Here is a 57,671-nt window from a genome sequence, read left to right on the forward strand (position 1 = left end):
GTTGTTGAGGCGATTGTGTGCGGATTACCCATTTGGGCACAGGTATTCCTGATGCCGGATAGATGTAAGCAACAACCTAAAACCTGATTCAGTGCTTGCAAAACGGAGGTAGTCCATAGATGTAAAACGTGGCATCGGAAATGGCGTGCTTACGGCAGAGCTCACGGGCAGAAACTCCGGCTTCGGCCTCGCGGAGAATACTGATGATCTGTTCGTCGGAAAAACGCTTCTTCATGGGGATGTCCTCATGTAGCTTATGAAAACATTACTAACATCGCGGTGTGTTAATCAACGGGGAGCAGGTCAAACTCGGCGGTCGCTGCAGGATTCCACAAAGGCCAGAAAGTCACGCTGATCTGCAAGAATCCGCAGGAAATGATCGGGAGCCTGATGTTATCGAACGGCGAAATTTACGTCCCGGTAAAACCGATTAACGAACAGATCGTAGACGCGTATTTAAAGACCGCTGACCCGAAGCTTTTCAAGGCGGCCAAAAATGCCGAACTCGACTTGCGCCCAACGCGTTATATGAATTGTCGCGGCGCTTATGGGCTGGCGAAAAACGGTAAACCGGTTGATACAAACGAGGCTATCGATCGCACCGGCGTTTTTAAATCGCCACTGGTGTATGACGCCGTACGCGATGTTGTCCGCCAATCCAGGTACGCAGGCCGCCAAAACTCAACCTTAAATATTCTAAACAGGATTATCACATGAAAATTAAACTGATCGCGCTGGCACTTGTAGCCCTGTCATTCGGCGCACAGGCGCAGACTTGCCGAACTGATTCATTCGGTACAACCCGGTGTGATAACGGCACCACGTACCGTACTGATAGCTTCGGCACAACTCGCGACAACAACGGTAACAGCTGGCGGAAAGATTCTTTCGGGACTACTCGAGGATCTGATGGTTCGACGTACAGGACGGACTCTTTCGGCACGACCCGGGACAATCGTGGGAATACATGGCGCACCGATAGCTTCGGCACGACCCGGGGGTCGGATGGTTCAACTTGCCGACGTGATTCGTTCGGTACGCTGCGCTGCAATTAACCAAGAAAAAAACCACACAGCGCACCGGCGACCGAAAGCGCGCCACAGAGCCTCACAGGAACGGTGGATTTTCCCTACACATTTACGACATCAACCTTCGTTACTAGCTAAACGGAAAAGCGGAGATGCGGATGTTTTGTTGGACTGGTTATGTTGTGATCCCCAGACGAACCCTGTAAATAATTCTGTGTAACTGCCATCGTATTAAAGGTGAGCGATCAGGCGGTCACTGAACTCGATAATAAAACGACTCATCGCCAGCCGCCAGTTTTGGATCGGCAAACTCCATTTCTTTGACGCATCCTTGATCGCCAGATAAATAACTTTTCGCACCGAGTCGTCCGTCGGGAACACCTTTCGTTTTTTGATGGCTGCACGGATAACGCTGATTAACTCTCTCCCGAGAGTCCAAGTAATCGTCCGCACCCCATTAAATGTGTCAACGTTATTTGGGACGGGTCACTGAAAAAGAAAAGGCCGGACATGGGTAAAATGTCTGGCCTTTATTTGATCATAGGAAGAGTAAATTTTTAGGCCAGAGTCAGCGTAAAGGGCTGGCTGTCGAATGACTGGCGGATTTCCGGGCGCAACCCTTTATCAGTAATAATGTCTGTCATCTCCGCCAGCGGCGTGACACAAAACAGCGAGTACGCGCCGTATTTACTGCTGTCAGCCAGCAACACCCGGCGACGCGCATTCACCGCCAAATCCTGTTTCAGCCCGGCTTTTTCTTCCGTCGGCGTTGTGATGCCTTTTTCCAGACTCCACGAGTTACAGCTGATAAATGCAATATCGGGATAGACGCTACGCAGCAAACGACGGCCATGCTCACCGACACAAGACTGACTGCTGTCATCAATCCGCCCGCCAATAATCGTGACCTCTATTTGCTTAAACTCAGATAAAAATAGCGCAATCCGCAGATCGGCAGTGATCACCCGCAGCGGCAGATGCGTCAGGTTACGCGCCAGTTCCAGCATGGTGGTTCCGGCGTCCAGCACGACTGCATCCCCCGGTTTCACCATCGCCGCGGCCACTTCTGCAATCGCCTGCTTTTCCTGCAAACTGCGCTGAAGTTTTTCATTAGTGGTCGGCTGACTGGGAATGAACCGGTTGAGCGTAACGCCGCCATGACTGCGGCTGATCACGCCCTGCTCATCGAGTTTTATCAGGTCACGGCGAATGGTCGCCGGGGATGCGGCGATGGCGGCAACCAGTTGTTCTACGGTGACCAGATTATGGCTTTTCAGATAATCCATAATCTGATCGAGGCGGCTTTGTCCGGTCAACGTGATTCCTTTTTAACTTGCGCCGCTGACGTAGTATTACGCCAGTTGTACGGCCAGCTGAATAGAGATCGCCATGCTCTCAGACTTGGCTTTTCCTGTCCACGCAATATCAAACGCGGTGCCGTGGTCAGCCGACGTGCGGATAAAAGGCAGACCGGCGGTGATGTTAACGCCGTCATAGAATCCCATCAGTTTCAGTGGAATATGCCCCTGATCGTGATACATCGCAACCACCATATCGTACGTCCCTTCGTAGGTTTGCAGGAACACCGTATCCGGCGGGCACGGGCCGGTAACGTTGATGCCTTTGGCTTTCATTTTTTCCACTGACGGCCCGACAATCTTAATTTCTTCATCGCCGAACAACCCGTTTTCGCCGGCATGCGGATTAACACCGGCGACAGCGATACGCGGATTTTCATAGCCCACGCGACGCAGGAAGGTATCAGCCATCTGGATCACCGTTTCCACCCGCTCATGACTGAGCGTGTCGAGGAATTTACGCAGCGCGATGTGTGTGCTGACGTGGATCACCTTGAGTTTGTCGGTGTAAAGCACCATCGCGTAATCGCGGCTGTGGGTGAGTTTTGCCAGCAGTTCGGTATGCCCCGGATAAAGATGTCCGGCAGAATGCAGCGCTTCCTTGTTCAGCGGCGCGGTGGCAATGGCATGTACTTGTCCGGCCATAGCCAGTTCCGTCGCGCGTTTCACACAGCGATAGGCCAGATCGCCGGCTTCTTTTTGCACTTTCCCCGGCACCAGCGCATCAGGATTTGCCAGAGGTTCGTCGATCACATTGATCACGCCCGGGGCAAAATACGCCTGCGAGACCTCATCGATAATGCGCAGTTCCGCTGCAGGGGTGATGTCTGAGCCAAGGATCCGGCGGAATGTGGCGGCGCAGCCGATCACCACCGCTTTTGTGCCTGAAAGCTCACCTTCAGCCAGCGCTTTAATGATGATTTCAGGGCCGATACCGGCAGGGTCACCCATCGTTACTGCGATAATTTTAGTCACTCAACTTCTCCTCAATAAAGCGTAAAACTTCAAGTAGCGTGTTTTCAGTGCCGAATCCGCCCGCTTTGGTCATCACCGGCAGCCGTTGGATCTGGCTGGCGTGCAGATATCCCCAGGGAACGCAGCCCGCGATCTGTCCTTTAATATCAAAACCTGTTGCCCCCAGCGCGCGGGCGACCGCCAGCGCAATATCACCGCCCGAGAGATACAGCCCGCCTGGCGGAAAGCGGGAGTCCTGCAAGACATGGTGAATAAGTTGCCCGAGAAAAACGGCCACCTTTTCGCCCATCTGCGACCGGCTGATGTGGTGTTGCTGGCAGAATTGTGCGATCTGATGCCGCTGTTCTGCTCCCTGCGACGTGCGGATCACACAGTGTTTTCCCTGCGCCAGCGTCTCAATAATTTGTGCGGCCAGCGTGTGCTGCATGTCGTCATATTCAGGTGAAAACAGAGGCATAACATCGATATCCACCAGTGAAATCTCCCGGCGTTGCATCACAAAAGCAATCTGCTGTGCCGCGATTTCACTCATCGAACCGACCACTGCCAGCAGCGACGTTTGTTGTGCAGACACGCTGACCGACGCGGCGGCGTTCCCGTGCAGACAGGCATCAGTCAGCGCACGGATAAGCCCCGACGCCCCCACCATCAGCGGTCTGAATGGCAGGTTTTCCGCGGCCTGAACAATGAGAGCCAAATCTTCTGGCGTCTTACTGTCCGCCACCAGAATGCGCACGCCGGACGCCACCAGTGCAAAAATTTCAGTCTGTAAATCGCCGCGCCGCAAAGCTTCCAGCCCAACAAAATGTTGTTGCAACGTGGTCTGCTCAGCCAGCCGTTCCGACACGCTTGCCGTATTCACCGGCGTTTTCGGGTCGGTGGCAAATTCGGTTTGAGTGAGCAGATGGCCGTCGACGTAACATTGCCCACCTGTCACCACACGTCCGAGTTCGGGCACCGCCGGAGCGACAATCGCCAGCGGGCAACTGAGCGCAAGCAGCGCCGCCTCGGTTTCAGCCCCTATATTGCCGCGCAGCGTGGAATCGATTTTCTTAAAGACCTGATACGGACCGGAAAAGGCGGCCACACCGCTGCGGATCGCACGGGTGACTTTCTGCGCGGCTTCCGCTGCGCTCAGCGCACGGCTGTCGGTGCTGTAAATCACTGCGCGGTTTTCACTGCTGCCCGGCACACCGGCATGCTCGTCAAACTGCACACTGGCCGCCAGCCCTTGGCGAACCAGCTCAACACCTGTGTCATTCGCCCCGGTAAAATCGTCGGCGATCACCAGAAGTGCGGACGTCGGGTGCTGCGCCGGAGTTGTCACTGTTTCAGCCATCATGGCTCCGTGATGAGTTGGGTCGGGTTAATCTTACTGGATATGATTATATTCAATCATGATTGATTATATGTGAGCAACATCAAATTATTCAACTTCAATTTCGCCTATAAATTGCCCTGACGATGTGAGGAGTATCGACCTTTGATGATTGAACTCACTCTTTATTGAAGACTCAGACGGTAGGAATCAGCATGAATATAGACAGTACGATCATCAGCGGTTATCAGTCATTGCAGGACATTGGCTACCTTCTTAGCGGAAAACATCAGGTATTGCTGGTCAGCGATAAGAACATTATTGGCCTGCCGCCGGTGCAATCAGTGATAACGCAGCTGAAGACCGCGGGCTGTCAGGTGACGGTGATTGATAACGTGCCGCCGGAGCCGAGTCAGCATGATGTCTCCGCCATACTCAGTGCGCTGAAACAACCACGGGTCGATCTGGTGATTGGCGTGGGCGGCGGCAGCGTGCTGGATGTCGCCAAACTGCTGTCGCTGCTGTGTGCGGGCGATGAAAACGTCACGCTGAAAAGCCTGCTGGCAGGTGAAAAGCCGCAGCATCGCACCACGTCTTTGCTGATCCCAACCACGGCGGGCACCGGTTCTGAAGCGACGCCAAACGCAATTCTGGCCATCCCTGAAAAAGAAACCAAAGTCGGTATTATTACGCCAGTAATGCTGCCTGATTATGTCGCGCTGGTGCCGGAACTCACCACCAGTATGCCTGCGCGCATTGCGGCTTCCACCGGCATTGACGCCCTTTGCCATCTGTTCGAATGCTTTACCTCAGTGATCGCCAATCCGGTCAGTGACAACGTTGCGCTGGCTGGCATGAAGAAGCTGTTTGCCAACATCGACACCGCCGTCGCCGAGCCGGGCAATCTGGTCGCGCGCCTGAATATGCTGTGGGCATCTTATTACGGCGGCGCGTCGATTGCCCATGCCGGCACGCATTTGGTGCACGCCATGTCTTATCCGCTCGGTGGGAAATATCACATTCCTCACGGCGTCGCGAATGCCATTTTACTGGCACCGTGCATGGCATTTGTGCGCCCGTCGGCGGTCAGTAAATTCGCCTGTGCCTACGACTTAATTCCGGATGCCGATCTGAAATTAAGCGAAGAAGAAAAATCCTATGCGCTGGTGGAATATTTTGATGCGCTGGTGCATCGCCTGGATTTACCGGTCAAATTAAGTCAGCTGAATATCACACCTGACGACATTCCTTATTTGTCGCAGGGGGCAATAGAGGTACAACGTTTAATCAAAAATGTGCCCATGCCGGTAGACAAAAATCAAATAGAAGAAATTTACCGCAGTATCAGATAACCCCTTATTTCGTATCCGATGACAACGACGTGAAGAGAATAAGATGAATAACATTACCGGAGTTTATACCGCGATAGTGACGCCTTTTTCCCCAGACGGAAAACTCGATAGCGACGCATTGCGCCAGCAGGTAACACGCCAGAAAAAGGCGGGTAATAATATTTTCTGCAACGGCACCAACGGGGAATTTTTTATGCTCAGCGAGCAGGAAAAAATTCAGGTGACAGAAATCTGTCTTGAGGCCGCAGGCGATGACACGGGTGTGATGTCGCATGTCGGCGAGATTTCTACCCGGGACACTATCCGGCTGGGCAAACAGATTGAACAACTCGGCGTGCGCGCCGTGTCGGTAATTACGCCGTGGTTTGCGGCGTTGCGTCCGCAGGAATTGATCACTCATTTTCGTGCAGTCGCTGATGCCCTGAGCGTGCCGGTGTATCTCTACAACATTCCCGCCCGTACCGGGAACACGCTGACGCCGGACGTGGTACGCGTGCTCGCCGACCATCCGAACATCAAAGGCATCAAAGACAGCGCCGGTTCATGGGAAAGCCTACATGGCTTTCACCAGGTCAGCCGTCAGTTTACCGATTTCGATGTGCTGACCGGGCCTGATTCCCTGATTTACAAAGGTTTCTCCGAAGGCAGCGCCGGGTGTATCTCCGGTATCGCCAATATTATTCCCGCTCAGGTGAATGCGGTTTACCGACATTTGCAGGAAAACAACGCCACCGCGGCCGAAGCCGTACAGGCGGATATCAATCAGATCCGGACCGATCTTTACAGCATCGCATTCTCACCGGCTGTGGTTAAAAAAGCCGTGAATATGCTCGGTTTTAACGTGGGTGAAAGCCGGTATCCGGTGGAATTCACGCAGGACGATACACAAAAGATCCTGACCGTTATCAGGACATTTAATTTGCGCGATTAAACGCGCTTTACCTTCTGAAACCACCGACTCCTGTGCATGAAAGTGCGCAGGTAGGGTCCCCTACGCGCTGTGTGAGGAAAAAATGAAAGAATTTAGCTCATCAGATACGTTAATTATCATCGGTATTGTTCTGGCCTATATCCTGTTTACGACCTGGCTGACCTACCGGCTACGCAGTAAAACCAGCGGCGATTTCATGGAAGGCTCGCGTGCGATGCCAGCCTTTATCGTCGGCGTATTGCTGATGTCAGAATACATCGGCGCAAAGTCTACTATCGGTACCGCACAGGCAGCGTTTGAAGGCGGTTTTGCGGCTTCCTGGTCGATCCTGGGAGCGGCTATCGGTTTCCCGATCTTCGGTTTGCTGCTGGTAAAACGCATCTATAACACCGGAAAAATCACCATCTCCGGTGCGATTGCCGAAAAATACGGCAACACCACCAAGAACATCATTTCGATCATCATGATTTACGCCCTGCTGCTGGTGAACGTCGGTAACTACGTCAGCGGCGCAGCGGCAATTTCCACCGTGCTGAAAGTGAATCTGCCTGTCGCAGCGTTTATCACCGCCGTGGTCAGCACCTTCTATTTCGCCTTCGGCGGCATGAAAGGCATGGCGTGGGTGACCATGCTCCACAGCGCCATTAAGTACATCGGCGTGCTGGTCATTTTAGGTATCGCCCTGCACATGACCGGCGGCGTTATGCCAATGGTGAAAGAGATGCCTGATTTCTACTGGACATGGGACGGCAGCATCGGTGCCAGCACCATCTTCGCGTGGCTGATCGGTACCATCGGTTCTATTTTCTGCACGCAGTTTGTTATTCAGGCGATCTCCTCCACCAAAAGCGCCGAGTCCGCCAAGCGAGCAACCTGGGTCGCTTTCTTCTTCTGTATTCCGATTGCGCTGGCGATTGGCATGATCGGCGTCGCAGCGAAGTTTCTGCACCCTGAGATGAACAGTCTATATGCCCTGCCAATCTTTATTCAGGATATGAATCCGTGGCTGGCGGGTCTGGTGACCACCTCGCTGGTGGCATCGATTTTCGTCAGCGTCAGTACCGTTGCACTGGCGATTGCCTCGCTGATTGTGAAAGATTTTTACGTGCCTTACCGCAACCCGACGCCTGAACGCGAGTTTAAAATGACCCGCTGGCTGTCGCTGCTGATTGGTTTCCTGCCGCTGATTTTCGTGCTGCTGGTGCCGGAAGTGCTGAAACTGTCGTTCTTCACCCGCGCCATCCGCCTGTCGATTTCCGTGGTGGCGGTAATGGCATTCTACCTGCCGTTCTTTAAAAGTGCGCGCGGGGCCAACGCCGGCCTGATCGGTGCCTGCGTGGTGACTTCCGTCTGGTATCTGCTCGGCGATCCGTTTGGTATCAACAATATGTATATTGCGCTGGTCACACCGGCCATCATTATGGTGATTGACCGGCTGATCCCCCAGCGCGCAGTAAAAAGTAAAAATGCACACCTTATTCAAAAGTCTGGAGCCTTAAGATGACCACTGAAACGCTAACCGTCGAACGCAGCGGTAAAGTGCACACCGCCGAACATGACGCCGCGCGCCGTGACGCTATGCTGCCGTCAGATTGCCCGCAAAACCATGCCGCCAATCTGCTGCCTTTGCCCGATGGCAGCCTGTTATGCACCTGGTTTGCCGGTACACAGGAAGGTATCGCGGACATCTCCATCTATCTTTCACGACTGGAAAAAGGTGCGAAAATCTGGAGTCAGCCGGTGAAACTTTCTGAAGATGCCAGCCGTTCGGAGCAAAATCCGGTGCTATTCCTCGACCCGGATAATGTGCTGTGGCTGATGTACACCGCGCAGAAATCCGGCAATCAGGACACCGCGATTGTGCGTTTTCGCCAGTCTCAGGATCTGGGCAAAAGCTGGGGAGACATCGGCACACTGCTCAGGGAACCCGGCACCTTTATCCGTCAGCCGGTGACTGTACTGGCCAATGGCGACTGGCTGCTGCCGGTGTTTTACTGCCGCACACAGCCGGGTGAAAAATGGGTCGGCAACAATGATGACAGCGCCGTTAAAATTTCCAGCGATAAGGGAAAAAACTGGCGTGACGTTGCGGTACCGGAAAGCACTGGCTGCGTGCACATGAATATCACGCCGCTGCACGACGGCAGCCTGCTGGCGTTGTACCGCAGCCGCTGGGCGGATTTCATCTACCAGAGCCGTTCCGTGGATGGAGGTAACAGCTGGAGCGCGCCGCAGCCGACCGCGTTGCCTAACAACAACTCGTCGATTCAGGTGACAACGCTCGCCAACGGGCATCTGGCGCTGGTGTTCAATAACCTGAGTGCTGCGGATGCCAGCGAACGCCGGGAATCACTGTATGACGAAATTGAAGATGAGGAAGACGATGTGCGCGTTGAAACAACAGCCGTAACCGGTGCCCGCACGGCATTCTGGGGTGCACCGCGCGCACCGATGACGCTGGCGATTTCCGAAGACGGGGGCCGTTCATGGCCTTACCTGCGCAATCTGGAAACCGGCGACGGCTACTGCATGACCAATAACTCGCAGCAAAAACTCAACCGCGAGTTCTCTTATCCCAGCATCAAACAAGGGGTGAAAGGAGAATTACACATCGCCTTCACCTACTACCGGCAGGCAATCAAATACGTCTGCGTCGAAGAATCCTGGGTGAAAGGCTGACGCTTATCCGGCCCGCCCAGTGCGGGCTTTTTTATTAAGGAGACCCTCATGATCACAGGTAATTTAGGCGCGCTGGAACTGGCTACGCTGCCCGCTGCACTGCTCAGAATTTTGATGCGGCCGGAATGTTCACTGGAAGCACTTTGCGCGCGGGAAGATGGACGTTTTCAGCCACCGGGAGCGGAATGGTTTTGCAGTATCGGTAATGCGAATACATCGCCCGCCGCAGAGCGCCATACGGAATTTCATCGCGAATGGCTGGATATTCAGGTGGTGCTGGAAGGAGAAGAAATCATTGGATTTGATACCCAAAATGCTACCGGACAATCTGCGGTAGAGCGCAAGCCCGATCTGTATATTCTCGACAATCCCGAGCTGGCCAATGAGATATTGCTTCGCAGCGGTGACTTTGTGACGTTCGCGCCGGGCGAGCCGCATCGTGCATTGTGTTGCACCACACATCCTGCAGTGGTGCGTAAAGCGGTGTTCAAAGTGCCGGCATCAGCGTTAAAGGAGTAAGCCATGAGCAATACACCGCTTAAACACGCGCTGGTGACAGGTTGCAGCTCAGGTATTGGTGAAACGGTGTGCCTGACATTGCTGGCGCAGGGCTGGACGGTGACCGGTCTGGCGCGCCGCGAAGTGAGCTTTCAACACCCTCACTTTCACGCAGTGCCGCTTGATATCACCGACACGGCAAAACTGACAGCAGTGCTGGAAACACTGCCTCAGGTGGATGCCGTGATCCACGCCGCAGGCATGATGAAAGCGGCACCGCTCGGGCAGTTGGATCCGCAGGCCAGCGAGGCGTTATGGAGACTGCACATCGGCGTGGCAGAAGTGCTTGCCGACCGGCTGGTGGAAAATATGCCGGACGGCGGGCGCATCGTGTTGCTCGGCAGCAGGACGTCATCGGGTGTTGCCGGTCGCAGCCAGTATGTGGCGACCAAATCCGCCATGACCGGTATGGCGCGCAGCTGGGCAGCAGAGCTGGCACCGCGCGGCATTACCGTCAATATTGTGGCCCCCGGCGCGACGCAAACCCCGATGCTGGATAACCCGCAACGACAAAGTTCTCCTCCAAAATTACCGCCGATTGGACGGTTTATACAGCCACAAGAAGTCGCCGATTTAGTCTGTTATTTACTCTCTCCTTCTGCTGCTGCGATCACCGGTCAGCAATTAATAATTTGCGGCGGCGCATCGCTGTAACTCAATTAGCATTTCTTAGAACCTATCCCAATAGGATTTTATGGAGTGCCCTCGATTCCGTAGACAGTTCCTTGTATCTCAAAATATAGGTCAGACTTGTCTACAGGCTCGGGGGCACTCCAAAGATCAACTGGGTGCTCTGAGCATGGTGACCAGTGCGGTTTTGCTATGGAATACACTTTACATTCAGGAGGCGTTGTCACATCCTCGCAATTCGGGGGAAACTCCTATGGAGGAGCACCTGGCAAGATTATCGCCGCTGATATATGGCCATATAAATATGCTGGGACATTATGCGTTTTCGTTACCAGAAGCTATTTTCAAGGGCGAGTTAAGACCGTTAAATATAAATACAAACAATGAATTAACCTCTTAGCGTGGTTTTTTACTTCATTGGACCTCGACCCCCTAAACCAAGCTGTTCCTGTTCGATGTCGCTGGCCAACACCAGGTGAACTTTGGGTATGACGTTGAGCAGGCCAAGCTGGCGATGATGCAATGCGGGAAATCTACCCCGCCAGATATCTGGCTATTTCTGATGTTGTCGCGCAAAGGCTATGCCCTAAAGCGCTTTCGTAAACCGCCAAGCCCCTTGCTAACTCACAATAATAATAAGGGCAGTCATATTATTGACTGCCCTTTTTTACTGATTTTGTTTGAATCTGTTTCCTAAAATAACATAACGTTCAACGCGTTCACTCAGTTGCCTGAGCCGGTTCGGCAGGTCTTTGTGAACGAAATCCTCGGGGACATCAAAGTCATCAATGTGGGCAACCAGATACTCATGCACTTTCTCGAGTATGGCCAACAGAGAAATATTGTGTTTGGCATCGTGGGTCGCAGTCTGAAAAGGAAGATATTTTTCGTCCCATGCTAAAGCATAGAGATTCATAAAATGGTCTCTTGCCTCCCTGAAGGGACGCTGGTCGAACATTTCCAGGATAAAGAAAAAGCACGGGATTTTTAATGCATTGATCCTTGCGAGTTCAACGTCTCGCCGCCGCCGCAAAATTTTCAAATTGGCAAAACGTGATTTTATGCAGGCGATGGGGTTAAGCACCCTCACCTTGTCATGCATCACCGGTTCTTCAGTATCACCCAGGGCGATTAAAAACGGTTCTGTATTTAACAAGAGTTTTTTATCGCTGAAGTCACCCAATTCAAAACCGGCTGGCCAGTCAATTACATCCACGGTATTAGCGATTTCAGGATCTTCCGGGTCAGAAAAATATCTGCCATCAACCTGCTTAATTTCTTTCGTCTTGCTGTCTATCAGCAAGAACCGTGCGACCGAGGGGGGATTTCCGTTAGCGTTCAATGAAACATCAACGTGTAGGGCATGTGCAATGGCATTTACATCATGTTTGTTCGCTGAATAATCTACGTCGATGGAGGTGACCAGTCGCTCATCCGGCAGCTCGTCACCATACTGGTCATGGAAATAGGAAACCCAATATTGTACCGCCTGGCCGCCGACCGTGATCACGGCGTCACGCAGCTGGTCACCGCTAGCGATGAGCTGAGTATTCAGAAGATAGGCTTGTTCGAATGGGGGAATTGCTTCATTTTCAGACATAAAAAAACCATCATTGAATGATGGTTCATTTTGCCGCAGTATTCCTAATCAAGCAAAGCTAACTGGCTGCTTAGACGAGAATTTTGAAGAGACACTGTAGCGTGATTTCGGCGCAGGTTTGTACTCGCGATCACCGCGTAGAACTTCTTTTGCCACTCTGTCATAGCGGGCATGTTGTTCTGACTTAACGATTGATGGAGACATTTGACGTTACCTGAGTACAAACATTTTTGTTGGATTGCATCAAATATACGCTGCCAATCTATCGCTTGCAATTACTTCTAAAAGAACAGGCGCAACATTCAATCCGGCACACGCAGCCAGTCGCATAGTGACATATTGAAGTGGTTTACTGAATTTGGCCACCTGAACAGAGGTGATACGCTCACCTCAGAACACTACGTGGCCACAGTGAAAAGCGGCGACCCGAACACCCGGAGATTGTGTGGAGTTAGAGCTCGGTCACGTTGCTGCTTTCAGTCGTCAACAGAGGAGCCAATCTGGGTTAGAACTCTTGACGAGTCGGCCGTAGAACAATTTCATTAATATCAACATCTGCCGGTTGTTCAATGGCAAAAGCAATTGCGCGGGCAACAGATGCTGCAGGTATAGCCTGTTTATAAAACTCCAAAACATTTTCTGATGCCGTGCCGGATGTAGAGTATTTCAGATCGCTTTCTACTGCGCCGGGCTCAATTGACGTCACGCGGACTTTATCTCCAACCTCTTGCCTTAAACCTTCTGAAATTGCCCTCACGGCAAATTTCGTGCCCGAATAGACCGTACCGCCGGGTGCAAATACCTTAATACCTGCGACTGAACTCAGATTAATGATGTGCCCACTTTCTTGTGCCAGGAAGCGAGGCAACACTGCGGCGATACCATAAAGCGTGCCTTTCAAGTTGACATCAATCATCGCGTCCCATTCGTCAGTATTGACCTCTGACATCGGGCGGATGGGCATCAGACCGGCATTGTTAATGAGAACGTCAAGTCTACCAAAATCTCTGATAACGGCTGAAACGACGGACTCAACTTGATGCTTATCAGTAACATCGAGCAAATAACCTCTGACATCCCCACCGGCGCGGGTAATTTCCTCGATGACTTCCTCTGTTTTAGATTGTCTGCGTGCTGCGATTGCAACCTTAGCACCACGACTGGCAAGGAGCCGAGCAACCTCAGCCCCAATCCCTGTATTACCGCCGGTGATTAAAATCACTTTATTTTCAATGCCATTGTTCATGATATGCCCCTTAAATTTTTTAACGCTGCGCTTTGTAAACCGGATAATCAGTAAAACCTTCACCCGTCCCGCCATACAGCGTGGCGGCATTAAGATCGTTATATGCCCAACCGTTCGCTATGCGTTCAGGGAGATCAGGGTTGGCGATAAATGGACGACCAAATGCGATGAGATCAGCCAACTGCTCCTCGACCATCCGGGCTCCACGTTCTGGTGTGTATCGACCGGCATAGATGATGCGTCCACTGAATATCGCGCGGATCTCACGGCGGAACGCTTCGGGTAAGTCGGGGGCATTTTCCCAGTCGGCTTCGGCTATGGACACATAGGCAACACCCGCGTTTTCCAGGATTTTTACCGCTTCGACGTAGGTCTTATGCGGATCACTTTCAACCAGGCCGATATAGACGCGGTCTTCATCTGTGCTTGAAAATAAAGGCGTGAAGCGAACGCCCAGACGATCTGGCCCTATTGCATGAGTGATAGCCTGAACAATTTCATCAAGAAACCGCAGTCGATTTTCAACAGAACCGCCGTATTCATCCTTACGCTGGTTTGCATGCTCTGAAATGAACTGATTAACCAAATAACCATTCGCAGCATGGATCTCGACCCCATCAAAACCTGCACTGATGGCATTTTTCGCCGCCTGGGCATATAAATTAACGAGGTCTTTAATTTCTGACCGGGTCAGTTCGCGAGGAATTGAAGGGGTAACCAAGGTGCCCGTACCTGACCCCGTTTCAATAAAAGCCTTTGCTTGTTCAGCATGAATCGCTGAAGGAGCCACGGGGGCACTTTCTTCTGGTTGCAGTGCGGAATGAGAAACGCGTCCCACATGCCAAAGTTGGGCAAAAATAATCCCCCCTTCGGCATGTACCGCGCGGGTCACTTTTTTCCACCCCTCAATGTGTTGCTCAGTATAAATTCCCGGTGTCCAGGCATAACCTTGTCCACGAGGCTCAATCTGAGTACCTTCAGTGATCATGAAACCTGCACCCGCGCGTTGGCGGTAATATTCGGCCATGAGGTCGGTGGGCACATTACCGGGTTGTTCACTTCTTTGGCGCGTCAGTGGGGGGAATACAATGCGATTTTTAAGGGTATAAGGACCAAGCTGAGTTGGCTCGAATAAGGCTTTATGATTCATAAGGATTTTCCATGAGTGATCATCGTAAGAGGTGACAGGTGGGCATCCTGTCACCTTCACTTCGTCAACAGTTATGCACCCAGCTGCTTAATAAGCTGGGCCGCCGTTGCTGCCGAGGACGTTGGGTTTTGCCCGGTGATGAGTAAGCCATCGCTGACCACATAAGAACTCCAGTCCGCCCCTTTCGAGTAAATGCCGCCTTTGGCAATCAGCTCGTCTTCTACCAGGAAAGGCACAATCTGCGTCAGGCCCACGGCGTCCTCTTCGCTGTTGGTAAAACCGGTGACCTTACGGCCTTCTACCAGGGGTTTTCCCTCCGGGGTTTTGACATGGCGCAGCACGCCAGGCGCGTGGCAGACCAGTGCTACGTGTTTGTTTGCGGCCAGGAAGGCTTCGATAAGGGCGACGGAGTGTTTATCTTCGGCCAGGTCCCACAGAGGGCCGTGACCACCCGGATAAAAAACGGCGTCGTAATCAGCTTGTGAAACGCTGTCGAGGCGAACCGTTGACGCCAGGTGCGCTGTAGCTTCTGCGTCTGCCTCGAAGCGGTGGGTCTGTTCGGTCTGGAAGTCAGGCTCATTACTTTTTGGGTCTAACGGCGGGTTACCGCCTTTCGGTGAAGCCAGCGTAATTTCCGCGCCGGCGTCTTTGAAGGCGTAGTAAGGCGCAGCCAGCTCTTCCAGCCAGAAGCCGGTTTGGCGGCCGGTGTTACCCAGTTTGTCGTGTGAGGTTAAGACCATCAGAATTTTCATCACTACTCTCCTGCATTTCAAAGCGATAGTTGAATTAGACCAGTCGTCTAATTAGGTGGTAAATATTAGACCGGTCGTATATTAATTGAGTACAAAAAACGGCTCTATACTGAGTACCCCCTTGCTAGGGGGTAATATGAATAATTTTTCTTGTCGTGAGCAGCGCTGAATCAAACGGGCCAGTATTTCGAACAATCTTGACCATGACGCTTGCACCTACCCAAAGCTGGTAGAGACTTTCTGCCACGGTGCGAGGTGTATCGTCAATAGTGAGAGACCCCTCGGCTACACCCGTTTCTAACGCTTGTGCCAGACGCGAGATTATCCCTGAAGTGCCTGCCTCTAGCGTTAAGCGCATCGTGTCCGAAAGATCGGCAACTTCAGCGCCTAATTTCACGGCAAGACACTTCCCCTGACAGTCAGAGAACGACTGAGATTCACGCCACTGCTGCCAGTAGTTCATCAGTCGCTGAGCCATATTGAGACCTGGCTGGCCCAGTGTCCTGTCGATATCGGCGAGATAATCATCAAAATAGTGTGCCAGCATGTCTGCGCCAAAAGCTTCTTTCGAACTAAAGTAATGATAGAAAGAGCCTTTAGGCACACCAGCATCTTTGAGTATTTCGTTCAATCCGACCGCAGAAAATCCTTTACCCGCCATAATACGCTGGCCTGTCGCCAGAATGTGCTCGCGGATTTCATTGCTATGTAGTTGAGTTGTCGTATTCATATGTTTAATTTACCAAGAACTAGACCAGTCGTCTATAGGTAAGTTAAAACTATTCCAGTGTGCTAACGCTTATTTGTAGATTTCAGCAGTACCGTACAGATGGTTATCGCCACCGGCTGAAATAATACGGTAAGACGTTGCACCATGTTCAGTCGCTTTCGCCGCCAGTTTGTCCTGCAGGTCGCTCAAATTGCTTCCTACAGCTGAAGCGTTGATCACCCCAATACTTTGCCCCTTCACGGGTACAGCGTTGACTTCCGTCGCGGCAACAGTGGCAAAAGAAGCGGCAGTGAGTACGATTACGGTGAAGGCTTTAGTTACGTTTTTCATGATCATATCCTCATTACATTATTTTTAAGTACACTTTACACGTAGGTAAGTGGGTATATTTTTAGGCACTGAATTCATTTAAAAAATTCGTTCAATGCCCTGGGAGACAAGTATAAATGGGGACCTTGCATGTCCCTTATCCCATTACTCTTCAATGAATCGCAGCAGGTCTTCATTAATCGTCCCGGCTTGGGTGATTGTCATCCCGTGGCCAAATCCTGCATAGACTTTGAGCTGTGCATCTTTGACAAGTTGCGCGGACAGAATGGCAGAGTCGGCCAGCGGAACGATCTGATCGTCATCACCATGCATGATCAGGGTTGGCACATCGATTTTCTTAAGGTCATCGGTGAAATCAACCTCAGAGAACTGTTTGATACAGTCATATTGACCTTTGATCCCACCCCGCATGCCCTGAAGCCAGAAGCTTTCTCTCACACCCTCTGAAGGCGTCTCTGACGAACGGTTATAGTTGAAAAATGGCGTGGTCAAATCCTTGTAGAACTGAGAACGGTCTTTTTCGACCGCAGCACGGATGCCATCAAACACTTCCATAGGCAGACCGCTAGGATTTTTCTCACTTTGCAGCATAACCGGCGGTACTGCGCCGATAAGTACGGCTTTGCTGACGCGCGCCGAGCCATACGTACCGATATAGCGTGCGACTTCACCACCGCCGGTCGAGTGTCCAACCAGAACAACGTCGTGGAGATCTAACTGCTCGATGAGTGATGATAAATCTTCAGCGTAGGTATCCATATCATTGCTGTCCCACGTCTGACTCGAGTTGCCATGGCTGCGGCGGTCATGAGCGATGACACGGAACCCCTGCTGACCGAAGAACAACATTTGCGCGTCCCATGCATCACTCGATAATGGCCAGCCGTGGGAAAAAATAATGGTTTGTCCCTTGCCAAAGTCTTTATATGCAATCTTAGAACCGTCTTTCACCTGAATAGTTTTCATCTCTTTATTCTCTTTTCTGTTGGCGACGCCTCATAGGCGGAGCATTTAATTTAGAATTGTTTTTTTCGTATATTTGCTTTTATATCTGGCTTGCTTTTATATCCGGCAATCATTCAAAGAATGACTGGCCTAGAAAGCATTTACCTGATGTTTACTGAGATAAACTTTGTGCCGCTTTTTCGATCACCGCCGCAATTTTTTCTGGCTGCGATGCGTAAATGGCATGGTTGCCTTTCAATTCAGTGACGGTGCTGTGCGCGCGTTTCGCCATGAAGCGCTCCAGTTCTGGATTAATAGCACGATCCTGCGTCGCCACTACGGCCCAGCTAGGCTTCGTTTTCCATGCTGGAACGCCTGCCGGGGCAGTGAATGCCGCTACTGCAGGCATGAGTTGAGAGTGCGCCAACAGATTTGTCTCTTTGACTGGCAAGTCAGCTGCAAAGTCAGCGTGGAAATTTTCCGGTTTGATATAAAGGAAGTGATCTGGCGTTTCAGTAATTGACTGAGCGGCTGGCGGATATTTTTTGGCCAGACTCAGCAATGAGTCACCTTGCTCCGGCTGGAACGCTGCGATGTAAACCAGACCGGCAACAGAGGGGTCATTTCCCGCGTCACTGATGATCATGCCGGCGTAGCTATGACCAACCAGCAGTGATTTACCACTTTGTAGTGCCAGAACACGTCGAGTCGCAGCGACATCATCAGCCAGCGAGGTTTGCGGCTCCTGAACAATCGACACGTTGTAGCCCGCTTTATTCAGAATGCGAGCCACCGGATCCCAGCCTGAGCCATCAACAAAAGCGCCATGTACAAGAACGATGTTTTTTACCGGCGCAGCCATTGAAGACTGAGCATAAACAGACAGAACCAGGCTTAAAGCCAGAGTGGTAAACGATTTTTTAAACATGATGTATTTCCTTCAATTTTCATTTTTTAAGTTAATACCCTGACATCATGGCTCCCTGTCTTACAGGAAAGCGGACGAACATTCAGGTGTGTAATGTTGTCTAGATTTGCTGTGTGGGAAGTGCTTAAAGAGCTACTTACCCACGTGATTAACTGTTATGCATTAAGCTGCTTAATCAGCTGGGCTGCTGCCGCCGCCGAGGACGTTGGGTTTTGCCCGGTGATGAGCAAGCCATCGCTGACCACATAAGAACTCCAGTCCGTCCCTTTCGAGTAAATCCCGCCTTTGGCAATCAGCTCGTCTTCTACCAGGAAAGGCACAATCTGCGTCAGGCCCACGGCGTCCTCTTCACTGTTGGTAAAACCGGTGACCTTACGGCCTTCTACCAGCGGTTTTCCCTCCGGGGTTTTGACATGGCGCAGCACGCCAGGCGCATGGCAGACCAGTGCTACGTGTTTGTTTGCGGCCAGGAAGGCTTCGATAAGGGCGACGGAGTTTTTATCTTCGGCCAGGTCCCACAGAGGGCCGTGACCACCCGGATAAAAAACGGCGTCGTAATCAGCTTGTGAAACGCTGTCGAGGCGAACCGTTGACGCCAGGTGCGCTGTAGCTTCTGCGTCTGCCTCGAAGCGGTGGGTTTGTTCGGTCTGGAAGTCAGGCTCATTACTTTTTGGGTCTAACGGCGGGTTACCGCCTTTCGGTGAAGCCAGCGTAATTTCCGCGCCGGCGTCTTTGAAGGCGTAGTAAGGCGCAGCCAGCTCTTCCAGCCAGAAGCCGGTTTGGCGGCCGGTGTCACCCAGTTTGTCGTGTGAAGTTAAGACCATCAGAATTTTCATCACTACTCTCCTGTATTTCATATTGATAATTGAATTAGACCAGTCGTCTATATTGTTCTTAAATAAAAACGTTTCACCTGTGCCTGTTATTCCGGCCAACTCTGCGTGCTGTTTCATTCTGCCGGAACGGCTGTCGTGCTATGTCGCCTAGTCGCCGTTGCCATGTGTGTAAGCTAACTCATAATAGACCGGTCGTCTAGGGATAATTAATAAAACTTTTCATCTTTTTCGTGCCAGAGCACTTTCATATAGCGGGTGCCTGTTCCGATAACATAACGCACTAATATTAATGCTTATTCAACTGAGTTTTCCTCCTGTCGATGATGCACTTAGTTAACTATTTTTGCCCATACTGCCTGAGCATTTGTGAATTCACGCAGGCCGAAGTGGGAGAGCTCGCGACCATACCCACTCTTTTTCACACCGCCAACCGGGATGCGTGCATTCGTGGCAGAAAATCCGTTGATGAATACCCCTCCTGTTTCTAAACGCCGCGCGATTCGCTGGGCACGGGAAACGTCGCGGGTCCAAAGATTGCCCCCTAAGCCGTAATCGCTGGTATTTGCCAGCTCAATAGCATGCTCAACGTCATCTGCGACAGTAATAGTTGCAACAGGGCCGAAGGTTTCCTCATCAAATGCAGCCATTCCCGGGCCCACTTCGCCCAATACGGTAGGCTCATAGAAGTTACCACTGCCCGCGATTTTATACCCCCCAAGAAGACGTGTCGCGCCGGCTGCGAGAGTTCGTTCTACTTGATGATGTAATTCTTCACGCAAATCTTTTCGCGCCATGGGCCCGATCCTATTTTGCGGGTCCAGCGGATCGCCAACCTTCAACTGTCTGACGGCCGCGATGAATTTTTGGGTGAATTCCTCCGCGATGGGTTTTTCCAAAATAAACCGTTTCGCGGCTAAGCACACCTGGCCCGCATTTTGGAATCGCGCTTCAACACCCGCTGTAACAGCCAAATCAATATTGGCGTCAGCGAGCACGATAAATGCGTCTGATCCACCTAGCTCAAGCAAGCTTTTTTTCAATGCTTTGCCTGCAATCGCCGATACGGCAGACCCCGCCCGCATACTCCCCGTCAATGTCACTGCGGCAATGCGATCATCCTCAATCACTTCTGCAACAGTTTCGTTATCAGCAATAAGATTGGCGAATAAACCTTTAGGGAAGCCCGCACTCTCATAAGCATCCTGCAAAGCATAGGCAGAGCCCATCACATTGGGCGCGTGCTTGAGGATAAAACCGTTACCCGACAGCATAATTGGGCCCGAAGCGCGAATGACCTGCCATAAAGGGAAGTTCCAGGGCATGACGGCCAAAATTGAGCCAATCGGCAGATAGGAGACATGTACCTGGTCGTCATTTTCGACAGAAACAGGTTCATCTGCGAGGATTGCCGGGCCATTGCTGGCAATCCAATCAATTGTCGCTGCACACTTCTCAACTTCTGCACGGGCTGCTGCCAGTGTTTTCCCCATTTCAGCGGTGATGATCCCTGCCAAATTTTCTGAGCGTTCGCGCAGAATCGCTGATAAACGACGATAAGCTTCTACGCGTTTCGGCATGGGAGTAGCACGCCACAGGCGAAAAGCCGCGTTATTACCTGCCAGCATGCTTTCTACTTCGTCTGCCGTTTGGAATGCATAAGTCGCGATCAACTCGTCCGTCGCAGGATTACGTGAAGTCGCGACATCAGGAGAAAGCGTATTCTGTGTGACATGTTGGGATGACATAGTTTTTGCCTCATAAACGGTTTAAGAGAAGCACGTTGTGTGCTTCGATAAAATTCAGTTTAGGCAGATCGAATCATCCCTGGAAGGCGTCTTGTTATCCTATGACTGGGAGTCATAGGCAACGTGACGGGGAATATAGGTCACCAGAGAAAGGTCGGGTCTTCCCTCTGGCGTAAGAGCGACATAGGTAAATTCAATATGTCCGGAAGTAGGATGCAAAATCCGCTTGCTCCCCTCCCCCATACCTTTCACTTCCGTATCCAGCCACCACTCTTTGAATTCCGGGCTTTTTTCAGAGAGTTCTTCAATGAGATGGTCAAAAGGCTTTTTGTCCTGAGCATGGGCGCGTGATGCGCGGAAAACGGAGATCATCCCTCGAGCCATCTGCTCCCAATCCAGGATCTGGGTGCGATATGGCCTATAAAGAAACAGCAGGCGCAACGTATTACGCTCATGAGGTTGCAGCGAACCATAATCAATAAACAAATCAGCAATAGCATCATTCCAGGCAAGAATATCAAGTCGGGCATTTCTCACATAGGCCGGAATGGGATCGATAGCGCGCACTAACCTTTCCAGTCCATCACTCACGCCATTCTCAAGGGAATGTGGTACCGGCTCTTCGCGCGGTGAAAGGGCAAAAAGATGGGATGACTCAATTCGGTTAAGTTTTAGAACTTTGGCTATACGCTGGAGTGCATCTGCCGAAGGTTTAATCTCTCTCCCCTGCTCAAGCCAGGTATACCAACTCACACTGACCCCAGCCAAGACGGCGACTTCTTCACGACGTAAACCGGGTGTACGGCGAGTACCCTGTTGCATGCCGAAGTCCTGAGGATTAAGACGTGCGCGCCGGCTTACAAGGAAAGCACCGAGTTCACGACGCTGCTCTGACGTGGTTTTTTTAACCATAATAGTCTGCCTATAAATGTGCCTGTTTGACCAACGCTTCATCAAGATGCTGATGAATTTCTTATTTTCTCATCTGAACCCTATGCTAAACGATACAGTTTAAGCAAAAAATCCTTCATTTCCGTGGCTAACATTGGTTGCCACGGGAGTAGAGGAAAGGATCCGACGGAAATTGCCTTTCTATCAACGAGGCAAGAATGCATGGGGCCTGCATCTTTCTCTATTCGCGCTAACGGTGCGTGACTTCCCACTGACGTGTGAAAAACTGGTCAAGGTGTTCCACTGCCTGATCGACGTACTCCGGGACGTCGTACATCTGATAATGGCGCGCGCCTGCGATTTCAATGACCGGTTGCGCAGCTCGAGCCAACCCAGCGAGTCGGTAACCGTCTTCAAATGAGCCGGTTGTCCCCGCCGAGTTTCCTGCAACGATAACTTGCACCGGCTGCGTGAGCAGAGTTTCCGCCAGATGGAAAGCATCGAAGCCAAGAATCAACGCATCACTCAAGTAATGGCGGCGATTAGTGGAGTTCACGTGTTGTCCACGCTCGGTTCGGTAGTAAGTGATAGCCTGCAGCATATCGATGTCCGCTATACCCGCTGCGGTGGCCTCGGACAACGTATCAGGGATCCATTGATGCAGTACCGGCGCAGCGCCGTGGGCTTCGTTTATCGCTTGCGCGGCGATGGTTTCCAGGAGGCGGCTGAGGCCGTCATCTGCTGCAACCATTTTTCGAAAAGCATTGCCGATATCGCTAGGTACCACGACCCCCAAGGCCTTTACGCGATGGTCAATCATCGTTCCGGCTGCTGCGTAACCGCCGCCAGCGCAAACGCCCAACATGCCAATACGCCCGTCGTCAACCTGGTTTTGCCTAATCAGGAAATCGACGGCAGCGCGCAGATCGGCGATACGGGCCGCCGGACTTTCCAGATCACGTGGCTGGCCGGAACTCGCACCTTGATAGGCAGGGTCGAACGTTAGAACGATGAACCCCCGCGCTGCCAGCGCGCGCGCGTAGTTGGCGGCGATCTGCTCCTTGACGCTGCTACCAGGCCCGGTGATGACAAGCGCGGGATAGCGCTTCAAGGGATCCCCAGTGGGAGGCATGTACAGGTCGGCGGCGATGGCAAAAGTGTCACGCGCAAATGTGGTGGACCGCCATTGGACGGTGTTCATAATGGTGTTTCCCAAGTAAAATACTATTGAAGATAACATAGTACAATATGGAACTAGAATATGTTTAAACAATCTCAGTCATGTACTATAAATAAAGACGGGCGGGATGGATGAGTGATGCTGCGAACATCTGGGCTCTGAACCACCGAGTGCTCAGCCTCGTTATGAACGAATGCGCCGAACAACTTGCATCGCTCGGGCTGGAAACGAAGGAATTTTTTGTACTTGGCGAAATTGAACCGTGCCGCTATCCGGCCGAACTTGCCAAACGTTTAATGTTGCCAAAGGCCAGCGTGACAGTTTATTTGCGCAACCTAGTTGCAAAAAAATTCGTTCGACGCGAGATCGATGAGGGTGACCTGCGCCGACACCGGTTGGTGTTAACTTCAGAAGGCAGATGCGCACTCGACGCAGCAACGATGGCGCTGTCTTCAAGCTTCGAGACGCGCCTGACGCGACTGAAGGCGCAGGAACGGGCTGAACTAGAGCGTCTACTTACAACACTTGTGTGACGCGAGTACGCTGTTGGCTGAGTGGATGAATGGGTCAACCCGTAGCGCGTTTCTAAAGGCTATGCCCGTATTCGATGCGTTTGCGGGCTCAAACATCAACGTCTGTACGGAGCCATCTCGCTCTGCGAAATAGTTCCTGTATTTATCAAGTTGCGCGTAAAACCTCGCCCTTTTGACCATGACCCAAAATCCTGTTCCATTCAGACTCCGTTTTCATGAATGGGAATATATTGATAATTCCCCTCGAACAATGAATATTCATGTCGGCTAATTTTTTCCCTTGTATGTAATTTTTCAAGTCAACCAGTACGGTCAAAGCTAGTCCTGAGCCATAAACATTGGGCAGTCACGTTAAAAAGGGTCCTTACATATCACGACTTCTTTTGAAAGGAGCTAAAGCAAATCGTAAATAAGACGATAACGACCATTCACAGGTCTGTTTATCCAATGAAAGAGCATGAATTTCGTAATCTTTGTCGTGTGCACAACCGTTGCAATTGTCATCTTCAAAAAGTCCCGCAAGAACTCGCTTGCAAAAGGGCGAGGAAAATTCAGGGCGTCTGCTACATCCTACGTCATATCTTTTGTGTCGTTTTTCCTCCTGATGGGTATCGGTTCGCATTTCGATGTAAAACAAGACCCAACTAGTGCAGCAACAGAATCAAGCTCATCACCTAATAATCATTCTTTGGCAAAGTTGACCGATAGCAATGACACAGTGACCACGTTCAATCTGTCTCATGCTTATGAGAAAGCTGTTTATGACAACATCAAACAGATGCCTGACATTCAGCCAAGATTGAATATGTCTAGTGCTGACTCTGAGGCCCAGGATAAGCGTGATGGGGCGCTGATGTTCTTTAGAATCTACGGCTTGAGTGAGGATGATTTTTCCAGACTCGTTCGCCCAGTTTGCATTGGTGAAATAAACCACATGAAAGCGGTTTATCACAACGAAACCAGCCTTTGGTTACCGCTTAACAATAACAATTATGTTGTTAAAGCTGAAGAAGAACGTCGAAAGGAATGGAATAAGCAATACTATGCAAGGTTGGAAGGTGTGTATAAACGCATGAATGAATGCATGTTCACGGTAAGCCAGCAGCAGCCCATGCACATCCTGCGTCAGCCGGGAATTAAATAACAAACAAGCCGCCAATCTAGGCGGCTTGTTTATGTGCGCCTGACATTTTCAGCATCTCGGATGCAATCTTCATATGAGCTCATAAATTATCTCACGAGGGCCAATGTTAAGGATAAAAATCAAACACACTAATTATCCCCTCGGATACTTAAAAAGAATACATTCCATTAATGTGTCCTATGGGACACATTAATGGAAACAGAATGATTGTTATCGACTGCTTTATATTATGAAGCTAGCCACTGTATTCGCATCAATACAACTGATACCCAAAATAGACGTGAACTTTGGGCGGCTTTAAAAAGTACCCCGGCAGCATCGCGATACCAGCCTAAACCTAACCTCATCCAGCGAGGCGTGAAGCTGTTGGTTACCGCTGGGATGAAAAGGGATCTTTAGTGAAAACTATCAAAATGTAAGGCTTGTGGGTCGTTCGTGACACTATCGACTGCCGCTTGCTGGAGCTTTCGAAAAAACGTGTTGAAATGAAGGCCGACCGCAGGGTAGCTAAAAAGGCCAATTTCCACTCACAGCAAGCCGATAGGCAGAGTGGTCATCAGGTCTGCTATGAGCGAGAGCTCAACCATGGTTACATAACTCACCTTGCCATATCGGGATCAATGGGGAGCAGCTGATTGGCTATAGCCAATAAATCAATGCGTTATACTCCACTTCCAATAAAAAAGCCCCACACCCACCTTTCGGCAAATGCGGGGTTTAGCAATCGCTTAACGTAAAACCAAATTACATCTGGATCAGATGTTTGATTTTCACGTCTGGATTGGTCTCGGCAGCGTAATCAACGCCGTTCAGGCCGAAGCCGAACAGACGCATGAACTCGCTTTTGTAGCCCGCGAAATCAGTCAGTTCAGCGATGTTATCGTTGGTGACTTCATCCCACAGCTTGCCGACTTCTGCCTGTACTTCCGGCGCGATTTCTTTCAGGTCAGCGCGCAGACGGCCTTCGTTATCGACCAGCGGTTCAGCGCCATACAGGCTGTCTTTGTACAGACCATAAACCTGCTCGATACAACCTTCGTGCGTGCCCTTCTCTTTCATCACTTTGAACAGCAGGGAAAGATACAGCGGCATCACAGGGATGGCAGAACTCGCCTGCGTCACAACGGCTTTCAGTACGGAAACACGTGCGTCGCCGCCCTGAGTGGCCAGTGAGCTGCGGATATCCAGAACGCGTTTGTCCAGATCCTTCTTCGCTTCACCGATTGAACCGTTCCAGTAGATGTCCTGCGTCACTTCTTCACCCAGGTAGGTGAACGCCGTGGTTTTCGCGCCGTTAGCCAGCACACCGGCGGCTTTCAGGTCATCAATCCACATCTGCCAGTCTTCGCCGCCCATGACCGCTACAGTGCCCGCGATTTCTTCAGGAGAAGCCGGTTCCAGCGTGGTTTCGTTGATGGTTTCTTTGTCGGTATTGATGCCGCGAATAGTGACTTGCTTACCGATTGGTTTCAGGGTGGAGTTGAACACTTCACCGGTTTTCGGATGGGTACGGCGCGGCGCTGCCAGGCTGTAAACCACCAGATCAACCTGACCTAAATCTTGTTTGATCAGCTCAATGGTCTTTTGCTTCACTTCATCAGAGAACGCGTCGCCGTTGATGCTTTTTGCGTACAGACCTTTTGCGTCCGCAAATTCTTCGAAGGCAGCGGAGTTGTACCAGCCTGCGGTAGCAGTTTTAGATTCATCGCCCGGACGTTCAAAGAAGATGCCCAGCGTTGCTGCGTCAGAACCGAAAGCAGCTGAGATGCGGGCAGCGAGGCCGTAACCGGTAGATGCGCCGATCACCAGAACTTTTTTCGGACCGCCTTCGATTTTGCCTTGCGCGGTAACGTAGTCGATTTGTTCTTTAACGTTCGCCTTGCAACCTTCCGGATGGGCAGTAACACAGATAAAGCCACGGATGCGTGGTTTGATAATCATATAGACCTCATTGCAACTGTCTCAGTAAATTGGCCGATAGAATATAGGTTTGCGCCGTTTCAGGCAAAACCTGCTGCTTTATCCCATCGTAAACAGACTTCTCTGAAGCAAATACAGCGCTTATTTTACCCGAGCGGATAAAAAACGAACCGCGATATCCTCTTCGGGAAAGTGTAATGCACTTCCCGCCTCACTCCTGCGCCGCATTCAGTATTTTCCGAAATTTTAGTATCTGCGTTGTAATCCAAGACTAATTTTCCCTGCTGCCTACCAAAATCCTCAACATGGGTTAGATTTAGAGCTTGTGTGATCTACATCACACAAAACATGACAACAATAATGAAATACAGGGAGCACTTGTGACTCAGAAACTCAACAGCGGGCAGGAAAGCGAGGCGAAGAAAACGCCACCGCCGACCGAACCGCTGGTAAAAGTAATTGCGTTTATTGCCACCCTCGGTGGTTTATTGTTTGGCTACGATACAGGGGTAATTGCAGGCGCGCTGCTGTTCATGAAGCACGATCTGCATCTGACGTCGGTAACGACCGGGATGGTCACCAGTTTCCTGATACTGGGTTCTGCCATCGGTGCGATCTTTGCGGGACGGGTCGCTGACCGGTTCGGGCGAAAAAAAATTATTCTGGTGATGGCAATAATATTTATGGCCGGTTCGCTGGGTTGCGCTATGGCACCCAACGTCGTGCTGATGATTATGTTCCGCTTTATTCTCGGTCTGGCCGTCGGTGGCGCAGCAGCGATTGTGCCGATTTATATCGCCGAAATCGTGCCTTCTAACCGCCGCTGGCAGTTCGTCACCTTGCAGGAACTGATGATCGTCTCCGGCCAACTGATTGCTTACACCAGTAACGCGGCCATTAACGAAGTCTGGGGCGGCGAAACCACCTGGCGATGGATGCTGGGCGTTGCCTGTGTTCCGGCGGTGATTTTGTGGGTCGGTATGTTATTCCTGCCTGACACGCCGCGCTGGTACGCGATGCATGGCCGCTATCGTGAAGCACGTGATGTGCTGGAACGCACGCGTAAAGCAGGCAAAGTTGAGAAAGAACTGAGCGAGATCCGCAGTTCCATGAGTTCCAAAAGCGAGAAGCATTCCCGCCGCCAGAAAACGATTTCCGTCTGGATGAAACGCCTAGTATTTCTGGGAATTGGTATCGCCATGCTTCAACAACTCTCCGGCGTGAATACCATCATGTTCTACGCGCCGACCATGTTGCAGGCCACAGGGTTAAGCACGAATGCGTCTCTGATGGCAACTATCGCCAACGGGGTCATTTCAGTGATCATGACGTTCGTGGGCATCATGCTTCTCAGCCGTTTCGGCCGCCGTCCGCTGCTGCTGACCGGTCAGATTGGTTGTACGCTGACGCTTCTGGCCATCGGACTGGTAACCTGGCTGATGCCGGAAACGGTGAACGGCCATCCAGATGCAGTTCGCAGCTATCTGGTATTAGGCGGTATGCTGATTTTCCTGTGCTTCCAGCAGGGTGCGCTGTCGCCGGTGACCTGGCTGCTGCTGTCGGAAATGTTCCCGATGCGCATCCGGGGCATGGCTAACGGCGTATCAGTCTTTGCTATGCAGATGACCAACTTCTCCATCGCCTTTATGTTCCCGATCATGCTGGATACCATCGGACTGACGATGTCCTTCTTCTGCTTTGCCGCCATCGGTGTCGCAGGGGGGATTTTCGCGATCATCTTCGCACCGGAAACACAGGGAAAAACGTTAGAGCAGATTGAAAAACACTTCAAAAAGCATTTACAGGATGAACCGGCACCGCAGGAAGCGGGAAGTTAAGCGCGCGATGTAATCATTTTACCGGTCAGGCTCTCATCTGGCCGGTAAAACAGGCTAACGATAAAGTGTCATATTTGACCTTTTAATGACTAATTTCTTAATGATTGTGCCGAAACTGCATCTTTAACAACCAAATGGTTCAAATATGACACTTTGCAGCTTATAATGAGATACCTTGTTTAATTTCTCACCAAATGAGTCTGATCGTGTCAAATATGACCCCCAGAAACGTAGAAATTTTACTTTCTCAGCTTTCCGAAAATGAGAAGCAGTTATTCATCGAACGTTTAAGCGCGTTTCAGCGTTTCCCTTTTGAACCATCCAAACTGACACCACTCATCATTCAAAAAATGAAACAGCAAAACATTACCTATGAAGAAATGGCTCTGCAAATTGGCATTTCTTTATCGACATTTAAAAGAATGATTGCAGACCCAGCGGGTTCAAAAACCCTCAATCTCAATGCATTACTTAAAGAGCTTGGGATAAAAGTATGGCTCGAAAACTAGAGGTGTGGTTATACGACGAAGTGGCCGGAATATTAACTGAGCGTGAAAGTAAGTATGAGTTTTCATATGGCGCCGCCTACATGGGTCCCGCCCTATCCATAAGCATGCCGGTCAGAGCAGAACCTTACATAAGTGAGGACTTGCATCCTTTCTTCAAAGGACTGGCTCCCGAAGGATGGTTGCGCAAGCGCTACTCTGAAATCCAGAAAATCGACTCCAGGGACTTATTCGGCCTACTCATGCATAACGGTGACGATTTGCTGGGTGCCATCGTGATTAAAGAGAAAAAATCATGAATTCAGAACACTGTCTGATCAATTTAAGCCAGTTGAAGGGTGCCGAAATCGAGACCGGATATTCCACAAAAGGCATCAAACACTTACTACAAAATCCCGGGATGATGCCGGATTTACCATTTACACGCAGACAGTTTATACAGGAACAACCTCAACGTCAGAAAGGCATGAGCATATCGGGTTACCAACCTAAATTATCGTTAGCCATTGAGGATAATGAATTTCGGGTGGTGAGCAACGGCGGGACGTATATTCTGAAACCTTCTCCTGAAGAGTATCCTCATCTTGCCGAAAATGAACACGCGACAATGTCTGTAATGGCTCGCCTTAAATTCATTGTTCCTCCTTTCGGCCTCGTCAGGTTCAGCAAAGAGGAGAGAGACCAAAAGAGTGAGCTTGCCTACGTGATAAGAAGATATGACCGCGGGCTGACAGGTGATGACCGCATGCATCAGGAACAACTCGACGGTGCGATGGGCATCAGCGATAAATACGGGTCTATCGACGATAAAAAAGCGGTAAGTTATCAAAGGGCCGCCCGTTTTTTGCTGGATAACCTGGGCAATAGTCTGACGAATAAACGCGATATTTTCCTACGTATCGTTTATGCCTATGTACTTGGAAATAATGATTTTCATCTGCGCAATTTTGGCATTTTACTTCCCCAAAATGCCCCGCCTTCGCTCGCTCCCGTTTATGACTTTATCAGTGTTGTTCCTTACCCCACAGCCTTTGGTGAATATCTCGCTTTGCCACTCCTCGAAAGGGAAGAAAACGATCAGGAAAGTGCCCCTGGCCTTGACTCGCCTTTCGGTGAGTATACCGGCGCTGATTTTGTCTCCCTGGGGGAAGGGATCGGGATCCAAAATCAACTTGTACGAAAATGGTTACTTAACGTAATAAGAAGCCACCAGCTCATCATCGATACTTACAATGAAAGTCATATGCCTGCAGAGCAGCGTGACAAAGTTCTGGAATATGTTTCACGCAGAATACATCTGCTGGAGGTTATGGATTTACCCTGACCCACCAGGAAAACACATTCCGACTCCGTTATTCACCCAGCTCAATGCACAGATATTTCATTTCCAGGTAATCGTCCATACCGTAACTTGAGCCTTCACGTCCCAGACCGGATTGTTTGATGCCACCGAAAGGCGCGACTTCATTTGAAATCAAACCGGTGTTAATCCCCACCATGCCGTATTCCAGCGCTTCCGGAACCCGCCACTGGCGCGCTGCGTCGCGGGTAAAAATGTATGCCGCAAGGCCAAATTCAGTGTCGTTTGCCATCGCCACGACCTGCGCTTCATCGGTAAAACTAAATACGGGCGCCACCGGTCCGAACGTTTCTTCACGAGCAAATTTCATCGCAGAAGTGACATTCCCGATAACCGTCGGCTGGAAGAAAGTGCCGCCCAACGCATCCGGCTGACCGCCGGTCAGTAATGTGGCCCCCTGCGATAACGCGTCTTCTATATGCTCCTTCACTTTGCTGACCGCTGCCTGGTCGATAAGCGGCCCCTGTGTGATGCCGGCTTTTGTACCGTCGCCCACGCGGAGCTTTTCCACTTCTTCGACCAGTCTGGCGATAAGTGCCGGATAAATGCCCTCCTGGACATAAATCCGGTTAGCGCAGACGCAGGTTTGTCCGCTGTTACGAAACTTAGAGGCCATGACCCCGGCTACAGCACGTTCGAGATTGGCGTCATCGAACACGATAAATGGCGCGTTACCGCCCAGTTCCAGCGAGAGCTTCTTCACCGTCGGCGCACTTTGCGCCATCAGGATCCGGCCCACTTCTGTTGATCCGGTAAAGCTCAGTTTGCGCACAACCGGACTGTCACACAGCACTTTACCGGTGGCCTGCGCTGAACCAGTGATCACCTGCAATACGCCTGCCGGAATACCGGCTTCCATCGCCAGTTGACCGAGCGCTAACGCACTGAGCGGAGTTTGTTCCGCAGGTTTGACGATCATCGAGCAGCCCGCAGCCAGTGCCGGTGCGGCTTTTCGGGTGATCATCGCTGCCGGGAAATTCCATGGGGTGATCGCCGCGCATACGCCGATCGGTTGTTTCAGAATCAGCATTCGTTGCGATGCCTGAACCGGAGCCAGAACGCTGCCCTCTACGCGTTTGGCTTCTTCGGCAAACCATTCGATAAAGGAAGCGGCGTAGACAATTTCACCCTTTGCTTCCGCCAGCGGTTTGCCCTGTTCTGCTGTCAGTATCGCTGCTAAGTCGTCGGCGTGTTCCAGCATCAGCTGCGCCCATTTCTGCATCAGCGCGGCACGCTGTTTTGCGGTTTTTTCCTTCCAGCCCCGCTGCGCCTGCTCGGCATACACAATAGCCTGTGCCGTTTGCGCCGTGGTGATTTGCGGAACGCAGCCAATGACTGCACCGGTTGCCGGATTAATCACCTCTTCGAATTCGCCGCTTTCGCTGTCATACCATTCGCCATTGATCAGGCATTGCTGGCGTAAAAGACTTTGATGTTTCAGTTGCATAAATTGCCTCAGTCAGCCAGAACGCGGGATAAAATCGCCAGTGCGTCTTTGAACTGGGCATCAGGAATGGTCAGCGGATAAAGGAAGCGGATCACGTTACCGTGTACACCGCAGCTGAGCATCAGCAAACCGGCATCCAGCGCTTTACGCAGATAGTGTTTTGTCAGCTCAGCGGAAGGTTTGCCAGTGGCCGGGTCGTTAAATTCTGCCGCCACCATCGAACCACGAGCACGGACATCCACCAGCGCCGGACATGTCGCTTTGGCTTTCTCCAGCACTTCCACCAGCTCTGCCCCTAAACGGCTGGCGCGGTCGCACAATTTTTCTTCTTCGATGATGTCGAGCACGGCAAGGGCCGATGCCACCGCCAGCGGATTACCGGCATAAGTTCCGCCCAGACCGCCCGGCTCAGGCGCGTCCATCAGTTCAGCGAGACCTGACACACCGGAAATCGGTATCCCGCCGCCGAGACTTTTCGCCATTGTAACGATGTCAGGTTTTGCATCCGGATAATAATCTGAGGCAAACATTTTGCCGGTACGGGCAAAACCGGTCTGCACTTCGTCAGCAATCATGACAATGCCGTGACGGTCGCAAATTTCACGTAATCCCTTCACGAAATCTTCAGGCGCGATGTTGAAACCGCCCTCCCCCTGCACCGGTTCATACAAAATCGCTGCTACCTGTTGCGGACTTATGTCGCTGCGGAAAATACGTTCGATGCTCTCCAGCGCCATTTCAGTCGTAACGCCATGAACCGCGTTCGGATATTGCGCGTGAAAAACGGAGGCAGGAAAAGGCCCGAAACCCACTTTGTAAGGAACTACTTTGCCCGTCAGCGCCATAGTCAGCAGCGTACGGCCGTGGAACGCGCCGGAGAAAGTCAGAATCCCGGGGCGACCGGTTGCAGCGCGGGCAATTTTCACCGCGTTTTCGACCGCTTCCGCGCCGGTACTGAAGAATGTCGTTTTGGCTTTGCCATTGACCGGAGAAATTGCATTGATGCGCTCGGCCAGGCTTATAAAGCTGGCATAAGGAACAATCTGATAGGCCGTATGCGTGAAAAGATCGAGCTGTTTGCGGATCGCTTCAACAATTTTTGGGTGACGATGACCTGTGTTTAACACGGCAATCCCGGCAGTGAAATCAATGTATTCCCGTCCTTGCTCATCCCACAGCGTGGCGTTCTCTGCCTTCGCCGCGTAGAAATCACACATTACGCCAACACCTCTTGGGGTCGCTTCTTTACGGCGTTTTTCCAGTTCACTGTGACTCATCTTTCGCTCCTGCATGAAGGTTGATGTTGTAGATTGCCGATTGCAAGGTGAACAATTTGTCGAAATAGCAATCCGTTCTTGTTTTTTATCCCGCCAGCGGCTCTATAATCTAGAACCACTTTTAATTATTTTTAGGTACCACTTTGCGTTCACTGCTTTCTGACCTCATTTCACAGCGCCTGGCAGACAGTTCTGCAGGTACACTAAATAAGCGCGTTTATCAGGCGTTGCAGCAGGCTATTTTCGACGGCAGTATCATGCCCGGCAGCCGTTTACCTGCTTCGCGTGACCTGGCTAAAGAGCTGGCCATTTCGCGAAATACTGTGCTGGCGTCGTATGACCAATTGCAGGCAGAGGGTTACATTCAGACCCGTACCGGAAGTGGAACCTTCGTCACATCAGATTTACCCAAAGATGGTGTGATTGCTGATAACGCTGTCCATCATTGCACGCCGGTTCTCAGCCATGTTGTACTTTCAGAACGCGGCGTCCGGCTACTGAAGCGCACAGGCGTTGCTTCGCAACAATGGGGCGCATTTATGCCGGGTGTGCCTGACGTCAAAAAGTTTCCGCATGATATCTGGCGCAAACTTCAGAACCGGTTGAGCCGGCATCTGCACCCTGAGTTCCTTACCTATTCTCGCCACGGCGGATGCCCGGAGCTGCAACAAGCACTGGCGGATTATCTGCGTATTGCACGTTCTGTCGATTGCACGGCTGAACAAATCCTTATCACATCAGGTACACATCAGGCCCTGGATTTACTGGCGAAAATGTTGTGTGACCCTGGCGATGTCGCATGGATCGAGGAACCGAGTTACTGGGGGATCCGTAATGTGCTGACCATCAATGGCGTGGATATCCAGCCGGTACTGGTAGATGAAAATGGTATGGCTCCGCCTGACGATTTTTCCGCTAATACAGAAAATTTTCGAGTACCTAAACTCATTTGTGTGACACCTTCACATCACTATCCGCTCGGATCGGTCATGAGTCTGGCGCGTCGTCAAAAAATTCTGGCGCAGGCCAGCGGGCAAGGCAGTTGGGTGATTGAGGATGATTACGACAGTGAGTTCCGTTATTCGGGCAGCCCGATCCCGGCATTGCAGGGGCTAAGCAGCGATGCACCGGTAATTTATATCGGAACATTCAGCAAAACGTTATACCCGGCGATGCGAATCAGTTACGTTGTTCTACCCCGCACGTTGGCGTCACGCTTAAAAATCGCACACTCGGAGTTATACCGCGGCGGGAACGGGTTGACACAGCTAACCCTTGCCGAATTTATTCGCGAAGGACACTACGCAGCGCATATCCGCAAAATGCGTCTGATCTACGGCAAGCGCAGAAATGCGCTAACACGTCTCATTGAAGAGGAACTTGGCCCCGAATATCTAAGTGAGGGCACTAACGCTGGATTGCATCTTATTCTTTCCTTGCCAGATTCTGTTGATGACGTTGCGTTGTGTGCAGAGCTTGAACTGTTGAACATCCTTACACGCCCACTTTCAGCTTATTACTCGCGCCCTGCCCCGCGGCGAGGATTATTGCTTGGGTATGCTTGTGTCCCTGAGGAAGAAATAGAAATCGCATTCGGTCATATCGTCCGTTGCCTGAAACGCAGGTTGCAATTAGAGGGTTCACTACGAAAATGAGAATCTGTGATTTTGTGATTTTGTGATTTTGTGATTTTGTGATTTTGTGATTTTGTGATTTTGTGATTTTGTGATTACAGAATCACTTAATCTCAGGAGTTTGCAATCACTAAATCCAAACATCTCAACATCCTGTGATCAGCCACTAATCTTTTAATCCCACAATCCTGGAATCTTTGAATCTTTGAATCACAAGATTGGATTACTAAATCCCACAATCCTTTAATCATGTAATCTAAAAATCCTAAGATTTGTAAACATCAATCCTGTAATCCTATAATTCTTAAATCCTAATCCTGACCTCACAGAACCCCAGGATGGACATCCTATAATCCCAGAATCACTCTCATGATCTCCGGTTCATATCATCACAGCTCACGATTCCAGAATCCTATCATCCTGAAAATTTGTCAGTTGACCATACAATCTTAAGATTCTTTTGAAATCCTGAGATTACACAATCCTTACCCCCTCAATTATTCATCATTTAACTCATTGATATTAATACAATGATTACATAATCACATAATCTTATTCCAAGATTAAATCTTATAATCCTGAAATCACATTCACTGCGCCACTCTCTGTAAAAGGATTTAAGGATTACAAGATTTCATAATCCTATAATGCGTTCACATCGCCTGTTGAGATTGTGTAAGGTCAGAATCATAGAATCCCATTAGGCGTAGCACCCTGGGATTCAGTAAATAAATCCTATAATCCTGACACTTTTAGAATCCCATAGTTCCGTGATAGTGGCATTGCCATCTCCGGAGCACAGAATGTTGAGATGTTGAGATGTTGAGATGTTGAGATGTTGAGATGTTGAGATGTTGAGATGGTGAGATGTTGAGATGTTGAGATGGTGAGATGGTGAGATGGTGAGATGGTGAGATGGTGAGATGGTGAGATGGTGAGATGGTGAGATGGTGAGATTTTAAATGTACGGCTAATCTTGTCCATACATTTTTATTTCACAGACATATCAGTTAAAGGATGGCATCAGAATCCAGCATTCCTAAAATTCAGAGATTTAGAGATTTAGAGATTTAGAGATTTAGAGATTTAGAGATTTAGAGATTTAGAGATTTAATAATCAGCAGATTGGAGGATGTACACTAACCCTCATAAAAATTTGTTAAACCTTAATCTGAAGATTCTGTAATCCTCAAATCATACAATCTTCACCGTATAGAATCCTCAAATTAATAAAACAGGATATCTCAGATGGTGAGATACCAAATCAACTCAACCTTACTGAATCCTGTAATCATGGGATAATGAAATTCTATAATCCTTAGATATTGAAATCTCCGGATGCAAACTTTATAGTAGTATCTCAATCCTGTGATTCATGGATTAGTAAATCCCATAATCCTAAGATTACAAACTATATGAATCCTAAAATCTTATGATTTTGGAATCCTGTTATCTTCACTGAACGCTTCATCAAGAGGTTGTCATGGCAGCGAAAATTATTTCCTTCCTAAACGGGAAGGGCGGAGTAGGGAAAACCACGACATCAATAAACATAGCAACTTGTCTGGCGAGACAAGGCCATAAAGTGGTGATGGTTGATACTGATCCGCAGGGAAGCATCAGCAACTGGTACGACGAAAGTAAATGTCAGTTCGACCTGGCAGAAGCAGCTTCAGAAAAAGAAGTCTATACCGTACGCAAGCAACTGAAAGAATACGATTACGTAGTGATTGATGGAGCCGCTGCAATTTCAGCCATTTCATCCGCAGCAGTGATGGTCAGCGATTTAGTTCTGATCCCCGTAACACCGTCACCATTAGATTTTGCCGCTTGTGGCGCTATTTTGGCCGTTGTGGAAGCTCGCGAAAACCTGCAACCAGTAATTGCGCGCTTTCTGATCACCAAAAAAGTGGCTTCAGCTAAAATGCTTGAAGTATTAAAAGTATCCATTGCCGATACGGGTGTTCCTGCACTGCGTACCGGTACGACCCAACGCCAGGTTTACATCCGAACAATGATGGATGGTGGCACCGTTTTCGATACAACGGACGGGAATGCGAAGGGTGAAATTGAAATTATGACCAGAGAAATCACGGAGTTGCTGAAATGAAAATGAAACTTGGCCAGCACAGACAACTGACCACAGCACTGGACGCTGTAGCAAAACCACCTGCATCGGTGAAAAAATTACAGACTAATATCGATGAAGAACTGCATCGTCGGTTCAAAACCAGCTGTTTCCTGCAAGATCGCGAAATGAAAGACGTTCTGACAGAATTGATCCAAGCCTGGCTCATCCACAACGAACGCGCTTAATATTATGATCGCTGGCAGGATCGGGTCTTACAGGCCCGTTTCTGACTGCATCTAGTCTGTAACCCTTGCACTGTCTGCCCTAAACCCTAATCAGCTCCTTCCTGAAGCTTTCTCTCCGTTGTTATCAGATCCCAAGATCAAATAATGTTTTGTTTATTTTATAAGTTTAGATCTTTCTCTTTAGGGAGGGTTTTTACTTATTATTATCATGAGGTTAGAACACTCATTGTGGAGTGATTTCCTGCCCGAGGTGGAGATCCTTCATGTTTGATGTGGATCCTTTTCATGGTCAATGTAGAGTCTTTTTCTGTGGATAATTTCTTTAGAGATCAGATCATTATGTACGTGGAAGGATTTTCTGTGGATATTTTACGCGATAACCCGCTCTTCACCTCGTAATGACCAGTTTAATGACTAACATACTGTCATCACAGACTTTTCTTATAAGTGGAAACATTTCCTGATCCCATAGGAAACAGAGATATGTGGAAGAATTTCCTGTGACAGCGTCACGTGATGTCACTAACAGACAAAAGTGATCCCTGAACACCTATGGAACAGCTCAGGAAAGGGCTGATCGCAGGATGCAAAACGGTTATGTGGAGATTTTTCCTGATCCCTTAAAGGGTATATGTGGAAACATTATCTGATCTAGAAATGAGAAATTCTTAATGGGATCAGAGAAGTAGTGATAAAAATCAACGTGTTATTAATTTTGTGACGTTGTCACATGCCTATATGTGGAGCTTTTTCCTGATCCTGATGGCAATTTGCAAAGGCTAATAGGTACTCACAAAATAGAGCAATCCTGTTAAGTGGAAAGATTTCCTGATCCCGGAGTCATCCATATGTGGAAAGATTTTCTGCAAAGTGATCGCTGGCCTTATGTGGAGTCATTTCCTGATCTCCCTCCCGCTGTGGCGCTAATGTGGAGACATTTTCTGATCCCACTGTCTGCTATATGTGGAAAGTTTTCCTGATGATCCCTCCCTAGACAAGAACGAGGCTAGAAAAAGAAATGAGAAGGAGGTCACACTGCAGAAATTGACGATTAAACACTCAACCAAACCTCTAATGTGGAGGAATTATCTGATCATTGGCAGTGATGAGGGGCTCAAATGCCTATCCGGCAGATTAAAGATCCCTGAAGGAATATGTGGAGAAATTTCCTGTAAAAGTGTGGTCGATCCAGCATGTTAAAAAAAGGATCCCTGATGCGCTGGAAATCCTTATGTGGAGAATTTTCCTGATCTGTTTTTTTTGATCATCACTTATCTATATGATTTTAATACAATAAATAACTTTTGTTTTTACTTTACGGCAGCATTTTTTATGTGGAATAATTTACCTTCTTTCCACTTATGGATCCTGCTACATGGAACTGAATAAACTCACAGTAGTTCAGGGGAACGATCTTCTTGAAGGCGCATACAGCGTCACTCTGGATGAAATGCGCTTGCTTAACCTCGCGCTGGCTCAAATTGATAGCAGGAAACCGCAACCGGATACGCTTTATCGACTTTTCCCTCAGGATTATCAGCGGATCTACGGGGTAAACCCGACAAGCAGCCACCGCCAGTTACGCGAAGCAGCTGAAAGTCTGATGAAAAAACCGGTCACCATTTACAAACCTGATGTGAAAACCGGCAAGGTACGTACTGTGCAGCTCTCCTGGTTCTCGCGTCTGGAATACGTCAGCAGTGATGATCACAGCGCGGTTGTGCTGAGATTCGGGCAGGACGTTGCGCCGTATCTCTATGAACTTAAAGAATCTTTCACCAAACTCAATTTCGCTAACATAGCGAAACTTGATACCCCGTTTTCCGTGCGCCTGTATGGCTGGCTAATCAAAGCCAAGAACCTCTACGGGCGACGCAGCGGCAAAGCCATTGAAGTGACGCTGGATCTTAACTGGATGCGCGAGAAGGCCGGTTTGGCGGGCAAATACGAGGACTATCGTGACTTCCGTCAGAAGCTGCTTGAGCCGACGATCAACCGGATCAACGCCAATACCGACATCTCTGTCGTCTGGGAACCGGTAAAGCAGGGCAGAACCGTAGTATCTATCAAATTTGCCTATGTGGATGAATCGGCTCCAGAAGCCAGCAAGCCGTTGCGTCCGCGTTTACCACGGCGTCCGCGTGCTGTTGCAGGGTCTGCTCTCGAAGGGGAGTGGGCACGACGTTGCATTGCAATCTTTGAAGAGTATCTCGATAAATTAAGCTCCTACGATGTCGAGGAAAAGGCCACGTTGCCGGATCTGCGCAAGCTATCAGGCTGGTACAAGATGATTGGCGAGAAGAATAAACAAAAAGAAATTCTCTCTGAAGTCAGTTCCCGCAGCAAAAAAGCCGCGGCCTGAAAACCTGATTTCCGACCCAAACTTGAACGGCGTATCGATAGTAAGATATGCCGTTTTTTATTGACCGGCATCTGGAAAAGATATGTGGTTTCTCAGCAGTTCTCTTATGTTATAGGGCTTACGGTGTTAGTGAGTACTTACTGGGTGTGATCAGGTAATCTTTCCACATTAGCCGTTTTGGCGGCTTTTTCAGCGGACTGAATCCAAAGTGATAAGGCATAGGTTACAAAAAGGGATCACGCGAGACGTATACTCCAGGACGGATGCCTGTTTCTACTGTAAATAAGACCTAGGATGTAAGTGAGTACTTACACCATGCGCCGTGCATATTCTTTGATTACCGCCCTGCACCAGTGCACCGACATTTCATCGTCATCAGTGATGGGTATAGCTAAAAAATGGCTTAATTAATCAAAAAATAACATGACAAATTTATCGAATTTAACTTGATTGTTCGAAGAGGTTTTTTGGGCATTAAGAAATAACTAACAGCTATAAGCCATATTTTTTCGTTGTTAGACAAGGCCAAACGGCGTCCTTACTCTTTGTCATGTTTTGTAAACCGTTTGCACTCCTTACAGATGAGGGATCTCTTTTGGCTACGTTATTACGTTCTTCCTTCGCGCCAGCTGGACAACGCGTGCGCCGCACTGCCTCTTTCAAAATCGCATTACTGGCCAGCGCGGTAATGTTGTCCTCTTTTGCTTACGCTGATGATGTCTTAAAAGAAGGCATCACACCGGCAACCGATGCCAGCCAGGTTCCTGCTGCGGCGAAACTGCGCACCGATACGGTGATCGCCGGGATCTCAGAACCTCAGGGTATTTTTAACCCTTACTTTTTCGTTAACGGCTGGGATGAAAACGTCACTAACGTGATTTTCGCCCGTCTGATTGACTGGGACAGCCAGGGTAAACTGGTCCCTGGTCTGGCAGAAAGCTGGACCGTCAGCCCTGATGGCAAAACTTACACCATCAAACTGCGCCACGATCTGAAGTTCAGTGATGGCTCTCCGCTGACGGCAGAAGATGTCGCATTCACGCTGACCGTGTTGTATGACCCGAAATACGACGGCGACACGGACATCACACTGGCACACATTGCCGGTGGTGATGAGTATAAGCAGGGTAAGGCTGACAGCATCAGCGGCCTGAAAGTGATCGACCCGCTGACGTTGCAGGTCACCACCACACAGCCGGGTGCGACGACGTTGCAGAAAATTGGCGGGCCGGTGCTGTCGAAAGCGTATTACGGCAAAGGCTACACGCGCGGAAATCTTGATTACCTGCGCACGCTGCACGGTAAACCACTGGGCAATGGCCCGTATGTGTATGACAAATATATTCCGGGGCAGGAGATCCGTTTCCACGCCAATGCCAACTATTATCGTGGAGTACCGCCGACCCCGCGCTTTATCTATCGCGTGACCAATCCGTCGACTAACTTCCAGCTGTTCCAGACCGGTGACACCGATTACGACGCATTCACTTCGCGCCCGGATGATATCGAACAGCTGAAAATGCTCGGCTTTGCCAACATCAACCTGTACGGTTCCAGCGATTACAGCAAGATTGAGTTCAACGTCAGACGCCCGGCATTGCAGAATGTGAAAGTACGTCAGGCGCTGATTTACGGCCTGGATCGTCAGAAATTGATCGACGTGGTTTATCAGGGCTACGGCTCAGTAGCGATCGAGCCGATCGCGCCGATTTCCTGGGCGTATAACACTGAAGGCGTGAACCCGTACAAATTCGATCCGGCGCAGGCAAATAAGCTGCTGGATGAAGCAGGGTGGAAAGCGGGCAGCGACGGGATCCGTGTAAAAGACGGTAAACGTCTGGAACTGACGCTGCTGGTCAGCAAAAAAGTGCTGAACGATGCGCTGATCCCGATTGCGAAAGAGAACTACCAGAAAATCGGCGTGCTGCTGAAACCACAAGTTGTGGACTTTAACGCGCTGATGTCACAACGCAAGGCCGGGAATTACGATCTGGCGTCCTTCAGCACCAGCACGCTCAACGATCCGCACGATGGCGTCTGGGATTATTACAGCACAGAATCCACGGAGTCTGGCTATAACAACCCTGAAGTCGACAAACTGATCAATGAAGGCAACGCGACGCTGGATATTGAAAAACGGAAGCCGATCTACCACGAACTGTACAAAGTACTGGCCAACGATCCGCCGGTGATCCTGCTCGGTAACCGTAAAATCCTTTCCGCCAGCAGCGCCCGTGTGACGGGGTTTAAACCGGATATTTACAACGGTCTGACCGGCAGTCTGCCGGACGTCAAAATCGTAAAATAATCCCGTTCAACCACATTGCCGCCGCACTTTTGCCGGTGCGGCGGCCTTGGGAAAGTCATGAGAAATTTTATTCTGCGTCGTTTGCTGCAAACCATCCCGATGCTGTTCCTCGCTTCACTGCTCATTTTCATGCTGTTTGCCAAAACGCCGGGCGATTTCATCGACGGAAATATCACCCTGACCGCTCAACGCGCCGCCGAACTTAAAGCGCTCTATGGACTCGATCAACCGCTGCTCAGCCGTTATCTGCATTGGCTGGGCAATCTGCTGCGCGGCGATCTCGGCTTTTCGCTGCAATATCAGATACCCGTCAGTCAGTTGCTGAATCAGTACATCTGGAACTCCTTCCTGCTCGCCACCATTGCAATGGTGTTGTACTGGGGGATCGCGCTGGCGGTCGGCATTGTCTCGGCGATGAAACCCTATTCATTGTTTGATCACGTGGTGAGTATTGTGATATTCGCGGCGATGTCCTTTCCGACCTTCTTCCTTTGTCTGCTGCTGATCAAATGGTTCGCTGTGGACCTGCACTGGTTGCCGGTGGGCGGCATGACCAATACCGGCAGCGATGCAACGGGCTGGGCGTGGGTGATGCAGGTGGCTGCGCATTTGGTATTGCCGGTGGTGGCGCTGGTGATGTTGCAGGCAGGCAGCCTGACACGCTATTTCCGCGCCAGCATGCTGGACGTCGTGCGCATGGATTTCATCCGTACTGCCCGCGCTAAAGGGCTGCGTGAGCGCACAGTCATCCTGAAACATGCGCTGCGAAATGCGCTGTTGCCGATAATCACATTGCTAGGGTTTGAGCTGCCGGGGCTGTTTTCCGGGGCGCTGATTACCGAAAAAGTCTTTAACTGGCCGGGAGCAGGGCATATTCACATTGATTCGCTGGCTGCACGTGATTATCCGGTTCTGATGGGTTTCACGTTGTTTCTGGCGGTGTTAACCATTCTTGGCAACCTGATTGCTGATGTGCTTTATGCGTGGGCTGATCCGCGTATTCGTGTGAGGTCGTGATGTTTGGCTCTTTATTTTCTACTAACCGGCGATTACGTGAAGCACAGATCCCTGCACTGGCACAAGTGACACCGTCACCCTGGTTACAGGCCTGGCGTGCTTTACGTCAGAACCGTCTGGCGATGTTCTGCCTCATTTTACTCGTTGTCATGGCGGTCTGGTGCATAGTGGGCCCTTACTATTCGCCGTGGCGTGATGATGCGACCGACGCGCTGATGATCAACAAAGCACCCAATGTGGAGCACTGGCTGGGCACCGATTTTCTCGGACGTGACGTGTATACGCGGCTGCTACTGGCCGGTCGCATCTCGCTGATTATCGGCATGCTGACCATGTTGCTTTCCGTGACGCTCGGTTATCTGATGGGGGCAGTATCCGGTTATGTCGGGGGCATCACCGACAAAATCATCATGCGCTTTGCCGATCTGGTGATGACCATTCCGAGTCTGCCGCTGTTGATCGTGATGGGCGCGATGCTGTCTGAGCTGGATTTTTCGCCGGATTCCCGTGTGTACATGGTGATCGTCATGCTCAGTCTTCTGGAATGGCCGAAGCTGGCGCGTCTGGTTCGCGGGCAGATCCTTTCATTGCGCGAGCGTGATTTCATGCTGGCGACAAAAGTGCTCGGCCTGTCGTCGCGCCGCCGTCTGTTCGGGCATTTACTGCCGAATACCGTACCCATTCTGGTAGTGATGGCGACGATGGCGGTGGCGAATGCCATTCTCAGTGAATCTGCGCTCAGTTATCTGGGACTAGGTGTGGTACCGCCAACGCCGTCATGGGGAAATATGATGGATGCCGCCAACAGCCTGATCGACTTCCAGCGCCGACCGTGGTTATGGATGCCGCCGGGCGTGGCGATCTTTATTACGGTAATTGCGATTAACGTGCTGGGCGACGGCCTGCGCGATGCGCTCGATCCAAAAATGAAACGGAGCAAAAAATGACTGAACCCTTGATCCGTTTTAACCAGCTTTCGCTGTCTTTTGCCAGCGATGAAGGTCGCGTGCGCGCGGTGCAGGATGTCACGTTCGACATTCAGGCCGGGCAGACTGTCGGGGTTGTCGGCGAATCAGGATGCGGAAAAAGCGTCACGGCGATGTCACTGATGGGGCTGTTGCCGCCACAGGCTGCCCGCATTGATGGCGGAGAAATCCTGTTTCAGGGGCGTGATTTACTGAAGCTGCGTTCGTCACAAATGGCCGATTTGCGCGGTAATCAGCTGGCGATGATCTTTCAGGAACCGATGACCGCGCTAAATCCGGTGCTGACGATTGGTGAACAACTGGTTGAACCGCTGATCCGCCATCGCGGTGAATCACCGAAATCGGCGTGGGCGCATGCAACGCAGATGATTACTGACGTGGGGCTGGCGCGCGCGGAAAGCCTGATGACCAGTTATCCGCACCAGCTTTCCGGCGGCATGTTGCAGCGCATCATGATTGCGATGGCGCTGAGTTGTAAGCCACAGCTGCTGATTGCAGACGAACCGACCACCGCGCTCGATGTTACCGTTCAGGCGCAAATCCTGCGTTTGCTGCGTGACCAGGCGCACCAAAACCACATGGCGCTGATGCTGATCACCCACGATTTAGGCGTGATTGCCCAGATGGCGGATCACGTCGTCGTAATGTACGCCGGTAGAATTGTCGAGCAGGGCGCGACCGCCGATGTGCTGCGCAATCCGCTGCATCCTTATACTCAGGGGCTGATTGCGTCACGTCCGACCGCGGGTGAACGCCGCCGCCGCTTATATTCCATTCCCGGACAAGTGCCCAGCCTGGCAGCATTACCGCCTTACTGCGCATTTACCGATCGCTGCTCGCGCGCCACTGACCGTTGCCGCGAAGGGATCCCACCGCTCGAAGGAAAACACCGTCAGGCTGCCTGTTTCTACAGCGGATTAACGACGGCGCAAGAGAGTAAAGATACGGAGCTGCAACCATGAGTGCGGAATATCTGATTGAAGTCGACGGGCTGAAAAAATATTTCCCGATCCGCGATGGCGTATTCGGTCAGGAAACCGGCCAGCTGCGCGCCGTGGATGGCGTCAGTTTTAACATCCGCAAAGGCACGATTTTTGGTCTGGTCGGGGAATCTGGCAGCGGCAAAACCACGGTAGGACGCACGCTGCTGGGGCTGTATGACAAAACCGCGGGCAGCGTGAAGTTTCGCGGCGAAGATCTTCATGCCCTCAGGCCTAAACAGCTGAAAGCGTTGCGTCCGAAAATCCAGCTGGTGTTTCAGGATCCCTACAGTTCGCTGAACCCGCGTATCCGAGTCGGTGACGCCATCGGCGAGGCGATGCTTGAACATCAGTTATGTTCGCGCGCTGAGCTACGGGAAAAAGTGCTGGAAGTGATGAAAATCTGCGGCCTTTCGCCGCTGCATTACAACCGCTTCCCGCACGAATTTTCCGGCGGCCAGCGCCAGCGTATTGGCATTGCCCGTGCGCTGATCCTGCAACCGGAATTTATCATTGCGGATGAGCCTATTTCCGCGCTGGATGTGTCCATTCAGGCGCAGATCATCAATCTGTTCTCAGATTTGCGTGACGATCACGGCGTGACGTTTTTGTTTATCTCGCATGATCTGGGCGTCGTGGAACATCTTTGTGATGACGTGGCGGTGATGTATCTCGGTCAGCTGGTGGAAACCGCCAGCCGTGATGTGCTGTTTGAGCGGCCCTTGCATCCTTACACGCAGGCGTTGCTGGCGGCAGTACCTACGCTCGATCCTGACAGCGAACCGGTGGCGATGGTCAGCGGGGAAATACCGGATCCGTCAAAACCACCCGCCGGTTGTCGTTTCCACACCCGCTGCCCGTACGCCCTTGCACGTTGCCGGGCGGAAATTCCGCTGTTACGTGAAGTGGAAAACGGTCACCGCGTGGCCTGCCACCTTGTATAAAGAAAAGCGGATGTAAATCCGCACCCGCCTGTATTCAGTCTTCGAGGATCCGGCGGGCTTCCATCTGCATTTTCTGCCCGACGCTTTTCGTCACGTCGATCACTTTCTGCGTCGCGGGTGAAAGAAACGCACCTTCCAGCCAGGTGATCCCGACCCGACGCTCCATCACTAACTGATCGTTATCAATACGGATCAGCCGCGACAAAAATTCTTCTTCCACCAGAATGTTTTCTGACAAAAAACTCAGCAATCCGCTTTTCGCAATCAGCCCTGGCACAGATGCCAGCGAACTGATTTCCACTTTTACATCCGGCGGCGAGCAATGATTTTCATAGAACATTTTATCCAGCCACTGGCGCATCGAGACAGTTTTCGCCGGTAAGATCCACCCATAACGGCTGAGTTCGCGCAGGCTTGCGGGCTTACCGGCCAGAGGATGGTCGCGTGAGGCTGCCACGATCACCCGGTCGGCGGTCACCGGTAACTGCACCACCGGGCTGTCGTAATTGACCAGCGGCCCGATGATCACATCGATAGCATGACGTTCCAGCAGGGCAAAAAGCACATCGTTCATGCCGATCTGGATTTCTAATTTCATGTTCGGCACCTGCGATTGCAGCATTTTGCAGATTTCAGGCAGCAGGAATTGCGTTGCTGAACCGGAGACACCCACGCGCACGATCCCGCCCGCGCCGCTGCTCAGTTCATTCATTATCTCGCCAATTTCCAGATAGGAACTTTGCAACGCCAGACCGCGCTGATAAAGCACCCGTCCCGCTTCGGTCAGTTCGAGTCCTCGTCCTGCCCGTTTGAACAGTTTTATCTTCAGTTCTTTCTCTAAACGGGTGATAGATTTAGAAAGTGCAGGCTGAGTTATATTTAAATTTTGTGACGCAAGTCTCAAATTCATTAACTGTGCAGCCGTCACGAAGTAGTCTAAATCTCTGTTATTTAACATGGATTCCTAAAATTCATCAATTCGGTAATAAAATATAGTAGAAGGCATGAGAGGCAGGGTCAATAATCACGCCGACGTTGCGACAGGCAAGCCGTTTTTGCAACACGAATGCCAGCGAATTTACCTGTTTTAAGTAAAATAAGAATCTAAGTGCATCTATGAAAATTGTTAATTTCACCATCAGCAAAGACCACACCAAAAGCTTCGGCATCTATAAAGAAGAGGGGATTGTCGACGTCGGCAGTCACTCAGGATGCCGCGATATTAACGAATTCATGGCACGCCATTCACTTTCGGAACTGCAGCGCTACCTTGAGCTGCCAGCGGATCTTCAGCTGAATGACATCAGTTTTCTGCCGGTAATCGACCGTCCGGGAAAAATCTTCGGCGTCGGCATGAACTACGCAGAAAAACGCAGAGAATTTAACGAAACCAGCGACGCGCCAACGCTGTTTGTCCGTTTTGCAGATTCACAGGTCGGCCACAACGGCACCATCATCAAACCGGCTTCTTCTGAGCAGTTTGATTATGAAGGCGAACTGGCGATCATTATCGGTCGCACGGGCCGCAATATTTCAGCGGATGACGCGCTCGATTTTGTCGCCGGTTACAGCTGCTATATGGATGGCTCGGTGCGCGACTGGCAGCATAAATGGTATACCGCCGGGAAAAATTGGCCGTCGACAGGCGCATTCGGTCCGTGGATGGTAACGCCGGATGAAGTGGGCGACCCGCAAAACCTGAGCATCAAAACCTGGCTGAACGACCGGCTGGTGCAGGACGATACGACTGCCAGTATGATCCACACTATCCCGCAGATGATCGCCTATATCAGCACCTTTACTCAGCTTTCACCGGGCGATGTGATCATGACCGGTTCACCGGGTGGCGTCGGTAAGACCCGCGTTCCGCCGTTGTTCCTGCATGAGAATGACAAGATTGAAGTGGAAATTGAAAATATCGGTCGTCTGACCAATCGGATCCAGAATGCACCGCTGTCTGAGATTTCGCGTTCTAAGACAGCGGCCTGATATAAACCTCAGCGCGTCTGATTAACCAGAGGCACCGTTTGTTCGGTGCCTTTATTTTTGACGACCATCAGATACGTCAGCGTAAATGACAGCCCCAGCGAAAGCACCACACCCATCACAATGTAGATGAAATACGGGCCGATATAGGCGGGCAGGCTGAAAATGCTCGACAGAATATAGCCGTACAACCGCACCCCGAAGAACGCGATAAACGCAGACGCCACAGAACTACTGATGGTGGTGGCGATAAATGCTTTTTTGTAGCGAGTCAGCACGCCGAACAGCGCCGGTTCAGTGATCCCCAGCAGGCCGGAAATCGCCGCAGACAGCACCACGGATTTCTGCTCGCGGGTTTTGACATGGAAGTAAATCGCAAACGTCGAACCGGCTATCGCCATGTTAGCCATAAACATCATCGGCATCAGCATGTCCCATCCCTGATCGGTAAAGTTCTGCAATGCAATCGGTGTCATCGCGTGGTGCATACCGGTGAGGATCGCCACCGGGCGGATCGCGCCGACAATAAATCCGGCAAATACCGCAGACACGTCAAACAATCCCTGAATGCCAAACGCCAGCAGTTTACCGAGATAAATTCCCGCCGGACCAATCAGCGTCAGCGAAACCAGCGCGGCGATAAATAAGGTCAGCGTTGGCGTAAAGACGGTTTTCAGCACGTCCGGCATGAATCTATCTACCCAGCGGTGGATGTAACTCAGCGCCAGCACCGAGAAAATCACCGGAATGACGCTGGCCGAATAGTTGAAAACAGACACCGGCAGTACTTGCATAAAATACAACACGTCAGGCGCACCGGCCGTATGGCTGGCGAGCGCTTTCGCGGCGTCCATCAGCGTCGGGTACATCAGACAGGCAGCAACGGCTGCGGCCAGATATTCATTGGTTTTGAAGATTTTCGCCGCAGAAACCGCGAGGAAAAACGGCAGGAAGTAAAACACACCGCTGGCGATAAGATCGATGATCATCACCGTATCACTGTTGGGGGAAATCACTTTCAGGGCGATCAATCCTGCCAGCAGGCCTTTGATCATCCCCGCCCCTGCAATGGCCGGAACGATCGGGCCGAACACGCCGGAAACCGTATCCATGAACATCGAGATCAGACTTTTACGTCCTTTTGTGGAGACATTTCCTGTTGATGCCGCTGCGCTATCAGTGATCGGATCCAGTTGAGACACGATGGCCTCGTACCAGATATTCACTTTCGGACCGATGATGATCTGCACCTGGTCACTCTGACTTTGCGCGCCGAGTACGCCGGGCAGATTTTTAATTTCTTCCCAGGCCACTATATTTTCGTCACGCAAATCAAAACGAAGACGGGTCATACAATGCCAGACTTTATTAATATTACCTGCACCACCGACCAGCTTAATGACCGACTGCATTATTTCTGTATTCACCCTGAACCCCGCGACGAAAATTGAATTTTTCTTTATTTGAATGACTGGGAGTGTAATGAGGGCGGTTTTCAAAAACAAACCAATAAAACAGGATCTCCATCACAAAACTTCATTGCAAGGCGCTAATTTAGCGGGTCATCGCTAAATTGGTCTGTTTTTAACTGCTAATCAGGCGTGCTTTTATACCAAAATAAAAGCCTGAATTTTAGGTTTACAAGCAGGATGAAAATACGGTGAAATAACCCCAATACGAATATTCCCGCCGCCTTTTTTGTGAAAAGGGATCACGGTTTTTATTAAGGATTTATCATGCAGCCTGTGCTGATTACGAATATCGAATGCCAGATTACACGCCCCGATCGTCATAATTTAGTGGTAGTCAGAATTGAAACTGACCGTGGCGTTTTCGGGTTGGGCTGCGCGACGTTCCAGCAGCGCCCGTTGGCCGTCAAACTGATGGTAGATGAATATCTCAAACAGCTGCTGATGGGGCGCGATGCCAATCACATCGAAGACTTGTGGCAGATGATGATGGTGAATGCTTACTGGCGAAACGGGCCGGTGATCAACAACGCTATCGCGGGCATCGATATGGCGCTGTGGGATATCAAAGGCAAGCTGGCGAATATGCCGCTGTATCACCTGTTCGGCGGTAAATCTAAAGATGCGGTAACGGCGTACAGTCATGCAGCGGGCGAAACGCTCGAAGAACTGTACGGCGAAGTGGACCGTTTACTGGGCGAAGGTTATCGCCATATCCGCTGCCAGCTGGGCTTTTACGGCGGCAATGCGCAGGATTTTCACAGCACACGCGAACCGACATCGGGCGCGTATTACGATCAGGATCAGTACATCGACAACACGCTGGCGATGTTCAAAGCGTTGCGTGAAAAATACGGCAATCAGTTCCATATTCTGCACGACGTGCACGAACGGCTGTTCCCGCAACAGGCGGTGCAGTTCGCTAAAGCGGTGGAACAGTATAGGCCTTACTTTATTGAAGACATTCTGCCGCCGGATCAGAACGAGTGGCTGGCGCAGATCCGCAGTCAGACCGCCGTTCCGCTGGCGACCGGCGAGTTATTTAATAATCCTGCAGAATGGAAAGATCTGATCATTAACCGACGGATCGACTTCATCCGCTGCCACGTTTCGCAAATCGGCGGTATTACACCGGCATTAAAACTGGCGCATTTCTGCCAGAGTTTTGGTGTGCGTCTGGCCTGGCATTGCCCGCCGGACATGACGCCGATTGGTGCAGCGGTAAATACACATCTGAATATTCATCTGCACAATGCGGCTATTCAGGAATTTGTGGCGTATCCGGCCAACACGCAACAGGTCTTCCCCGGCGCGCAGAAGCCTGAGAACGGCTATTTTTATCCGGGTGAAGAAGCAGGGATTGGCGTGGGCTTTAACAGTCAGATAGCGGAAGAGTTTCCGGTGGTTTACCGGCCGCATGAATGGACGCAAAGCCGCCTGCCGGATGGCGTGATCCACACGCCGTAACGCGCTTACGTCTGGCGGAAAGCCAGATTGTCCTGATTAAACGGGATGACGTAGGTGCAGGAATAGTCGATATCGACAATATCGCTGAACGCATAAACCTTGCCGCCCTGCAAAATACCTCTGTTGGTGATATGCATGGCGGCGATGCCTTTTTTGCAGCCGAGCGTTTGCGCCTGTTCTTTATTGATCGTGACGGCCTGATAACGGGTGAGGGAATGCGAAATCGCATAGCCTTTGCTCAGCACATATTGCTGGATGGAATGCTCAATGGTTTTCTGATTCAGATCGGCAAACACTTCTGCAGGCATTCGGGAATATTCAATTTGCACATTGCGCAGGTTAATCCGCCGTAAACGGGTGAACGCCCAGATAAAATCGTCGGCGCTTAAACCGAACACTTGTTGTTCCTCCTTATCTGGTCGCCGCTTGTGTAATTCCAGCATTTTGAAACTGATTTCAGCGAATTTCTTCTCAGTCACCGAATTGTAGATCAGCGGATTACTGCTGACACCCGTATTAATGTATATGCCGGACCCCTGCACGATATGCACCGCACCGATACTCACCAGTTTTTCCAGCGCCTTGCGCACCGTGAACCGCGAAACCCCATATTCTTCCGCCAGCTGGCGCTCCGGCGGCAACTTTTCCGGCAGCGATCCGCTGTTCTGGTAAATCTTGCTCAGTAAATCCTGTGCGATAAATTCGCTTTTTTTCATGGGGTTTCATCCGTGCGTGAAAGAGCTATTTGAGCATGACGGGCGGCAGTGGGCAAATTACAGCGTTTAAGCTGTATTGAGCGTTAACAGCTTTTAGGCTGTATTTTACTTTTACAGCCTTTAGGGTGTAATGTAACAAATACAGCCTATAATCTGTATAAGACCCCTGATACCAGAGCCGAAATAATGAATACAGTCTATCCGTTAAAAACCCTTAACCAGCTACGCCCGCTACTGGTGGGGTTCCGTAAAGAAAAAGGTCTGACGCAAAAGGATGTGTCAGAAAAACTGGGAGTGACTCAGCAGACATATGCCCGGCTGGAGGCGAACCCTGCTGCTGCCAGCCTTGACCGGCTGTTTAGAGTATTTAATGTGTTAGGTATTGAGATGGTGTTTTCTTCACAATCCGATCCTGAAAAACCCTCTATGGAGGAAAATAAGCCGGATTATTTAAGTACGCCCGCCAGAAAGGAACAATGGTGATGATATGCGTCGTGCGCAGCAGCGTTTAGCGATATGGATGAACGGTATTCCTGTGGGGTACTGGGAAAAGCAAAAAGGCGAGGATCGTTTACAGTATTCGCCCGAATGGACAGAAGACCAACAAGGGCGACCTTTGTCGCTTTCCCTGCCGTTCACGCCGGGCAATCAAGTGCATCGCGGCAATGTGGTTCGTGATTATTTTGACAATTTATTGCCCGACAGCGAAGGGATCCGCAGGCGCCTGGCGGTACGTTATCATGCTGAAAGCCTTGAACCTTTTGACTTGCTTACTGAACTGGGTCGGGACTGCGTTGGAGCAATCCAGCTACTTCATGTCGAAGATCAACCCACAGGGATATTCACCATCCGCCAGCGTCCGCTTTCGGAGCCGGAAATTGCCGGTATGCTGCGCAACACGGCGGTGGTTCTGCCGGGTCAACACGATCAGGATGAAGATCTGCGATTATCTATCGCGGGAGCACAGGAAAAAACGGCGCTGTTATGGCACAACCATCAGTGGTGCCTGCCGGAAGGAAATACGCCAACTACGCACATTTTCAAATTACCACTGGGTCTGGTGGGCAACATGCAGGCGGACATGAGTACGTCCGTTGAAAATGAATGGCTTTGTGCCCTGATCCTTGAGCAGTATGGAGTGCCAGTTGCTAAAACGCACATTGGACAATTTGAAGATCAGAAAGCGTTGATCGTCGAACGTTTTGACCGAAAGCTTTCTTCAGACGAGGCATGGTGGATCCGTCTGCCGCAGGAGGATATGTGTCAGGCCATGGGCGTTTCACCCTTGCGGAAGTACCAGTCAGATGGTGGCCCGGGGATCTCGGATATTATGGAAATCCTGAGCCGGTCTGAGCAGGCTCAGCAAGATCAGTATCAGTTTTTCAAGGCACAGATAATTTTCTGGTTGATGGCTGCTACCGACGGCCATGCGAAAAATTTCAGTATCGCGCACCTTCCTCAAAATCGTTATCACATGACGCCACTGTATGACATTTTGTCAGCGTGGCTGGTCATCGGGCATGGGAACAATAAGATAGCGTGGCAGAAATGTAAGCTGGCAATGGCTGTCCGGGGGAGTAACAATTATTACCTGATTAGTAAGATTCAGCGCAGACACTGGATTAAGCAGGGAGAGCAAAGTGGATTAGGGAGAAGACAAATTGAAACCATTATTGATGAGATCATCGAACTCACGCCGGTCGTTATTGAAAATGTCACGAGGCAGCTGCCTGCTTCATTTCCCCCTGAACTGGCTGATGCCATATTTACAGGGATGGAGCAGCAACGGGTAAGACTTCAAGCACAGGCTTAACCTGTAAATACCGCCCACAAAAAAGCCCGCCGGTTTACCCCGGCGGGCTTTGTCATTTACTGCAAAATCTTATTTTTCGTCAGGCAGTGCGTAGGCGATCACGTAGTCGCCGCGTTCTGCGGACTGACGTGCGCCACCGGCGCTGATGATGATGTATTGTTTACCGGTTTTCGGGGAAACGTAAGTCATCGGGCCAGATTGACTGCCGACAGGCAGACGGGATTTCCAGATTTCTTTACCGGTTGCAGTATCAAACGCACGCAGATAGAAATCCTGCGTACCGGCGAAGAACAGCAGGCCGGATTGCGTTGACAGGCTTGCGCCCAGCGTTGGCATACCAACTTCCATTGGCATACGCATTTTGATGCCCAGCGGACCGGTGTCTTTCACTGTACCGACAGGAACCTGCCAGACAATTTTACCGGTTTTCAGGTTGACCGCAGACATGGTACCGAACGGAGGTTTCTGGCAAGGGATGCCCAGCGGAGACAGGAAACGCTCGCGGACTGCGCCGTAAGGCGTACCGTCCATCGGCACCATACCCATCTCGATGCCGCTCGCGCCGGTCGGAACCTGTGCACGCGGAACCATGTAGTTCGCCAGACCCAGACGCATATCATTCACGAACATGATGGCGTTGTTCGGGTCAACCGACACGCTGCCCCAGTTCATACCGCCCAGAGAACCCGGGAATTGCAGGGAACGATCCAGACCCGGAGGCGTGTAAACGCCCTGGTGACGCATACCTTTAAACTCGATGCGGCACAGCAGCTGATCCATCGGCGTTGCGCCCCACATATCAGATTCTTTCAGCGTCTGGTTGCCGATGTTTGGCATGCCGACAGAGAAAGGCTGAGTTTTAGAGTAGCGTTCGCCAGGAACGTTGCCCTGCGGTACTTCGCGGTTTTCGACTTTCGCGACCGGCTGACCGGTTTCGCGGTTCAGCATGAAGATCATGCCCTGTTTGGAGGTCTGCACCAGAACCGGCGTACTGCCACCTTTACCGTCCGGCAGATCATACAGCAGCGGCTGAGACGGCAGGTCGAAGTCCCAGAGATCGTGATGCGTGGTCTGGAAAGTCCAGCGGACTTTACCGGTGGCCACGTCTACCGCGACAACGGAAGAACTGTATTTGTCATCAAGCTCTGTACGCGTGCCGCCGAAGAAGTCTGGCGTCGCGTTACCGGTTGGCATGTAAATCAGACCCAGTTTTGGATCGTAGGACATGGCCGACCAGACGTTCGGCGTACCACGGGTGTAAGTTTCACCTTCCGGTGGCAGTTTGGTGATGTTCGGATTACCCGGATCCCATGCCCATACCAGTGCGCCGGTGTGCACGTCGAATGCACGAACCACGCCCGGAGGTTCGCCGGTGGAGAAGTTATCTGCCACGCGGCCACCCACAACCACTACATTACCCGCGACCAGCGGGGTAGAGGTTTGCTGGTAGTAGCCTGGTTTGACTTCACCCATGCCGACTTTCAGATCCACCACGCCGTTGTCGCCAAAATCAGCGCAAGGCTTGCCGGTGTCGGCGTTGATGGCGATCAGACGCGCATCAATGGTTGGCAGGAACAGACGACGTTCGCAGGTTCCGCTGACAGTACCGCCGGTGGCCGAAGGCGCTTGCGGGGCATCAGTTGCAGGGGTGGCAGCTTCTGAAGCGGCGTTTGGCGTGGCCGGTTCAGCCGCAGGAATGGCTGCAGGTTGTGCTGCCGGAGCCTGTGGCGCGGCGCTGTTTTCGTAATAGCCCAGACCACGGCAACGCTGCCAGTTAGGCGCGGTAGAGTTGGAGTCATAAGACCACAGCTTTTTACCGTCATCCACATTCAGGGCGATCACTTTGCTGTAAGCGGTACACACAAACAGCTTGTCGGCCACCTGCAGCGGGGTGTTCTGATCTTCAGCGCCGGAGCCGTTACTCTGCGGGATATCGCCGGTATGAGCCGTCCACGCAACCTGAAGTTTATCGACGTTGGTTTTGTTGATCTGATCCAATGCAGCAAAACGGTCGCCTGCGGTGGTGTTACCCCAGTTTTCCCAGTTCTTCTGCTCTGCACCTTTATCTACCGGTTTCACCGGCACCTGATCGTTGTCGGCGCTGATGATTGGCGTCGGCACGAAGGTGTTGCCGAAAGCGGCAATCAGCGCAAGGGCCAGAACCGCCGCCAGCGAGAAGCTTGGCCCTTTACGTGCCACCAGACCCGCACGTGCTTTCAGCAGCGGATAAGCCAGTGCGACCAGAAAAGCCAGAACGCCGAACGTGAACAGGCGGGAGAACAGCGGCCAGAACGTAAAGCCTGCGTCCCAGACGGCCCAGATAATAGAAAGCACAAAGGCCACGGCATAAAGCCATGCGCCGGAAGGCTTACCTTTAAAAATCAAAACGGCGGAAACGATGAGCGCCAGACCCATCAGCAGGAAGTAAACGCTTCCTCCTAATGTGGCCAGGTACGCACCACCGATACCGAGTGTCAGGCCGATGACGACCATCAGCGCACTCAGTAACCAGAGGAGCCACGTCCACTTGTTATTTGTTGTTGGCATGATTTATCTCACTGCATTGGTTTGTAGAAATAGGTTGTAGAGAACTGCTAATGAAAAGCTGGTAACACTTAACGACCACCCGCCACTAAATGAACCAAATAGAACAATTTCGCGCAAATAGTAATACTTCTCATCGAGGTTGTGAATGTGTAACGAAGAGTTTGAAATTAGGTAAATTATTATAGATTAGATTATTATTTATGCAGGTATTTTTTACACATTGATTTTAAAGAATAAAATAAAGTATGTTATTCATTATTTTTATGTTTTTATAAATATATATATGTTTTTCATCTAACAGATCGCACCAACTGTCCGCACATTTTTGGTCATAAAGACTGAAATGTAACATTTCGGACTCATTGGTACGAAATCGGCGAACCTGACGGGGTGTTTTACAGATAGCCTTCGATTAACGTCTTCATTTCTTTGGTGATGTGTTCCACCAGACGGCTTTTCGGAATTTGCGGCGGGAAAACGGCGAGATAGGCGATGCTGATATTCGGTGTAAAGGGTTTGAGCACCAGATCACTTTTATGGCTACGCGCGGTAATGAAATCAACCACGCCGACGCCCAGATTATTCCCGGCCATCACACAGCAGTTATTGAGAGATGTTTCGATTGGGTTGTTCAGATATAAGTCGAGACGGCTCATCACCTGATCGAGCTGTTCACGCAGCGGCGTTTTGCGCCCCGGAATAATAGGGCGATAACGCGTCAGATCCATCGCAGTCACCACGTCTTGTTTCGCCAGCGGATGGCGTGGCGACATCACGGCAACGGCGTTCGCCCGTGCCAGCATTTCCGCTTCCAGACCTTTCACGTCCGGCTTGCCGAAAATAAATCCGACGTCGTACTGATTGCTGGTGACGACATCGGTGATATGCGTCGTACTTTCAATGTCCAGAAACAACGAGATATCAGAAATCTGCTCAATCAGCGGCGGGAGGATATGCTCGACGCACAGCGCCGATAACGCCGCCACTGAACCGATACGCAAAACGCTGCCTTTGGAATGACGGATTTCGTCGGCGATATGTGAAATATGTTCAAGTCCGAGGTATAAACGCTCGACTTCGCGATACAGCTTAATCGCATCGTCACGCGCGATCAGCCCGCGTCCGTCGCGGTCAAAAAGCTTCAGATCCACCGCATATTCAAAGTCGCGGATCAGCCGGCTGACCGCTGGCTGGGTGATGTTCATCATGTTCGCGGCTGCGGTAATGCTACCTGTCAGGATCACTTTGTGAAAAGCTTCGACCTGACGGGGATTAATTTTCATAATATATCCTCAGAATCCATAACATTTGTTTATGGATGTAACACAAAATACAATTTTCAATTCAGAAGTCCACACCCTAGACTCCAATTTACGATCTGACACACATTGCCTGAAAATCTAAAAAAATTAAGGGTTAAATGCATGAGAAAGTCCGTTCTGGCAGGAGTGTTTTCCTCAGCATTGGCCACGCTTTTCGTTTTTAATACCGCTTCTGCACAGGCTGCTGATCTGAAAATCGGTCTGGCCGCTTCAACGACTTCAATGGATCCGCAATTTTATGTCGGTGGTGCCAACAGCGCCATGGCACGCAATATCTTTGACGGCCTGGTGAATCAGGACGAAAAACAACACATTACACCTGCACTCGCGGTGTCGTGGAAAGTAATCAACGACACAACCTGGGAATTTGCCCTGCGTCCCGGCGTGAAATTCCACGACGGCAGCGATTTCACCGCCAAAGACGTGATTGCCAGCGTGAAACGCGTGGCGCTGGCCTCGAAAAACAGCCCGAGCGCCTATACGCCGTACGTGAATGACATCGCCGATGTCACTGAAGTGAATCCTTTAACGGTGAGAATTATCACCAAAGCGCCAACACCTTTATTACTGAACAACTTAAGTCGTGTCGCGATTTTGCCTGCGCGACTTGAGACGGT

At 50.8% G+C, this 57,671-nt stretch carries 51 protein-coding genes and 2 pseudogenes (1 of these 53 running past the window's edge); 28 read left to right on the forward strand and 25 right to left on the reverse strand.

All coding sequences use genetic code 11. The annotated features are described in order from the left end of the window. Positions 1-115: 115 nt before the first annotated feature. A pseudogene (locus tag J1784_RS05695) lies at positions 116-235 on the reverse strand (transposase); the annotation flags it as partial. 155 nt (positions 236-390) lie between these two features. Here J1784_RS05695 and J1784_RS05700 point away from each other — a divergent pair. Further along, the gene (locus J1784_RS05700) at positions 391-717 is read left to right on the forward strand and encodes a hypothetical protein (protein ID WP_217148405.1); all 327 of its coding nucleotides are present in this window, start codon (positions 391-393) and stop codon (positions 715-717) included. Positions 718-1,259: 542 nt separating this feature from the next. Here the strand turns inward: J1784_RS05700 and J1784_RS05705 are convergent. From J1784_RS05705 to dtnK, 4 genes and pseudogenes are all read right to left on the reverse strand, one after another. Next, positions 1,260-1,448 (reverse strand): annotated as a pseudogene (locus tag J1784_RS05705) (IS256 family transposase); the annotation flags it as partial. A gap of 137 nt (positions 1,449-1,585) precedes the next feature. Beyond that, a complete protein-coding gene (locus tag J1784_RS05710) occupies positions 1,586-2,344 on the reverse strand; it encodes a DeoR/GlpR family DNA-binding transcription regulator (protein ID WP_195817897.1) in 759 nt (252 codons plus the stop codon). Between the two features lie 36 nt (positions 2,345-2,380). Further along, complete coding sequence (locus J1784_RS05715) at positions 2,381-3,361, reverse strand: D-threonate 4-phosphate dehydrogenase (RefSeq protein ID WP_217148406.1); 981 nt, start codon at positions 3,359-3,361, stop codon at positions 2,381-2,383. Then, positions 3,354-4,700 (reverse strand): D-threonate kinase, encoded by a 1,347-nt coding sequence (dtnK, locus tag J1784_RS05720; protein ID WP_217148407.1) that lies wholly within the window; start codon positions 4,698-4,700, stop codon positions 3,354-3,356. Before dtnK ends, J1784_RS05715 begins: the two co-directional genes overlap by 8 nt. A 194-nt stretch (positions 4,701-4,894) precedes the next feature. Here dtnK and J1784_RS05725 point away from each other — a divergent pair, with 194 nt between their 5' ends. From J1784_RS05725 to J1784_RS05755, 7 genes are all read left to right on the forward strand, one after another. Then, entirely contained in the window at positions 4,895-6,031 is a 1,137-nt protein-coding gene (locus J1784_RS05725; RefSeq protein ID WP_119825684.1) for an iron-containing alcohol dehydrogenase, read from the forward strand. 43 nt (positions 6,032-6,074) lie between these two features. Then, positions 6,075-6,962 carry a dihydrodipicolinate synthase family protein gene (locus J1784_RS05730; protein WP_217148408.1) on the forward strand — a complete coding sequence of 296 codons (888 nt, stop codon included), beginning with the start codon at positions 6,075-6,077 and terminating at the stop codon, positions 6,960-6,962. 82 nt (positions 6,963-7,044) lie between these two features. Then, a complete protein-coding gene (locus J1784_RS05735; RefSeq protein ID WP_195817893.1) occupies positions 7,045-8,466 on the forward strand; it encodes a sodium:solute symporter family protein in 1,422 nt (473 codons plus the stop codon). After that, positions 8,463-9,641 (forward strand): sialidase family protein, encoded by a 1,179-nt coding sequence (locus J1784_RS05740; protein WP_119825690.1) that lies wholly within the window; start codon positions 8,463-8,465, stop codon positions 9,639-9,641. The genes J1784_RS05735 and J1784_RS05740 overlap by 4 nt, the downstream gene beginning before the upstream one ends. A 48-nt stretch (positions 9,642-9,689) precedes the next feature. Continuing rightward, entirely contained in the window at positions 9,690-10,160 is a 471-nt protein-coding gene (locus J1784_RS05745) for a NanQ anomerase/TabA/YiaL family protein (protein WP_120508571.1), read from the forward strand. A gap of 3 nt (positions 10,161-10,163) precedes the next feature. Continuing rightward, on the forward strand, positions 10,164-10,853 hold the full coding sequence (locus tag J1784_RS05750; protein ID WP_120508572.1) for an SDR family NAD(P)-dependent oxidoreductase: 690 nt from the start codon (positions 10,164-10,166) through the stop codon (positions 10,851-10,853). 40 nt (positions 10,854-10,893) lie between these two features. Then, a complete protein-coding gene (locus tag J1784_RS05755) occupies positions 10,894-11,229 on the forward strand; it encodes a Tn3 family transposase (RefSeq protein WP_274387309.1) in 336 nt (111 codons plus the stop codon). 267 nt (positions 11,230-11,496) lie between these two features. Here the strand turns inward: J1784_RS05755 and J1784_RS05760 are convergent, their stop codons facing one another. The 12 genes from J1784_RS05760 to J1784_RS05815 form a co-directional block, all read right to left on the reverse strand. Continuing rightward, positions 11,497-12,429 (reverse strand): hypothetical protein, encoded by a 933-nt coding sequence (locus J1784_RS05760; protein ID WP_119825696.1) that lies wholly within the window; start codon positions 12,427-12,429, stop codon positions 11,497-11,499. A gap of 505 nt (positions 12,430-12,934) precedes the next feature. Next, positions 12,935-13,675 (reverse strand): SDR family oxidoreductase, encoded by a 741-nt coding sequence (locus tag J1784_RS05765; protein ID WP_195817891.1) that lies wholly within the window; start codon positions 13,673-13,675, stop codon positions 12,935-12,937. 19 nt (positions 13,676-13,694) lie between these two features. Next, complete coding sequence (locus tag J1784_RS05770; RefSeq protein ID WP_217148409.1) at positions 13,695-14,825, reverse strand: alkene reductase; 1,131 nt, start codon at positions 14,823-14,825, stop codon at positions 13,695-13,697. A 71-nt stretch (positions 14,826-14,896) separates the two neighbouring features. Beyond that, positions 14,897-15,577 carry a type 1 glutamine amidotransferase domain-containing protein gene (locus J1784_RS05775; RefSeq protein ID WP_217148410.1) on the reverse strand — a complete coding sequence of 227 codons (681 nt, stop codon included), beginning with the start codon at positions 15,575-15,577 and terminating at the stop codon, positions 14,897-14,899. A gap of 124 nt (positions 15,578-15,701) precedes the next feature. Then, positions 15,702-16,307, reverse strand: a complete 606-nt coding sequence (locus tag J1784_RS05780) for a TetR/AcrR family transcriptional regulator (RefSeq protein WP_119823183.1) — start codon at positions 16,305-16,307, stop codon at positions 15,702-15,704. Positions 16,308-16,376: 69 nt separating this feature from the next. Then, positions 16,377-16,637, reverse strand: a complete 261-nt coding sequence (gene bhsA, locus J1784_RS05785) for a multiple stress resistance protein BhsA (RefSeq protein WP_217148411.1) — start codon at positions 16,635-16,637, stop codon at positions 16,377-16,379. 144 nt (positions 16,638-16,781) lie between these two features. Then, complete coding sequence (locus J1784_RS05790) at positions 16,782-17,603, reverse strand: alpha/beta fold hydrolase (RefSeq protein WP_217148412.1); 822 nt, start codon at positions 17,601-17,603, stop codon at positions 16,782-16,784. A gap of 151 nt (positions 17,604-17,754) precedes the next feature. Beyond that, positions 17,755-18,510: an alpha/beta fold hydrolase gene (locus tag J1784_RS05795; protein WP_217148413.1), complete on the reverse strand. Its 756-nt coding sequence runs from the start codon at positions 18,508-18,510 to the stop codon at positions 17,755-17,757. A gap of 155 nt (positions 18,511-18,665) precedes the next feature. Further along, positions 18,666-19,346 carry a type 1 glutamine amidotransferase domain-containing protein gene (locus J1784_RS05800; protein ID WP_217148414.1) on the reverse strand — a complete coding sequence of 227 codons (681 nt, stop codon included), beginning with the start codon at positions 19,344-19,346 and terminating at the stop codon, positions 18,666-18,668. A gap of 329 nt (positions 19,347-19,675) precedes the next feature. Continuing rightward, a complete protein-coding gene (locus J1784_RS05805; protein ID WP_217148415.1) occupies positions 19,676-21,091 on the reverse strand; it encodes an NAD-dependent succinate-semialdehyde dehydrogenase in 1,416 nt (471 codons plus the stop codon). A 99-nt stretch (positions 21,092-21,190) separates the two neighbouring features. After that, positions 21,191-22,003, reverse strand: coding sequence for a helix-turn-helix transcriptional regulator (locus J1784_RS05810; protein ID WP_120508712.1), 813 nt, complete (start codon positions 22,001-22,003; stop codon positions 21,191-21,193). A gap of 229 nt (positions 22,004-22,232) precedes the next feature. Further along, the gene (locus tag J1784_RS05815) at positions 22,233-23,183 is read right to left on the reverse strand and encodes an alpha/beta hydrolase (RefSeq protein WP_217148416.1); all 951 of its coding nucleotides are present in this window, start codon (positions 23,181-23,183) and stop codon (positions 22,233-22,235) included. A 110-nt stretch (positions 23,184-23,293) separates the two neighbouring features. Between J1784_RS05815 and J1784_RS05820 the strand changes: the two genes are divergently transcribed. After that, complete coding sequence (locus J1784_RS05820) at positions 23,294-23,695, forward strand: MarR family winged helix-turn-helix transcriptional regulator (protein ID WP_217148417.1); 402 nt, start codon at positions 23,294-23,296, stop codon at positions 23,693-23,695. 457 nt (positions 23,696-24,152) lie between these two features. Continuing rightward, positions 24,153-24,839 (forward strand): hypothetical protein, encoded by a 687-nt coding sequence (locus J1784_RS05825; RefSeq protein WP_217148418.1) that lies wholly within the window; start codon positions 24,153-24,155, stop codon positions 24,837-24,839. 744 nt (positions 24,840-25,583) lie between these two features. On the opposite strand, the gene fabV is transcribed toward J1784_RS05825, so the two are convergent. Continuing rightward, positions 25,584-26,780: an enoyl-ACP reductase FabV gene (gene fabV, locus J1784_RS05830; RefSeq protein WP_120508582.1), complete on the reverse strand. Its 1,197-nt coding sequence runs from the start codon at positions 26,778-26,780 to the stop codon at positions 25,584-25,586. 302 nt (positions 26,781-27,082) lie between these two features. Between fabV and J1784_RS05835 the strand changes: the two genes are divergently transcribed. From J1784_RS05835 to J1784_RS05850, 4 genes are all read left to right on the forward strand, one after another. Further along, the gene (locus J1784_RS05835; RefSeq protein WP_217148419.1) at positions 27,083-28,597 is read left to right on the forward strand and encodes a sugar porter family MFS transporter; all 1,515 of its coding nucleotides are present in this window, start codon (positions 27,083-27,085) and stop codon (positions 28,595-28,597) included. Between the two features lie 215 nt (positions 28,598-28,812). Beyond that, entirely contained in the window at positions 28,813-29,106 is a 294-nt protein-coding gene (locus J1784_RS05840) for a helix-turn-helix domain-containing protein (RefSeq protein ID WP_120508714.1), read from the forward strand. Next, entirely contained in the window at positions 29,091-29,402 is a 312-nt protein-coding gene (locus J1784_RS05845; protein WP_120508584.1) for a HipA N-terminal domain-containing protein, read from the forward strand. The genes J1784_RS05840 and J1784_RS05845 overlap by 16 nt, the downstream gene beginning before the upstream one ends. After that, complete coding sequence (locus J1784_RS05850; protein ID WP_217148420.1) at positions 29,399-30,427, forward strand: type II toxin-antitoxin system HipA family toxin; 1,029 nt, start codon at positions 29,399-29,401, stop codon at positions 30,425-30,427. Before J1784_RS05845 ends, J1784_RS05850 begins: the two co-directional genes overlap by 4 nt. 28 nt (positions 30,428-30,455) lie before the next feature. On the opposite strand, the gene J1784_RS05855 is transcribed toward J1784_RS05850, so the two are convergent. Next, positions 30,456-31,910 (reverse strand): NAD-dependent succinate-semialdehyde dehydrogenase, encoded by a 1,455-nt coding sequence (locus J1784_RS05855; RefSeq protein WP_217148421.1) that lies wholly within the window; start codon positions 31,908-31,910, stop codon positions 30,456-30,458. An 8-nt stretch (positions 31,911-31,918) separates the two neighbouring features. Further along, positions 31,919-33,187, reverse strand: a complete 1,269-nt coding sequence (locus tag J1784_RS05860) for a 4-aminobutyrate--2-oxoglutarate transaminase (protein WP_120508587.1) — start codon at positions 33,185-33,187, stop codon at positions 31,919-31,921. 143 nt (positions 33,188-33,330) lie between these two features. Here J1784_RS05860 and pdxR point away from each other — a divergent pair, with 143 nt between their 5' ends. The 9 genes from pdxR to J1784_RS05905 all read left to right on the forward strand — a co-directional run bounded on the left by pdxR (position 33,331) and on the right by J1784_RS05905 (position 45,734). Continuing rightward, positions 33,331-34,842: a MocR-like pyridoxine biosynthesis transcription factor PdxR gene (gene pdxR / locus J1784_RS05865; protein ID WP_217148422.1), complete on the forward strand. Its 1,512-nt coding sequence runs from the start codon at positions 33,331-33,333 to the stop codon at positions 34,840-34,842. A 1,462-nt stretch (positions 34,843-36,304) separates the two neighbouring features. Next, positions 36,305-36,931 carry a ParA family partition ATPase gene (gene parA / locus J1784_RS05870; RefSeq protein ID WP_120508589.1) on the forward strand — a complete coding sequence of 209 codons (627 nt, stop codon included), beginning with the start codon at positions 36,305-36,307 and terminating at the stop codon, positions 36,929-36,931. After that, complete coding sequence (locus J1784_RS05875; RefSeq protein ID WP_120508590.1) at positions 36,928-37,137, forward strand: plasmid partition protein ParG; 210 nt, start codon at positions 36,928-36,930, stop codon at positions 37,135-37,137. Before parA ends, J1784_RS05875 begins: the two co-directional genes overlap by 4 nt. A gap of 1,375 nt (positions 37,138-38,512) precedes the next feature. Next, positions 38,513-39,499, forward strand: coding sequence for a replication initiation protein (locus tag J1784_RS05880; RefSeq protein WP_120508591.1), 987 nt, complete (start codon positions 38,513-38,515; stop codon positions 39,497-39,499). A 688-nt stretch (positions 39,500-40,187) separates the two neighbouring features. Then, positions 40,188-41,807 (forward strand): ABC transporter substrate-binding protein, encoded by a 1,620-nt coding sequence (locus tag J1784_RS05885; RefSeq protein WP_238485412.1) that lies wholly within the window; start codon positions 40,188-40,190, stop codon positions 41,805-41,807. Between the two features lie 57 nt (positions 41,808-41,864). Next, positions 41,865-42,824 (forward strand): ABC transporter permease, encoded by a 960-nt coding sequence (locus tag J1784_RS05890; protein WP_013577990.1) that lies wholly within the window; start codon positions 41,865-41,867, stop codon positions 42,822-42,824. Beyond that, positions 42,824-43,771 (forward strand): oligopeptide ABC transporter permease, encoded by a 948-nt coding sequence (gene opp4C, locus J1784_RS05895; protein ID WP_217148424.1) that lies wholly within the window; start codon positions 42,824-42,826, stop codon positions 43,769-43,771. The genes J1784_RS05890 and opp4C overlap by 1 nt, the downstream gene beginning before the upstream one ends. Further along, on the forward strand, positions 43,768-44,772 hold the full coding sequence (locus J1784_RS05900; RefSeq protein WP_217148425.1) for an ABC transporter ATP-binding protein: 1,005 nt from the start codon (positions 43,768-43,770) through the stop codon (positions 44,770-44,772). Before opp4C ends, J1784_RS05900 begins: the two co-directional genes overlap by 4 nt. Further along, the gene (locus J1784_RS05905) at positions 44,769-45,734 is read left to right on the forward strand and encodes an ABC transporter ATP-binding protein (protein ID WP_217148426.1); all 966 of its coding nucleotides are present in this window, start codon (positions 44,769-44,771) and stop codon (positions 45,732-45,734) included. Before J1784_RS05900 ends, J1784_RS05905 begins: the two co-directional genes overlap by 4 nt. 34 nt (positions 45,735-45,768) lie before the next feature. Here the strand turns inward: J1784_RS05905 and J1784_RS05910 are convergent, their stop codons facing one another. Then, entirely contained in the window at positions 45,769-46,692 is a 924-nt protein-coding gene (locus J1784_RS05910; RefSeq protein WP_120508595.1) for a LysR family transcriptional regulator, read from the reverse strand. A gap of 158 nt (positions 46,693-46,850) precedes the next feature. Between J1784_RS05910 and J1784_RS05915 the strand changes: the two genes are divergently transcribed. Then, positions 46,851-47,723, forward strand: coding sequence for a fumarylacetoacetate hydrolase family protein (locus tag J1784_RS05915; protein ID WP_120508596.1), 873 nt, complete (start codon positions 46,851-46,853; stop codon positions 47,721-47,723). Positions 47,724-47,731: 8 nt separating this feature from the next. Here the strand turns inward: J1784_RS05915 and J1784_RS05920 are convergent, their stop codons facing one another. Next, complete coding sequence (locus J1784_RS05920; RefSeq protein ID WP_217148453.1) at positions 47,732-49,132, reverse strand: PTS transporter subunit EIIC; 1,401 nt, start codon at positions 49,130-49,132, stop codon at positions 47,732-47,734. A gap of 324 nt (positions 49,133-49,456) precedes the next feature. On the opposite strand from J1784_RS05920, the gene J1784_RS05925 reads away from it, so the two are divergent. Then, positions 49,457-50,656, forward strand: coding sequence for an enolase C-terminal domain-like protein (locus tag J1784_RS05925; protein WP_217148427.1), 1,200 nt, complete (start codon positions 49,457-49,459; stop codon positions 50,654-50,656). Positions 50,657-50,661: 5 nt separating this feature from the next. Here the strand turns inward: J1784_RS05925 and J1784_RS05930 are convergent, their stop codons facing one another. After that, positions 50,662-51,372 carry a GntR family transcriptional regulator gene (locus J1784_RS05930; RefSeq protein WP_217148428.1) on the reverse strand — a complete coding sequence of 237 codons (711 nt, stop codon included), beginning with the start codon at positions 51,370-51,372 and terminating at the stop codon, positions 50,662-50,664. Between the two features lie 186 nt (positions 51,373-51,558). On the opposite strand from J1784_RS05930, the gene J1784_RS05935 reads away from it, so the two are divergent. Then, positions 51,559-51,855, forward strand: coding sequence for a helix-turn-helix domain-containing protein (locus J1784_RS05935; RefSeq protein WP_217148429.1), 297 nt, complete (start codon positions 51,559-51,561; stop codon positions 51,853-51,855). A 4-nt stretch (positions 51,856-51,859) separates the two neighbouring features. Next, positions 51,860-53,185 carry a type II toxin-antitoxin system HipA family toxin gene (locus J1784_RS05940; RefSeq protein ID WP_217148430.1) on the forward strand — a complete coding sequence of 442 codons (1,326 nt, stop codon included), beginning with the start codon at positions 51,860-51,862 and terminating at the stop codon, positions 53,183-53,185. A gap of 69 nt (positions 53,186-53,254) precedes the next feature. Here the strand turns inward: J1784_RS05940 and J1784_RS05945 are convergent, their stop codons facing one another. After that, positions 53,255-55,732, reverse strand: coding sequence for a membrane-bound PQQ-dependent dehydrogenase, glucose/quinate/shikimate family (locus J1784_RS05945; protein ID WP_217148431.1), 2,478 nt, complete (start codon positions 55,730-55,732; stop codon positions 53,255-53,257). A gap of 395 nt (positions 55,733-56,127) precedes the next feature. Beyond that, positions 56,128-57,015, reverse strand: a complete 888-nt coding sequence (locus tag J1784_RS05950; protein WP_120508602.1) for a LysR family transcriptional regulator — start codon at positions 57,013-57,015, stop codon at positions 56,128-56,130. A gap of 141 nt (positions 57,016-57,156) precedes the next feature. On the opposite strand from J1784_RS05950, the gene J1784_RS05955 reads away from it, so the two are divergent. Beyond that, positions 57,157-57,671: the 5' end (the start) of an ABC transporter substrate-binding protein gene (locus tag J1784_RS05955; protein ID WP_217148432.1), read on the forward strand. It continues 1,051 nt past the right edge of the window; only the first 515 of its 1,566 coding nucleotides appear in the window; the start codon lies at positions 57,157-57,159; its stop codon lies beyond the right edge, outside the window.

The sequence above is a fragment of the Rahnella ecdela genome (assembly GCF_019049625.1).
Taxonomy (GTDB): domain Bacteria; phylum Pseudomonadota; class Gammaproteobacteria; order Enterobacterales; family Enterobacteriaceae; genus Rahnella; species Rahnella ecdela.

Bases quoted from the DNA above. Each gene is read 5' to 3' on its own strand.
- J1784_RS05700 (WP_217148405.1), top strand. From the start codon at position 391: ATGTTATCGAACGGCGAAATTTACGTCCCGGTAAAACCGATTAACGAA.
- dtnK (WP_217148407.1), bottom strand. From the start codon at position 4,700: ATGGCTGAAACAGTGACAACTCCGGCGCAGCACCCGACGTCCGCACTT.
- J1784_RS05725 (WP_119825684.1), top strand. From the start codon at position 4,895: ATGAATATAGACAGTACGATCATCAGCGGTTATCAGTCATTGCAGGAC.
- J1784_RS05730 (WP_217148408.1), top strand. From the start codon at position 6,075: ATGAATAACATTACCGGAGTTTATACCGCGATAGTGACGCCTTTTTCC.
- J1784_RS05735 (WP_195817893.1), top strand. From the start codon at position 7,045: ATGAAAGAATTTAGCTCATCAGATACGTTAATTATCATCGGTATTGTT.
- J1784_RS05740 (WP_119825690.1), top strand. From the start codon at position 8,463: ATGACCACTGAAACGCTAACCGTCGAACGCAGCGGTAAAGTGCACACC.
- J1784_RS05745 (WP_120508571.1), top strand. From the start codon at position 9,690: ATGATCACAGGTAATTTAGGCGCGCTGGAACTGGCTACGCTGCCCGCT.
- J1784_RS05750 (WP_120508572.1), top strand. From the start codon at position 10,164: ATGAGCAATACACCGCTTAAACACGCGCTGGTGACAGGTTGCAGCTCA.
- J1784_RS05755 (WP_274387309.1), top strand. From the start codon at position 10,894: ATGGAGTGCCCTCGATTCCGTAGACAGTTCCTTGTATCTCAAAATATA.
- J1784_RS05760 (WP_119825696.1), bottom strand. From the start codon at position 12,429: ATGTCTGAAAATGAAGCAATTCCCCCATTCGAACAAGCCTATCTTCTG.
- J1784_RS05765 (WP_195817891.1), bottom strand. From the start codon at position 13,675: ATGAACAATGGCATTGAAAATAAAGTGATTTTAATCACCGGCGGTAAT.
- J1784_RS05770 (WP_217148409.1), bottom strand. From the start codon at position 14,825: ATGAATCATAAAGCCTTATTCGAGCCAACTCAGCTTGGTCCTTATACC.
- J1784_RS05775 (WP_217148410.1), bottom strand. From the start codon at position 15,577: ATGAAAATTCTGATGGTCTTAACCTCACACGACAAACTGGGTAACACC.
- J1784_RS05780 (WP_119823183.1), bottom strand. From the start codon at position 16,307: ATGAATACGACAACTCAACTACATAGCAATGAAATCCGCGAGCACATT.
- bhsA (WP_217148411.1), bottom strand. From the start codon at position 16,637: ATGAAAAACGTAACTAAAGCCTTCACCGTAATCGTACTCACTGCCGCT.
- J1784_RS05790 (WP_217148412.1), bottom strand. From the start codon at position 17,603: ATGAAAACTATTCAGGTGAAAGACGGTTCTAAGATTGCATATAAAGAC.
- J1784_RS05795 (WP_217148413.1), bottom strand. From the start codon at position 18,510: ATGTTTAAAAAATCGTTTACCACTCTGGCTTTAAGCCTGGTTCTGTCT.
- J1784_RS05800 (WP_217148414.1), bottom strand. From the start codon at position 19,346: ATGAAAATTCTGATGGTCTTAACTTCACACGACAAACTGGGTGACACC.
- J1784_RS05805 (WP_217148415.1), bottom strand. From the start codon at position 21,091: ATGTCATCCCAACATGTCACACAGAATACGCTTTCTCCTGATGTCGCG.
- J1784_RS05810 (WP_120508712.1), bottom strand. From the start codon at position 22,003: ATGGTTAAAAAAACCACGTCAGAGCAGCGTCGTGAACTCGGTGCTTTC.
- J1784_RS05815 (WP_217148416.1), bottom strand. From the start codon at position 23,183: ATGAACACCGTCCAATGGCGGTCCACCACATTTGCGCGTGACACTTTT.
- J1784_RS05820 (WP_217148417.1), top strand. From the start codon at position 23,294: ATGAGTGATGCTGCGAACATCTGGGCTCTGAACCACCGAGTGCTCAGC.
- J1784_RS05825 (WP_217148418.1), top strand. From the start codon at position 24,153: ATGAATTTCGTAATCTTTGTCGTGTGCACAACCGTTGCAATTGTCATC.
- fabV (WP_120508582.1), bottom strand. From the start codon at position 26,780: ATGATTATCAAACCACGCATCCGTGGCTTTATCTGTGTTACTGCCCAT.
- J1784_RS05840 (WP_120508714.1), top strand. From the start codon at position 28,813: ATGACCCCCAGAAACGTAGAAATTTTACTTTCTCAGCTTTCCGAAAAT.
- J1784_RS05845 (WP_120508584.1), top strand. From the start codon at position 29,091: ATGGCTCGAAAACTAGAGGTGTGGTTATACGACGAAGTGGCCGGAATA.
- J1784_RS05850 (WP_217148420.1), top strand. From the start codon at position 29,399: ATGAATTCAGAACACTGTCTGATCAATTTAAGCCAGTTGAAGGGTGCC.
- J1784_RS05855 (WP_217148421.1), bottom strand. From the start codon at position 31,910: ATGCAACTGAAACATCAAAGTCTTTTACGCCAGCAATGCCTGATCAAT.
- J1784_RS05860 (WP_120508587.1), bottom strand. From the start codon at position 33,187: ATGAGTCACAGTGAACTGGAAAAACGCCGTAAAGAAGCGACCCCAAGA.
- parA (WP_120508589.1), top strand. From the start codon at position 36,305: ATGGCAGCGAAAATTATTTCCTTCCTAAACGGGAAGGGCGGAGTAGGG.
- J1784_RS05875 (WP_120508590.1), top strand. From the start codon at position 36,928: ATGAAAATGAAACTTGGCCAGCACAGACAACTGACCACAGCACTGGAC.
- J1784_RS05880 (WP_120508591.1), top strand. From the start codon at position 38,513: ATGGAACTGAATAAACTCACAGTAGTTCAGGGGAACGATCTTCTTGAA.
- J1784_RS05885 (WP_238485412.1), top strand. From the start codon at position 40,188: ATGTTGTCCTCTTTTGCTTACGCTGATGATGTCTTAAAAGAAGGCATC.
- J1784_RS05890 (WP_013577990.1), top strand. From the start codon at position 41,865: ATGAGAAATTTTATTCTGCGTCGTTTGCTGCAAACCATCCCGATGCTG.
- opp4C (WP_217148424.1), top strand. From the start codon at position 42,824: ATGTTTGGCTCTTTATTTTCTACTAACCGGCGATTACGTGAAGCACAG.
- J1784_RS05900 (WP_217148425.1), top strand. From the start codon at position 43,768: ATGACTGAACCCTTGATCCGTTTTAACCAGCTTTCGCTGTCTTTTGCC.
- J1784_RS05905 (WP_217148426.1), top strand. From the start codon at position 44,769: ATGAGTGCGGAATATCTGATTGAAGTCGACGGGCTGAAAAAATATTTC.
- J1784_RS05910 (WP_120508595.1), bottom strand. From the start codon at position 46,692: ATGTTAAATAACAGAGATTTAGACTACTTCGTGACGGCTGCACAGTTA.
- J1784_RS05915 (WP_120508596.1), top strand. From the start codon at position 46,851: ATGAAAATTGTTAATTTCACCATCAGCAAAGACCACACCAAAAGCTTC.
- J1784_RS05920 (WP_217148453.1), bottom strand. From the start codon at position 49,132: ATGCAGTCGGTCATTAAGCTGGTCGGTGGTGCAGGTAATATTAATAAA.
- J1784_RS05925 (WP_217148427.1), top strand. From the start codon at position 49,457: ATGCAGCCTGTGCTGATTACGAATATCGAATGCCAGATTACACGCCCC.
- J1784_RS05930 (WP_217148428.1), bottom strand. From the start codon at position 51,372: ATGAAAAAAAGCGAATTTATCGCACAGGATTTACTGAGCAAGATTTAC.
- J1784_RS05935 (WP_217148429.1), top strand. From the start codon at position 51,559: ATGAATACAGTCTATCCGTTAAAAACCCTTAACCAGCTACGCCCGCTA.
- J1784_RS05940 (WP_217148430.1), top strand. From the start codon at position 51,860: ATGCGTCGTGCGCAGCAGCGTTTAGCGATATGGATGAACGGTATTCCT.
- J1784_RS05945 (WP_217148431.1), bottom strand. From the start codon at position 55,732: ATGCCAACAACAAATAACAAGTGGACGTGGCTCCTCTGGTTACTGAGT.
- J1784_RS05950 (WP_120508602.1), bottom strand. From the start codon at position 57,015: ATGAAAATTAATCCCCGTCAGGTCGAAGCTTTTCACAAAGTGATCCTG.